Annotated in this window: 51 protein-coding genes (1 of these 51 only partly in view); 25 read left to right on the forward strand and 26 right to left on the reverse strand. The window is 72.9% G+C overall.

Annotated features, from left to right (window positions below):
* Positions 1–139: 139 nt before the first annotated feature.
* Positions 140–811: an endonuclease NucS gene (nucS, locus tag AB0C99_RS23355; RefSeq protein WP_362478148.1), complete on the reverse strand. Its 672-nt coding sequence runs from the start codon at positions 809–811 to the stop codon at positions 140–142.
* Positions 812–1,050: 239 nt separating this feature from the next.
* On the opposite strand from nucS, the gene AB0C99_RS23360 reads away from it, so the two are divergent.
* On the forward strand, positions 1,051–1,443 hold the full coding sequence (locus AB0C99_RS23360; protein ID WP_019889525.1) for an SCO5389 family protein: 393 nt from the start codon (positions 1,051–1,053) through the stop codon (positions 1,441–1,443).
* A 99-nt stretch (positions 1,444–1,542) separates the two neighbouring features.
* Here the strand turns inward: AB0C99_RS23360 and AB0C99_RS23365 are convergent, their stop codons facing one another.
* Positions 1,543–2,577 carry an LLM class flavin-dependent oxidoreductase gene (locus AB0C99_RS23365; protein WP_362478151.1) on the reverse strand — a complete coding sequence of 345 codons (1,035 nt, stop codon included), beginning with the start codon at positions 2,575–2,577 and terminating at the stop codon, positions 1,543–1,545.
* A 221-nt stretch (positions 2,578–2,798) separates the two neighbouring features.
* Here AB0C99_RS23365 and AB0C99_RS23370 point away from each other — a divergent pair, with 221 nt between their 5' ends.
* Positions 2,799–3,125, forward strand: a complete 327-nt coding sequence (locus tag AB0C99_RS23370; RefSeq protein WP_362478154.1) for an ATP/GTP-binding protein — start codon at positions 2,799–2,801, stop codon at positions 3,123–3,125.
* 50 nt (positions 3,126–3,175) lie between these two features.
* On the opposite strand, the gene AB0C99_RS23375 is transcribed toward AB0C99_RS23370, so the two are convergent.
* The 7 genes from AB0C99_RS23375 to mce form a co-directional block, all read right to left on the reverse strand.
* The gene (locus AB0C99_RS23375) at positions 3,176–3,988 is read right to left on the reverse strand and encodes an ABC transporter permease (protein WP_362478157.1); all 813 of its coding nucleotides are present in this window, start codon (positions 3,986–3,988) and stop codon (positions 3,176–3,178) included.
* Positions 3,985–5,094: an ATP-binding cassette domain-containing protein gene (locus AB0C99_RS23380; RefSeq protein ID WP_362478160.1), complete on the reverse strand. Its 1,110-nt coding sequence runs from the start codon at positions 5,092–5,094 to the stop codon at positions 3,985–3,987. Before AB0C99_RS23380 ends, AB0C99_RS23375 begins: the two co-directional genes overlap by 4 nt.
* 168 nt (positions 5,095–5,262) lie before the next feature.
* Complete coding sequence (locus AB0C99_RS23385; protein ID WP_362478163.1) at positions 5,263–6,042, reverse strand: ABC transporter permease; 780 nt, start codon at positions 6,040–6,042, stop codon at positions 5,263–5,265.
* A gap of 3 nt (positions 6,043–6,045) precedes the next feature.
* Entirely contained in the window at positions 6,046–7,035 is a 990-nt protein-coding gene (locus AB0C99_RS23390) for an ATP-binding cassette domain-containing protein (protein ID WP_362478165.1), read from the reverse strand.
* A 93-nt stretch (positions 7,036–7,128) separates the two neighbouring features.
* Positions 7,129–8,064: a cellulose-binding protein gene (locus AB0C99_RS23395; RefSeq protein WP_351666294.1), complete on the reverse strand. Its 936-nt coding sequence runs from the start codon at positions 8,062–8,064 to the stop codon at positions 7,129–7,131.
* Between the two features lie 114 nt (positions 8,065–8,178).
* Complete coding sequence (gene scy / locus AB0C99_RS23400) at positions 8,179–12,450, reverse strand: polarized growth protein Scy (protein ID WP_362478168.1); 4,272 nt, start codon at positions 12,448–12,450, stop codon at positions 8,179–8,181.
* Between the two features lie 214 nt (positions 12,451–12,664).
* The gene (gene mce / locus AB0C99_RS23405; protein ID WP_362478170.1) at positions 12,665–13,117 is read right to left on the reverse strand and encodes a methylmalonyl-CoA epimerase; all 453 of its coding nucleotides are present in this window, start codon (positions 13,115–13,117) and stop codon (positions 12,665–12,667) included.
* 137 nt (positions 13,118–13,254) lie between these two features.
* On the opposite strand from mce, the gene AB0C99_RS23410 reads away from it, so the two are divergent.
* Both AB0C99_RS23410 and meaB read left to right on the forward strand, forming a co-directional pair.
* Positions 13,255–14,457 carry an acetyl-CoA C-acetyltransferase gene (locus tag AB0C99_RS23410; RefSeq protein WP_362478173.1) on the forward strand — a complete coding sequence of 401 codons (1,203 nt, stop codon included), beginning with the start codon at positions 13,255–13,257 and terminating at the stop codon, positions 14,455–14,457.
* Positions 14,458–14,482: 25 nt separating this feature from the next.
* Entirely contained in the window at positions 14,483–15,439 is a 957-nt protein-coding gene (meaB, locus tag AB0C99_RS23415) for a methylmalonyl Co-A mutase-associated GTPase MeaB (RefSeq protein WP_362478176.1), read from the forward strand.
* Between the two features lie 90 nt (positions 15,440–15,529).
* Here meaB and AB0C99_RS23420 read toward each other — a convergent pair whose 3' ends face one another.
* From AB0C99_RS23420 to AB0C99_RS23435, 4 genes are all read right to left on the reverse strand, one after another.
* On the reverse strand, positions 15,530–16,006 hold the full coding sequence (locus tag AB0C99_RS23420) for a MarR family transcriptional regulator (RefSeq protein ID WP_362478179.1): 477 nt from the start codon (positions 16,004–16,006) through the stop codon (positions 15,530–15,532).
* Between the two features lie 132 nt (positions 16,007–16,138).
* Positions 16,139–16,924 (reverse strand): AIM24 family protein, encoded by a 786-nt coding sequence (locus AB0C99_RS23425; RefSeq protein WP_362478182.1) that lies wholly within the window; start codon positions 16,922–16,924, stop codon positions 16,139–16,141.
* A complete protein-coding gene (locus tag AB0C99_RS23430; RefSeq protein WP_362478185.1) occupies positions 16,921–17,571 on the reverse strand; it encodes an AIM24 family protein in 651 nt (216 codons plus the stop codon). Before AB0C99_RS23430 ends, AB0C99_RS23425 begins: the two co-directional genes overlap by 4 nt.
* Entirely contained in the window at positions 17,571–18,209 is a 639-nt protein-coding gene (locus AB0C99_RS23435) for an AIM24 family protein (protein ID WP_362478187.1), read from the reverse strand. The genes AB0C99_RS23430 and AB0C99_RS23435 overlap by 1 nt, the downstream gene beginning before the upstream one ends.
* Before the next feature lie 117 nt (positions 18,210–18,326).
* Between AB0C99_RS23435 and AB0C99_RS23440 the strand changes: the two genes are divergently transcribed.
* The 6 genes from AB0C99_RS23440 (at position 18,327) to AB0C99_RS23465 (ending at position 24,151) form a co-directional block, all read left to right on the forward strand.
* Positions 18,327–18,677, forward strand: a complete 351-nt coding sequence (locus AB0C99_RS23440) for a DUF3817 domain-containing protein (RefSeq protein WP_362478190.1) — start codon at positions 18,327–18,329, stop codon at positions 18,675–18,677.
* Positions 18,674–18,967, forward strand: a complete 294-nt coding sequence (locus tag AB0C99_RS23445; protein WP_123455443.1) for an MTH1187 family thiamine-binding protein — start codon at positions 18,674–18,676, stop codon at positions 18,965–18,967. Before AB0C99_RS23440 ends, AB0C99_RS23445 begins: the two co-directional genes overlap by 4 nt.
* A 137-nt stretch (positions 18,968–19,104) precedes the next feature.
* Entirely contained in the window at positions 19,105–19,260 is a 156-nt protein-coding gene (locus tag AB0C99_RS23450) for a hypothetical protein (RefSeq protein WP_362478358.1), read from the forward strand.
* Between the two features lie 337 nt (positions 19,261–19,597).
* Entirely contained in the window at positions 19,598–20,236 is a 639-nt protein-coding gene (locus AB0C99_RS23455) for a TetR/AcrR family transcriptional regulator (protein WP_362478193.1), read from the forward strand.
* Between the two features lie 90 nt (positions 20,237–20,326).
* Positions 20,327–22,144, forward strand: coding sequence for a cellulose synthase catalytic subunit (locus AB0C99_RS23460; RefSeq protein ID WP_362478195.1), 1,818 nt, complete (start codon positions 20,327–20,329; stop codon positions 22,142–22,144).
* Positions 22,145–22,147: 3 nt separating this feature from the next.
* Positions 22,148–24,151 carry a kelch motif-containing protein gene (locus AB0C99_RS23465; protein WP_362478198.1) on the forward strand — a complete coding sequence of 668 codons (2,004 nt, stop codon included), beginning with the start codon at positions 22,148–22,150 and terminating at the stop codon, positions 24,149–24,151.
* 39 nt (positions 24,152–24,190) lie between these two features.
* On the opposite strand, the gene AB0C99_RS23470 is transcribed toward AB0C99_RS23465, so the two are convergent.
* Positions 24,191–25,213: a glycoside hydrolase family 6 protein gene (locus tag AB0C99_RS23470; RefSeq protein WP_362478200.1), complete on the reverse strand. Its 1,023-nt coding sequence runs from the start codon at positions 25,211–25,213 to the stop codon at positions 24,191–24,193.
* 92 nt (positions 25,214–25,305) lie between these two features.
* Positions 25,306–26,304 (reverse strand): DUF5937 family protein, encoded by a 999-nt coding sequence (locus AB0C99_RS23475; RefSeq protein WP_362478203.1) that lies wholly within the window; start codon positions 26,302–26,304, stop codon positions 25,306–25,308.
* Positions 26,305–26,384: 80 nt separating this feature from the next.
* Between AB0C99_RS23475 and AB0C99_RS23480 the strand changes: the two genes are divergently transcribed.
* The 4 genes from AB0C99_RS23480 to AB0C99_RS23495 all read left to right on the forward strand — a co-directional run bounded on the left by AB0C99_RS23480 (position 26,385) and on the right by AB0C99_RS23495 (position 30,409).
* Positions 26,385–27,701, forward strand: a complete 1,317-nt coding sequence (locus AB0C99_RS23480) for an MFS transporter (RefSeq protein WP_362478206.1) — start codon at positions 26,385–26,387, stop codon at positions 27,699–27,701.
* A gap of 9 nt (positions 27,702–27,710) precedes the next feature.
* Positions 27,711–28,220: a MarR family transcriptional regulator gene (locus AB0C99_RS23485; protein ID WP_362478208.1), complete on the forward strand. Its 510-nt coding sequence runs from the start codon at positions 27,711–27,713 to the stop codon at positions 28,218–28,220.
* A 77-nt stretch (positions 28,221–28,297) separates the two neighbouring features.
* Positions 28,298–28,627 carry a DUF3817 domain-containing protein gene (locus tag AB0C99_RS23490; protein WP_362478211.1) on the forward strand — a complete coding sequence of 110 codons (330 nt, stop codon included), beginning with the start codon at positions 28,298–28,300 and terminating at the stop codon, positions 28,625–28,627.
* Between the two features lie 81 nt (positions 28,628–28,708).
* On the forward strand, positions 28,709–30,409 hold the full coding sequence (locus AB0C99_RS23495; RefSeq protein WP_362478213.1) for a methylmalonyl-CoA mutase family protein: 1,701 nt from the start codon (positions 28,709–28,711) through the stop codon (positions 30,407–30,409).
* Between the two features lie 119 nt (positions 30,410–30,528).
* On the opposite strand, the gene AB0C99_RS23500 is transcribed toward AB0C99_RS23495, so the two are convergent.
* Complete coding sequence (locus tag AB0C99_RS23500; RefSeq protein WP_362478215.1) at positions 30,529–31,155, reverse strand: TetR/AcrR family transcriptional regulator; 627 nt, start codon at positions 31,153–31,155, stop codon at positions 30,529–30,531.
* A gap of 263 nt (positions 31,156–31,418) precedes the next feature.
* Here AB0C99_RS23500 and AB0C99_RS23505 point away from each other — a divergent pair, with 263 nt between their 5' ends.
* The 4 genes from AB0C99_RS23505 to AB0C99_RS23520 all read left to right on the forward strand — a co-directional run bounded on the left by AB0C99_RS23505 (position 31,419) and on the right by AB0C99_RS23520 (position 35,624).
* The gene (locus tag AB0C99_RS23505) at positions 31,419–32,384 is read left to right on the forward strand and encodes a tetratricopeptide repeat protein (RefSeq protein WP_362478218.1); all 966 of its coding nucleotides are present in this window, start codon (positions 31,419–31,421) and stop codon (positions 32,382–32,384) included.
* Positions 32,385–32,962: 578 nt separating this feature from the next.
* Positions 32,963–33,616, forward strand: a complete 654-nt coding sequence (locus AB0C99_RS23510) for a DUF6230 family protein (RefSeq protein ID WP_362478220.1) — start codon at positions 32,963–32,965, stop codon at positions 33,614–33,616.
* Between the two features lie 132 nt (positions 33,617–33,748).
* Complete coding sequence (locus AB0C99_RS23515) at positions 33,749–34,330, forward strand: DUF6114 domain-containing protein (RefSeq protein ID WP_362478223.1); 582 nt, start codon at positions 33,749–33,751, stop codon at positions 34,328–34,330.
* Positions 34,305–35,624: a hypothetical protein gene (locus tag AB0C99_RS23520; protein ID WP_362478226.1), complete on the forward strand. Its 1,320-nt coding sequence runs from the start codon at positions 34,305–34,307 to the stop codon at positions 35,622–35,624. Before AB0C99_RS23515 ends, AB0C99_RS23520 begins: the two co-directional genes overlap by 26 nt.
* Before the next feature lie 70 nt (positions 35,625–35,694).
* On the opposite strand, the gene pyk is transcribed toward AB0C99_RS23520, so the two are convergent.
* The 3 genes from pyk to pta all read right to left on the reverse strand — a co-directional run bounded on the left by pyk (position 35,695) and on the right by pta (position 40,540).
* Positions 35,695–37,125: a pyruvate kinase gene (gene pyk, locus AB0C99_RS23525; protein ID WP_362478229.1), complete on the reverse strand. Its 1,431-nt coding sequence runs from the start codon at positions 37,123–37,125 to the stop codon at positions 35,695–35,697.
* Positions 37,126–37,199: 74 nt separating this feature from the next.
* A complete protein-coding gene (locus tag AB0C99_RS23530) occupies positions 37,200–38,450 on the reverse strand; it encodes an acetate kinase (RefSeq protein WP_362478232.1) in 1,251 nt (416 codons plus the stop codon).
* Entirely contained in the window at positions 38,447–40,540 is a 2,094-nt protein-coding gene (pta, locus tag AB0C99_RS23535; protein ID WP_362478235.1) for a phosphate acetyltransferase, read from the reverse strand. The genes AB0C99_RS23530 and pta overlap by 4 nt, the downstream gene beginning before the upstream one ends.
* Positions 40,541–40,867: 327 nt before the next feature.
* Between pta and AB0C99_RS23540 the strand changes: the two genes are divergently transcribed.
* Both AB0C99_RS23540 and AB0C99_RS23545 read left to right on the forward strand, forming a co-directional pair.
* Positions 40,868–41,893, forward strand: a complete 1,026-nt coding sequence (locus tag AB0C99_RS23540; protein WP_362478238.1) for an ATP-dependent 6-phosphofructokinase — start codon at positions 40,868–40,870, stop codon at positions 41,891–41,893.
* A 230-nt stretch (positions 41,894–42,123) separates the two neighbouring features.
* A complete protein-coding gene (locus tag AB0C99_RS23545; RefSeq protein WP_362478241.1) occupies positions 42,124–42,825 on the forward strand; it encodes a hypothetical protein in 702 nt (233 codons plus the stop codon).
* A gap of 7 nt (positions 42,826–42,832) precedes the next feature.
* Here AB0C99_RS23545 and AB0C99_RS23550 read toward each other — a convergent pair whose 3' ends face one another.
* The 4 genes from AB0C99_RS23550 to AB0C99_RS23565 all read right to left on the reverse strand — a co-directional run bounded on the left by AB0C99_RS23550 (position 42,833) and on the right by AB0C99_RS23565 (position 46,760).
* Positions 42,833–43,585: a tyrosine-protein phosphatase gene (locus AB0C99_RS23550; RefSeq protein ID WP_362478243.1), complete on the reverse strand. Its 753-nt coding sequence runs from the start codon at positions 43,583–43,585 to the stop codon at positions 42,833–42,835.
* Positions 43,586–43,619: 34 nt separating this feature from the next.
* Positions 43,620–44,228 carry a helix-turn-helix transcriptional regulator gene (locus AB0C99_RS23555; protein ID WP_362478355.1) on the reverse strand — a complete coding sequence of 203 codons (609 nt, stop codon included), beginning with the start codon at positions 44,226–44,228 and terminating at the stop codon, positions 43,620–43,622.
* 214 nt (positions 44,229–44,442) lie between these two features.
* Entirely contained in the window at positions 44,443–45,144 is a 702-nt protein-coding gene (locus AB0C99_RS23560; RefSeq protein WP_362478246.1) for a response regulator, read from the reverse strand.
* A complete protein-coding gene (locus tag AB0C99_RS23565; protein ID WP_362478249.1) occupies positions 45,141–46,760 on the reverse strand; it encodes an ATP-binding protein in 1,620 nt (539 codons plus the stop codon). Before AB0C99_RS23565 ends, AB0C99_RS23560 begins: the two co-directional genes overlap by 4 nt.
* A 183-nt stretch (positions 46,761–46,943) precedes the next feature.
* Between AB0C99_RS23565 and AB0C99_RS23570 the strand changes: the two genes are divergently transcribed.
* Positions 46,944–48,305 carry a cation:dicarboxylase symporter family transporter gene (locus AB0C99_RS23570; RefSeq protein ID WP_362478252.1) on the forward strand — a complete coding sequence of 454 codons (1,362 nt, stop codon included), beginning with the start codon at positions 46,944–46,946 and terminating at the stop codon, positions 48,303–48,305.
* Between the two features lie 145 nt (positions 48,306–48,450).
* Here the strand turns inward: AB0C99_RS23570 and AB0C99_RS23575 are convergent, their stop codons facing one another.
* Both AB0C99_RS23575 and AB0C99_RS23580 read right to left on the reverse strand, forming a co-directional pair.
* Positions 48,451–49,332 carry an aldo/keto reductase gene (locus AB0C99_RS23575; RefSeq protein ID WP_362478254.1) on the reverse strand — a complete coding sequence of 294 codons (882 nt, stop codon included), beginning with the start codon at positions 49,330–49,332 and terminating at the stop codon, positions 48,451–48,453.
* A complete protein-coding gene (locus AB0C99_RS23580; protein WP_362478257.1) occupies positions 49,329–50,243 on the reverse strand; it encodes an NAD-dependent epimerase/dehydratase family protein in 915 nt (304 codons plus the stop codon). Before AB0C99_RS23580 ends, AB0C99_RS23575 begins: the two co-directional genes overlap by 4 nt.
* Before the next feature lie 44 nt (positions 50,244–50,287).
* Here AB0C99_RS23580 and AB0C99_RS23585 point away from each other — a divergent pair, with 44 nt between their 5' ends.
* From AB0C99_RS23585 to AB0C99_RS23600, 4 genes are all read left to right on the forward strand, one after another.
* Entirely contained in the window at positions 50,288–50,809 is a 522-nt protein-coding gene (locus AB0C99_RS23585) for an Lrp/AsnC family transcriptional regulator (protein ID WP_362478259.1), read from the forward strand.
* A 48-nt stretch (positions 50,810–50,857) separates the two neighbouring features.
* Positions 50,858–51,259, forward strand: coding sequence for a MerR family transcriptional regulator (locus AB0C99_RS23590; RefSeq protein WP_362478261.1), 402 nt, complete (start codon positions 50,858–50,860; stop codon positions 51,257–51,259).
* Complete coding sequence (locus AB0C99_RS23595) at positions 51,256–51,603, forward strand: thioredoxin domain-containing protein (protein ID WP_362478264.1); 348 nt, start codon at positions 51,256–51,258, stop codon at positions 51,601–51,603. The genes AB0C99_RS23590 and AB0C99_RS23595 overlap by 4 nt, the downstream gene beginning before the upstream one ends.
* A 180-nt stretch (positions 51,604–51,783) precedes the next feature.
* Positions 51,784–54,036 (forward strand): ATP-binding domain-containing protein, encoded by a 2,253-nt coding sequence (locus AB0C99_RS23600; RefSeq protein ID WP_362478267.1) that lies wholly within the window; start codon positions 51,784–51,786, stop codon positions 54,034–54,036.
* Here AB0C99_RS23600 and glgB read toward each other — a convergent pair.
* A protein-coding gene (gene glgB / locus AB0C99_RS23605; RefSeq protein WP_362478269.1) for a 1,4-alpha-glucan branching enzyme crosses the window boundary here: on the reverse strand, positions 54,023–56,106 show its 3' portion. The gene runs 172 nt beyond the window's last position; 2,084 of the gene's 2,256 nt are visible here — the last part of the coding sequence; the start codon falls outside the window, past its right edge — the gene reads right to left on this strand; the stop codon is at positions 54,023–54,025. The genes AB0C99_RS23600 and glgB overlap by 14 nt on opposite strands.

Raw genomic sequence — 56,106 nt, forward strand, 5'->3', positions numbered from 1 at the left:
GGTGAATCCGCACGTCAAACCGGGGGCAACGCAGTCGACGCAGCGGCACCCGGCAGCGTCACCGCGAGCATCTGCGTCACGGGAGCCCGGTATGGGCCGTCCGGCTCCCGGGCCCTTCCTCGTACGCGGGTCGGTACGGTCAGAACAGGCGCAGCTTGTCGTCCTCGATGCCGCGCAGCGCGTCGTAGTCGAGCACCACGCAGTCGATCCCGCGGTCGTTGGCGAGCACCCGGGCCTGCGGCTTGATCTCCTGCGCCGCGAAGATGCCCTTCACCGGCGCCAGGTGCGGATCGCGGTTGAGCAGCTCCAGGTAGCGGGTCAGCTGCTCGACGCCGTCGATCTCGCCGCGCCGCTTGATCTCGACGGCGACCGTCGCCCCGTCGGAGTCGCGGCACAGGATGTCCACCGGGCCGATCGCCGTCGGGTACTCGCGGCGGATCAGCGTCCAGCCCTCGCCCAGCGTCTCGATCCGGTCGGCGAGCAGCTCCTGGAGGTGGGCCTCCACGCCGTCCTTGATCAGACCGGGGTCGACCCCGAGCTCGTGCGAGGAGTCGTGGAGGATCTCCTCCATCGTGATGATCAGTTTCTCGCCCGCTTTGTTGATCACGGTCCAGACGCCGGCCTCGCCGTCGGCCCCCTCCTTGAGGGTGCACGGCGGGGACATCCAGTTGAGCGGTTTGTACGCGCGGTCGTCCGCGTGGATGGAGACGCTGCCGTCTGCCTTGACCAGGATCAGACGGGGTGCGGAGGGCAGGTGGGCGGTGAGCCGGCCCGCGTAGTCCACGGAGCAGCGGGCAATGACGAGACGCATGGTCGGCAACGCTACAAGACGGACGCCTTCCGGCGCGATTCGGGCCGTAACGCCCGCCCGGCGCCCGCCCAACGGGCGTCACTTATTGGCCGGTTGTGCGCCCAATCTCCTGGTGCGGGCAGACCGGCGCGCTTACCGTGGAAGACGGGAGGTCGCCGCCCGTGCACGCTGCGTGCGCGTCGCCGTCCCCTGTCCCTGCCCGCAAGACCCCGCCCGGCGGGGTCGCGAGAGGAGAACCCATGTCGCTCGACGTCTCACCGGCGCTGTTGGAACAGGCCGAGCGAGGCGAGGTCGACGAAGCAGACTTCGTCGACTGCGTCCGGACCTCCCTGCCCTACGCATGGGAGATGATCAGCTCGCTGGTGGCACAGCTGAAGGTCGACGGCGGAGAGTTCGCCGACAACCAGACGCCGCCGCCGGACGAGCAGGCACGTGGTCAGCTGTTGCGCGCCCTGGCGAGCGACGCCATCCGCGGTGCGCTCCAGCGGCACTTCGGGGTGCGTCTCGCCTTCCAGAACTGCCACCGCGTGGCGGTCTTCCCGCTGGACGCCTCGGTGGACGAGCGGCTCGCCCGCTTCACCTCCATACGGGGCCAGCTGCTCAACCAGTCGCCCGAACTGCGCGACTGCTGACAGGGCCTGGTGCTGCCGCTCCGCGTCGCGGGAGAACGAGGAGACGCCGGAGCGGCAGCACGGTCCCGCCCCCGCCCCACGACGGCCGGACCGGTCCGGTCAGACCAGCAGCGGGAGCACCTCGGCGCCCAGCCGGCGCACGTTCTCCTCGGTGCCGGCGAGCTCGCCCGAGCCCTCGACGAGCAGCGCGAAGCGGGTGATCCCGGTCCGCTCGGCGGTCGCCGCCAGCCGGTCCGCCGCGAGCCTCGGGGTGCCCACCGGGTGCAGCGCGCACAGCAGCTCCGTGTAGGCCACCGGATCGCGCATCGCGCGGTGCCTGCCGTCCACCGTCACATGGGCGTCGAGCCCCTGTTTCAGCCAGCCCGGCATCGCCTTCACCAGCGTCTGAGCCGCGTCCGCCCCCCGGTCCGCGAGCTGCGCCACCCCGGCCGAGACATGGCCCGAGCCGATCCGCGCGATCTCGTCCGGGTCCCGCCCCGCCTCCCGCGCGGCCCGCTCCCAGCAGGCCACCATCTCGGCCTTCTCCTCGTCGCCGCAGTGCATCCCCAGCAGCATCGGCAGCCCCCGCCCGGCGGCCAGCCGGACGCTCGCCGGTGAGGTGCAGGCGACCACCACCTCGGGCGCCGCGGGCCCGCCGATCAGCTCCCCGGGCCCCGGCACGACCGCCACCTCGCGGAAGGCGTGGCGCCCGCCCTCGGCGCCGACCCGGGGCTCGCGCAGCCAGCGCAGCAGCAGGTCGAGCGAGTCCGGGAAGCCCCGCTCGTAGGCCGGCAGGCCCCCGCCGAACACCTCCAGGTCCACCCACGGCCCGCCCCGGCCGACCCCGAGGGTGAACCTGCCCCCGGAGGTCACGTGCAGCAGGGCCGCCTGCTCGCCCAGGGCGACCGGGTGCGCGCTCGGCAGCACGCTGACCGCCGTGCCGACCCGCAGCCGGCGGGTGCGCCCGAGGAGCAGCGCCGCCAGCGTGACGGCCGACGGGCAGACCCCGTACGGCACGAAGTGGTGCTCGGCCAGCCACACGGAGTCGAGCCCCGCCTCCTCGGCCGTCTCTGCGGTCCGCACCGCCCGGTGCAGCGCCTCCTGCTGGCCCTGGCCCGGGAACTGGGCGGCCAGCACGAACGTACCCACGCGCATCGCCTTCTGCCTCCTTGCGGCCGACGCGTTCTCCCCCTCGCGAACTTCCCCTCGTACCGGCAACAACGTCTGACACGTGCCAAAGGCAACGGGCGTTCATGAAGTTCTTGCGATTTTCGGCTGATCCGCCACGGGCGGGTGCGGGGGCGCCCCGTCGCGGCCCGTAGGCTGGAGGGAACCGTCCGTGTCAGTCAGCGTCCAGACCTCCGTGAGGTGTCGAAGTGTCCCCGCGCCACAACCGCGCCCGAGGCGGCGCGCAGCCCGACCCGCAGGGCGATTCCGGCGACCGCTACGGCGGCTCGCAGCGCAGCGAGACCTGGCAGGGCGAGGAGTGGTACGTCCGCCACGTCGCCGGCGCGAGCGCCCCGGGCAAGCGCTACCGCTGCCCCGGCTGCGACCAGGAGATCCCCGGCGGCGCCCCGCACGTGGTGGCCTGGCCCGAGTACGGGGGAGTGGACGACCGCAGGCACTGGCACAAGGCGTGCTGGAACGCGAAGGACCGCCGCACCAGCAGGGTGCAGCGGTCCCGTAACGCGCCGAAGTACTGAGCCGGACCCCCGGGGGCCCGGCCCGGACGTCCCGGCCCGGACGTCCCGGCTCAGACGTCCCGGCTGTTGAGCAGCGCGAAGGCGCCGCCGAAGGCGACGGCCGTGACGGCCGTCATGATCATCAGCGGCTCCCAGCCCGCCGGGCCGTCCTCGCCGAACGGCGCGACCGCGCTGTACAGCGCGATCATCTGCGAGGGGATCGCGTAGGTGTACAGGAACTCCTGCACCGACAACAGCGCCTCGGAGAACATGAACATCGCGGCCACCAGCGGGAGCAGCAGCAGGCCGATCATCACCGTGATCGCGCCCGCCGAGTGCCGGATGAGCGTGCCCACCGCCAGCGACAGCAGCCCCAGCGTGGCGAGGTAGGCGCCCGCCCCGACCGTCGCCCGCACCCACTCGCCCGCCGACGGCGTCGCCGCCGTGTCCACGATGGCGACCTGGGCCGCGCCGACCAGCGCCGCGACCACCGTGGTGACCGTGAAGACCAGCAGGAAGAAGACGATCGCCTTCGCCGCGAGCACCCGCGACCGGCTCGGGCAGGCCGTCAGGGTCGTGCGGATCATGCCGGTGCCGTACTCGGAGGCGATGGTCAGCACGCCGAGCGTGATCACGCAGATCGAGGCCGGCAGCATCCCGAAGAAGCCGAAGCCGAGCGCCGACTCCTCGCCCATCGGGGCCTTGGACGCGGACGCGATGGCCGCGACACCCAGGCCGATGGAGAGCATCAGCAGCACCATGACACCCAGCGTCCACATCGTGGAGCGCACCGAGCGGATCTTGGTCCACTCCGAGGCGAGCGCGTCGCCCAGGTGCGCCTTGCGGACCGGGATCGGGGAGACGTAGGCGTACGGGGTCGTCATCGGGCTTCCTCGGTGTTCGGGCCCTGCTGCGGGTTCTGCGGGGTGGCGTACGGGTTCTGTCCGGGCGGCGGCGGGGCGTACCAGCCCTGCTGCGGCACCTCGGGGACCGCGTACCCCTCCGGCTGCGGCTGCGCGTACGGCGGCTGCCCGTGCGGCGGCTGCGGTGCCTGGAGGTGCGCGAGCCGGTCGTCGGTCGAGCGGTAGTCGACCGCGCCCTGCGTCATGCGCATGTACGCCTCCTCCAATGACGCCTGGTGCGGGGAGAGCTCCCACAGCCGCACGTCCGCGCCGTGCGCCAGGTCGCTGATCCGCGGCAGCGCCAGCCCGGTCACCCGCAGCGCCCCGTCCGGCTCCGGCATCACCTGGCCGCCGGCCTCGGTCAGCACCGTGGTCAGCTTTTCCCGGTGCTGCGGCTCGGTGCCGGGGGTGCGGACCCGGGCGAAGTCGGCCGAGTTCGCCGAGATGAAGTCGGTGACGCTCATGTCCGCGAGGAGCTGCCCGCGGCCGATCACGATCAGGTGGTCGGCGGTCAGCGCCATCTCGCTCATCAGGTGGCTGGAGACGAAGACCGTCCGCCCCTCGGCGGCCAGCTTCTTCATCAGGTTGCGCACCCAGAGGATGCCCTCGGGGTCCAGGCCGTTGACCGGCTCGTCGAAGAGCAGCACCTGCGGGTCGCCGAGGAGCGCCGCCGCGATGCCGAGCCGCTGGCCCATGCCCAGCGAGAAGCCCTTGGAGCGGCGCCTGGCGACGTCCTGGAGCCCGACGACCCCGAGCACCTCGTCCACCCGGCGGGCCGGGATGCCGGCGAGCTGGGCGAGCGACAGCAGGTGGCTGCGGGCGCTGCGCCCGCCGTGCACCGCCTTGGCGTCGAGCAGCGCGCCCACCTGGCGGGGGGCGTTCGGGAGCTGCCGGAAGGGGTGGCCGCCGATCGTCACCTGGCCGGAAGTCGGCGTGTCCAGGCCCAGGATCATGCGCATGGTCGTGGACTTGCCCGAGCCGTTCGGGCCCAGGAAGCCGGTGACATGGCCCGGCCTCACCTGGAAGGAAAGGTTGTACACGGCCGTCTTGGCGCCGTAGCGCTTGGTCAGGCCGACTGCCTCGATCATTCTGCAGCCCCATCGACAGGTCAGGTCGTCGTCGGGGCGTGATGGCCGGCGGCCGGAGCCCCCCGTATGAGTGAGGAGCTTATCCAGCCGTTGACGGTTCCGGCGAAACGGAACCGTTATGCCCTTGATGCCGGAAGTCCCGGGACTCCCGGGACTCCCGGGGCCCGCTCAGGCGTCGCGGCGCTTCAGCACCAGATAGCCGCCGAGCAGCGCGGCCACCACCCAGAGCAGCATGATGCCGAGCCCGCCCCACGGCCCGTACGGCGCCTTGTCCGAGCCCATCGCGTCCGGCACCACCTGCATGATCTTGGAGCCGGCCTGGTCCGGGAAGTAGCGGGCGACCTCCTTCGCCTTCGGCACCGCCGACAGGATCTGGGAGATCAGGAAGAAGAACGGCACCAGGATGCCCAGCGACAGCAGCGAGGAGCGCAGCATCGACGCCACGCCCATCGAGAAGATCGCGATCAGCCCCATGTAGAGCCCGCCGCCCACCACCGCCCGCAGCACGTTGTCCGCGCCCAGGGTGGTGCGGTGGTCGCCGAGCAGCGCCTGGCCGAGGAAGAAGGACAGGAAGCTGGTGGCGAGGCCCACGACCAGCGCCAGCACCCCGGCCACGGCGATCTTCGAGAAGAGGAAGGTGGCCCGCTGCGGCACCGCCGCGAGCGAGGTGCGGATCATGCCCGAGGAGTACTCGGTGCCCACCACCAGCACCCCGAAGACCACCATCGCGAGCTGCCCGAGCACCATCCCGGAGAAGCTGACGAAGGTCGGGTCGAAGGTCGCCCGCTCGGTGGCCGAGAGCTTGTCGAAGGTCGAGCGCGTCAGCGCGCACAGCGCCGCGCTCATCGCCACCGTCACGAGCAGGGCGCTCGCCAGCGTCCAGACCGTCGACGAGACCGTCCGGATCTTGGTCCACTCCGACTGGAGGACCGCCGTCACCGCCGCCATCGCTCAGGACCCCTCGTAGCTGTCGCCCCACTGGGGCCCGTCGACCGGAGCCGGCGGCGGGGGAGCGCCCCGCCCGCCGTGCACGTCCGTCCCGTGCGCGTGGTACTCCACCGCGCCCGCCGTCATCTGCATGAACGCCTCCTCCAGCGAGGCGCGCTGGGAGCTCAGCTCGTGCAGCGTGATCTGGTGCGAGGCGGCCAGCTCGCCGAGCCGCTCCGTCGTCGCCCCGTCGACCTCCAGCGTCCCGCCGCCCGCCTCGACGGCGATGAATCCGTTCGCCTGGAGCAGGTCCCGCAGCCGTTCCTGCTGCGGGGAGCGGAGCCGTACGTAACTCCGGGAATTCTGCTGGATGAAATCCGCCATCGACGTGTCGGCCAGCAGTCTGCCCTGTCCGATCACGATCAGATGATCCGCCGTCAGCGCCATTTCACTCATCAGATGACTCGAAACGAAGATCGTCCGGCCCTCCGCCGCGAGTCTCTTCATCAGATTGCGGATCCAGTGAATTCCCTCGGGGTCCAGACCATTGACGGGTTCGTCGAACATCAGGATCTCGGGATCCCCGAGCAACGCCGAGGCGATACCGAGCCGTTGGCCCATGCCGAGCGAGAAGCCCTTCGACTTCTTCCGCGCCACCGCCGTCAGACCCACCAGATCGAGCACCTCGTCGACCCGCGCGGCCGGAATGCGGTTCGACTGGGCCAGGCACAGCAGGTTGTTGTACGCCGAGCGCCCGCCGTGCATCGCCTTGGCGTCCAGCAGCGCCCCGATGTACTTCAGCGGCTCCTGGAGCTCCCGGTAGTGCCGGCCGTCGATCCGGACCGTGCCGCTCGTCGGGTTGTCCAGGTCCAGCATCATCCGCATGGTCGTCGACTTGCCGGCCCCGTTCGGCCCCAGGAAGCCAGTGACCACCCCGGGCCGCACCCGGAAGCTGAGCCGGTCGACCGCGAGCTTCGACCCGTACCGCTTGGTGAGACCCTCCAGCTCGATCATGCGTACCAAGCTACGGGCACGCGAAACCCCCCGCCACCGGAATGGCAGGGGGTTTTCGTGAACTCCGCGCGGCCCCCCGGGGGCCGCCGCCGACTAGCGGGACTGCTGGGCGGGGACGCCCGCGGTGCGCTCGTCGTCGATCGGGGAACCGGCCGCGGCCACCGCGGCGCCGGTCAGCGTCGCCAGCATCTCGCGGACGTTGGTCAGCTGCGCGTTGATGGAGTCGCGGCGGTTCGTCAGCGCCGCCAGCTCGCGCTCCGATTCGCTGCGGATCCGGTCGGCCTTGGCGTTCGCGTCGGCCACGATGTCCTCGGCCTGGCGCTGCGCGGTCTCCACCGTCTGGCGGGCCCGGCGCTCCGCGTCCGTGCGCAGCTTCTCGGCCTCCAGGCGCAGCTGCTCCGCCCGGTGCTCGATCTCGGCGAGGCGCTTCTCGGCCTTGGCCTGGCGGGCGGCCAGGTCGCGCTCCGACTGCTCGCGGCGCTTGGCCAGGTTGGTCTCGAAGTCCGCGGCGGCCTGGGCGGCCTTGGCGCGGGTCTCCTCGAAGAGGGCGTCCGCCTCCTCGCGCTTCGACTGCGCGTCCTTCTGCGCCTCGGAACGCAGCGAGTTGGCCTCGCCCTGCGCCTTCTCGACGATCCGGACGCCCTCGTCCTCGGCCTTCGACTTGCGCTCGGCCGCGAAGGACTCCGCGTCGTTGCGCACCTGCTGGGCGGCCGACTCGGCGAGCTCGCGGTGCTGCTCGGCGGCGCGACGGGCCTCCTCACGCAGGTCCTTCGCCTCCTCCTCGGCCAGCCGCAGGATCTTCTCGACCCGGGCACCGAGACCGGCGTACGACGGCTCCGCGTCGCTGACCTGGGCCTGGGCGTTCTGCGTTTCGAGGTGCAGTTCCTCGATGCGCTTTTCCAGCGAGGTGATCCGCGACAGGGCGCTGTCACGGTCGGCGACGAGCTTGGTAATGCGGTCGTCCACCTGACCGCGGTCGTAACCACGCCGCACGAGCTCGAAGCCGAAGGGGGAGGATGTGTCGCTCATGAGGTTCCTGTCGAAAGAGACCGGTGAGGTGTTAGAGGGAATCCTAGGGGCCGAAGCGGCGTGTCATCGAGCGTATGCCCGTTTGATCTGGAGAATGTCCAGCCTTTCGGGTGGCTAGCTATCCGAGGACTTGCCACTCGAACGAGTGGATCCCGCGGACGCGCCCGCCTTGACCGACGGGCCGCCGGCGGACTTCGCCCCTCCGCCCGGCGCCTCGAAAGACTCCAACGCTTCGAGGACGTCCTGGACACGGGAGATCTCGGCATTGATGCTCTCGCGGCGCCGGACCAGCACCTCCAGCTCGCGCTTGCCCTCCTCGACGGTCCGCTCCGCCTCGCGCTCCGCGTCCGCCTTGATCTTCTCCGCCTCCGCGACGAGCGACGCCTTCTTCTGCTCGGCCTCCTTGAGGAGCCCCTCCGCCCGCTTCACCGCCGAGATACGCACCTTGCTCGCCTCGGAACTCGCCTCGGAGAGCATCTCCTTGGACGCCTCCTCGGCCTCCGCGCGCTGCTCGGTCGCCGCCTTCACCAGCTTGTCGACGCGCTCGCCGGCCGTCTTCATCTGCTCGGCCGTCTCGCGCCGTGCCCGCTCGTGCAGCTCCTCGATCTCGCCCTCGATCCGGGACCGCAGCTCCTCCGCCCGGTCCCTTATGGCCGTGGCGTCGCTCCGGGCCCCGATCAGCAGCTCGTCCGCGTCCGTACGGGCCTTCTCGACCAGCGAGTTGCCCTCGATGGTCGCCTCGGCGACGATCCGCTCGGCCTCCTTGCGGGCCGCGCCGACCATCGTGTCCGCCTGCGTCTCCGCCTCGGTGGTGGCGCGCAGCGCCTCCTCCTGAGCCTTCGTCATCAACTGGTCGGCCTGCTCGGCCGCGTCGGCGCGCTTCTTCGCGCCGGCCTCGCGGGCCTCGTCCAGCGTCCGGTCGGCCTCGGCGCGCGCCTCGGAGCGCATCTCCTCGGCGGCGGCCTCGGCCTCCGCCCTCGCCCGCTCCGACTCGACGCGGATCCGCTCCGCCTCGGCCGTCGCCTCGCCGATGAGGGTGTCGGCCTGCTCGGCGGCGTCCGCGCGCCGCTTGTCGGCGGCCTGCCGGGCCTCGTCCAGGACCCGCTCGCCGTCCGCGCGGGCCGCGGCGCGCAGCGCCTCCGCCTCCGCCTCGCCGTCCGCCTTGACCTGCTCGGCCTCGGCGCGCAGCCGGGCCGCGTCCTGCTCGGTGCTCTCCAGGAGCTCGGCGGCCTCGGTCGTGATCCGCTCGGACTCCGCCGTCGCCTCGCCGATGAGGGCGTCGGCCTGCTCGGCGGCGTCCGCGCGCCGCTTGTCGGCGGTCTCGCGAGCCTCGTCGAGCACGAGCCGGGCCTCGGTGGTGACGCGCTCGGCCTCGGTGGTGGCCTCGCCGACGAGGGTGTCGGCCTGCTCCGCCGCGTCGGAGCGGCGCTTGTCCGCCGCCTGCCGGGCTTCGTCGAGGACCTGCTCCGCCTCCGTGCCGATCCGCTCGGCCTCGGTGGTGGCCTCGCCGATGAGGGTGTCGGCCTGCTCGGCCGCGTCGGAGCGGCGCTTGTCCGCGGCCTGCCGGGCCTCGTCGAGGACCTGCTCCGCCTCGGCGCCGATCCGCTCGGCCTCCGCGCGGGCCTCGCCGACCACGGTCTCCGACTGGGCGGCGGCCTCCGAACGGATCCGGTTCGCGTCGTCGCGGGCGTCCGCGCGGGTGCGGGCCGCGTCCTGCTCGGCCGAGGCCAGCGAGTCCGTCGCCTCGGTCCGTACCCGCTGGGCGTACTCCGCGGTGTCCGAGCGCAGCTTCTCCGCCTCCGCGAGCGCGTCCGTGACGGTCCGCTCGGCCAGCGCCTTCGCCGCCTCGGACTCCTCCCGCGCCCGCTCCCGGGTGCGGTTCGCGTCCTCGGTGGCCCGCTCCCGCTCCTCGTACGCGTCGGCGCGGACCCGGTCCGCCTCCTCCTGCGCCTCGGTCCGGGTGCGCTCCGCCACGTGCTCGGCGGTGCTGCGCAGGCCCGCGATCTCCTCCTCGGCGGCCTCCCTCAGCCCCGCGACCGAGTCCCGCACCTCCTGGGCGGTCTGCTCGGCGCCGGACACCAGCTCCGTGGCGCGGGTGTCCGCCTCCTCGACCAGCCGGTGCGCCTCGGTCTGCGCCTCCTCCACCCGCTTGCGGGCGGAGGCCAGCAGGTCCTCGCCGCGCTCCCGGGCCACCTCGCGCTCGCGGTCCGCCTCGGCCCGCGCCGAGTCCAAGGTCTCCTCGGCCTCCCGGCGGCGCCGGTTGGCCTCCTCCCGCGCGGCCGACAGGGCCTCCGCGGCCTCCGCGGCGACCCGCTCGGCGGCAGACGCGGCCTCGGCGCGGACCCGGTCGGCGGTCTCCTGCGCCTCGGACCTCAGCCGCTCGGCCTCGGCCCCGGCCTCCTCGCGCAGCGTCGTCGCGGCGGCCTCCGCCTCGCCGCGCACGGCCGTCGCGTCCTGCGACGCCTCCGCGCGCAGCCGCTCGGCCTCCTGCTCGGACTGCGCCCGCAGCGTACGGATCCGCTCGGCGGACTCGCTCCGCTGCCGCTCGGTCTCCTCTGCGGCCTCGCGCCGGATCCGCTCGCCCTCGGCCCGCGCGTCGGTGAGCTCCTCGGCGGCGGCCGACAGCCTGCCCTCCGCCTCGGAGTGCAGCCGGGCCAGCTCGGCGGCGGCGTCGGTCTGGCGCGCCGTGGCGGCCCGCTCGGCCTCCTCGCGCACGGCGACGGCGATCTCCTCCGCCGCCTCCTTGACCGACTCGGCCTGCTCCTCGGCCTCCGCGCGCATCCGCTCGGCCTCGGCGCGGGTGCGCTCCAGCGTCTCCTCGGCCTGGGTGCGCAGGGTCTGCGCCCGCTCCATGGCCTCGGAGCGGACCCGCTCGCTCTCCGCGCCCGCGCTGGTGCGCTGCTCCTCGGCGTCCGTGCGCGCCTTGGTCAGCAGCTCCTCGGCGGTCTTCGCCGCCTCCTCGATCTGGCCGACGGCCTCGCGCCGGGCCTCGCCGCGGATCCGCTCGCCCTCGGCGATCGCCTCGGCCCGCAGCCCCTCGGCCTCGCCGCGCAGCCGGCGCGCCTCCTCCTGGAGCTCGACGGTCTTGGCGCGGTACTCCTTGGTGTCGTCCTTCGCCGAGCCCAGCAGCTCGTCGGCCTGCTCCTCGGCGGTGGACCGCAGCCGGTCCGCCTCGGTCTCGGCCTCGCGCCGGATCCGCTCGGCCTCCTCGGTCGCCTTGCGGGTGGTCTCCTGGGCGTCGGCGGACGCCTTGCTCAGGACCTCCTCGGCGGTCCTGGCGGCCTTGGCGAGCGCGGCGGCGGAGTCCTCGGCGGCGACCGTACGGGCCTTCTCGGCGGCCTCCGAGACCAGCTTCTCGGCCTCGGCGGTGGCCTCCCGCAGCTTCTCCCCGGCCTGGTCCTTGAGGGCCTCGGCCTCCTTGGTGGCCTCGCCGACCAGGCGCGCGATCTCGGCCTTGGCGGTACGGGTGCGCTGCTCGTTGACCGACTCGGCGCCGGCGAGCTGCTTGGCGGCGGAGTCCTTCGCCTCGGACAGCGTCCGCTCGGCCTCCGTACGGGCCTCCCGCAGCCGCTCCTCGGCCTCCTGGACGCGCTGCTCGGCGGCCCGGGACAGCTCGGCGGCCGCGCGGCGGGCCTGGTCCGTCTCGGCGGCGGTGGCGGAGCGGAGCTGCTCGGCGTGGCCGGCGGCCTCCTGGGCCTGGCTGGAGGCGGCGCCCAGCATCCGCTCGGCGTCCTTGCGGGCGCGCAGCAGAATCGCTTCCGCCTCGGCACGGGCCGCCTCGGCCTCGGAACCGATCCGGCGCCGGGTCTCCTCGGCCACCCGGACCGCCTCCGCGCGCGCGGCGGCCAGCGACTGCTCGGCCTCGGCGCGGGACTCCTCCATCAGGCGCCGCGCCTGCGACTCCGTGCGGGCGCGCAGCTGTTCGGCCCAGGCCACGTTCTCGTTGACGTGCGACTCGACGGTCTGGCGGCGCTCGTTGAGCTCCTGGTCGAGCTGCTGGCGGCGGGTGACGGCCTCGGTGTGCAGCTCGGACTGGAGGCGGGCCTGCTGCTCCGCGTGCTCCTGGAGGATCCGCTGGGTCTGGGCGCGCGCCTCGCGCAGCTCGCGCTCGGCGTCCTGGCGCAGCTGCTCGGCCTGGGCCTGCGCGTTGCGCAGCATCTGCTCGGCCTGGTAGCCGATGTCCGCGCTGTCGTACGCGGGCCGGGACGCGATGGTGCGGCGCGCCTCGTGGAGCTTGGCGCGCAACACCTCGACCTGGTAGCCGAGGTCCTCGGCGTGCTGGACGGCCTTCTCCCGCTCGGTCTTCAGCCGGTCCATCTCGGCCTCGAACCGCGAGAGATGGTCCTCTTCAGCTCGCTGGCTCTCCTGGCGTTCGTAGCCCCGCACTGCGCGGTCCCATCCTTCCCCGAGCTCTTCGAGCAGGGGAGACCCCAACCCTGGTCGCAACTCCAGCGGTCACGCCCTCACGGCCGAGGACGGACCCCCGGGGAATCGTGGCAGATCGGACGACCCCGACATCCCGACTTCGGAGCCGTGCGCGCACGGCTCCGACCGGCCCCGGCCCGGAGTCGCCCACTCTACCGGGCCGGGAATCCGGAGGTCAGTGCTCCGCTGAGGAGTGGTCAGCCGGGGACTGCGCCGAGGTGACCAGTTCCGTCAGGACGCCGTGGCAGTCCTTGGGGTGCAGGAAGGTGATCCGGGAGCCCATGGAGCCGATCCGCGGCTCGTCGTAGAGCACCCGGACGCCCTTGCCGCGGATGGCCTCGGCGTCGCCGTCCACGTCCGCGGTGCCGAAGGCGATGTGGTGCACGCCCTCGCCGTTCTTGGCGAGCCACTTGCCGACCGCCGAGTCCTCGCGGGTGGGCTCCAGGAGCTGGAGGTAGGAGGCCCCGCCGTCGGAGGTCTCGTTGATCTTGAGCATGGCCTCGCGGACGCCCTGCTCCTCGTTCACCTCTTCGTGGAAGACCTCGAAGCCGTAGGTGGCCCGGTAGAACGCGACGGTCTCGTCGAGGTTCCGGCAGGCGATTCCGATGTGGTCGATTCGCGTCAGCATCCCCCCAGTGCAGCGCCGACCGGATGGTTACGCAACGTGCGCGCGATCACACCGGCAGGCCGGTGACCGGGTGTGGCAGCGCTCAGTACATTGGCGGTAAACCCTCGTTCACTCCTCATCCCAAGGGGCTGTGCCTCATGTCTGGAACGACCGGTACCACCTCAGTGATCGTCGCGGGCGCCCGCACGCCCATGGGCCGTCTGCTCGGCTCCCTCAAGTCCTTCTCGGGCGCCGACCTGGGCGGTTTCGCGATCAAGGCCGCGCTGGACCGGGCCGGCATCGGCGGCGACCAGGTGCAGTACGTGATCATGGGCCAGGTGCTCCAGGCGGGCGCCGGGCAGATCCCCGCCCGCCAGGCGGCCGTCAAGGCCGGCATCCCGATGAACGTCCCGGCCCTCACCGTCAACAAGGTGTGCCTGTCCGGTCTCGACGCCATCGCGCTCGCCGACCAGCTCATCCGCGCGGGCGAGTTCGACATCGTGGTCGCCGGCGGCCAGGAGTCCATGACCAACGCCCCGCACCTGCTGCCCAAGTCCCGCGAGGGCTACAAGTACGGCGCGATCGAGATGCTCGACGCCATGGCGTACGACGGCCTCACCGACGCCTTCGAGAACATCGCGATGGGCGAGTCCACCGAGAAGCACAACACCCGGCTCGGCATCCCGCGCGAGGTCCAGGACGAGATCGCCGCCCTGTCGCACCAGCGCGCCGCGGCCGCCCGGAAGAACGGCGTCTTCGAGGCCGAGATCACCCCGGTGGAGATCCCGCAGCGCAAGGGCGAGCCGGTCGTCTTCTCGCAGGACGAGGGCATCCGCGCGGAGACCACCGTCGAGTCCCTCGGCAGGCTGCGCCCCGCCTTCGCCAAGGACGGCACCATCACCGCCGGCACCTCCTCGCAGATCTCCGACGGCGCCGCCGCCGTGGTCGTGATGAGCAAGGCCAAGGCGGAGGAGCTGGGCCTGGAGTGGATCGCCGAGATCGGCGCCCACGGCAACGTGGCGGGCCCGGACAACTCGCTCCAGTCGCAGCCGTCCAACGCGATCCTGCACGCCCTGGGCAAGGAGGGCCTGGAGGTCGGCGACCTGGACCTGATCGAGATCAACGAGGCGTTCGCGGCCGTCGCCCACCAGTCAATGAAGGACCTCGGCGTGACCCCTGAAAAGGTGAACGTCAACGGTGGCGCCATCGCGCTCGGCCACCCCATCGGCATGTCCGGCGCCCGCGTGGTGCTGCACCTGGCCCTGGAGCTCAAGCGGCGCGGCGGCGGCGTCGGCGCGGCGGCCCTGTGCGGCGGCGGCGGCCAGGGCGACGCCCTGATCGTGAAGGTCCCCGGCAAGTAATCCGTCACCTCAAGGAGCAGCGCACATGGTGGACGTCCCCGATCTGGTCGCGCAGGCGCGGGAGGGCCGGCCGCGGGCCGTGGCCCGGCTGATCTCGCTCGTGGAGGGGGCGTCCCCGCAGCTCCGCGAGGTCATGGCGGCCCTCGCGCCGCTCACCGGGAACGCGTACGTGGTGGGCCTGACCGGCTCGCCCGGCGTCGGCAAGTCGACCTCGACCTCGGCGCTGGTCAGCGCGTACAGGCGGGCCGGCAAGCGGGTCGGCGTGCTGGCCGTGGACCCGTCCTCGCCGTTCAGCGGCGGCGCGCTGCTGGGCGACCGGGTGCGGATGTCGGAGCACGCCTCCGACCCGGGGGTCTACATCCGCTCCATGGCCACCCGGGGGCACCTGGGCGGCCTGGCCTGGTCCGCCCCGCAGGCGATCCGGGTGCTGGACGCGGCCGGCTGCGAGGTGATCCTGGTGGAGACCGTGGGGGTCGGGCAGTCGGAGGTGGAGATCGCCTCGCAGGCCGACACCTCGGTGGTGCTGCTCGCCCCGGGCATGGGCGACGGCATCCAGGCGGCCAAGGCGGGGATCCTGGAGATCGGCGACGTCTACGTGGTCAACAAGGCCGACCGGGACGGCGCCGACGCCACCGCGCGCGAGCTCAACCACATGCTGGGCCTGGGCGAGGCGCGCGGTCCCGGCGACTGGCGCCCGCCGATCGTCAAGACGGTCGCCGCGCGCGGCGAGGGCATCGACGAGGTGGTCGAGGCGCTGGAGAAGCACCGCGCGTGGATGGAGGAGCACGGGGTGCTGGCCGGGCGGCGCCGGACCCGGGCCGCCCGCGAGGTCGAGACGATCACCATCACGGCGCTGCGGGAGCGGATCGGCGACCTGCGCGGGGACCGGCGGCTGGACGCGCTCGCGGAGCGCATCACGGCCGGCGAGCTCGACCCGTACGCCGCCTCGGACGAGCTGGTGGCGAGCCTGACCGGCCGCTGACCGGCCGCTGACCGGCCGCTGTCGGTACGCGAAGGGGCCCGGCGCCTGGGGGCAGGCGCCGGGCCCCTTCGCGTACCGTGGAGGGCGGGGCTACGGCTTGCCGCGGCGTCCGCGGAGCTGCTCGGCGATCGGCTTGAGCGACTCGTGGAGGTCGGCGAGGGCCGCCGGGCTGAGCTGGTCGATGAAGTGCGTGCGCACGGACTCGACGTGGTGCGGGGCGACCTTGCGCATGGTCTCCATGCCGTGGTCGGTGAGCACCGCGTAGAGCCCGCGCCGGTCGGACTCGCAGTTCTCGCGGCGGACCAGACCGGCGTTCTCCATCCGGGTGATCTGGTGGGAGAGCCTGCTCTTGGACTGGAGCGTGGCCGCGGCCAGGTCGCTCATCCGCAGGCGCCGGTCGGCCGACTCGGAGAGATTCACCAGGATCTCGTAGTCGTTCATGGTCAGGCCGAAGGGCTGGAGGTCCTTCTCCATCTGGTACGTCAGCATCCTGTTGACGTCGAGGTAGGTGCGCCAGGCGCACTGTTCGCCGTCGGTGAGCCAGGGGGTGGCCGTTTCCGTCTCCATATATGGATTCTACCTAAGAAGTTGAAAACTTGACGAAGTGAGAGGGTGTGACTCCGCGCACCCGGGCCGGGCCCCCGAACCCCGGCCGACGGGCGCAGACGTTCGAGGACGTCACACTCCGCAGACTACCGCTCACAGGCCGAAGCGACGCTGGAGGTCGCCGAGCTGTCCGGGAAGGCGCGGTACCTGGCCGAGCGCCCCCTGCCCGGAGCCGTGCGCCCCCTGGCCGCCCGGCACGCCCGGCTGCGCCCCCGGCTCGCCGATCGCGCGCTCCGGCATCATCAGCTCCGTCGACTGGAGCAGCACCGTGCCCGCGCCCACGAACTCGAACTGGTGCTCCTCGCCCGAGGTGCCGCCGAGGCCCGTCAGGGCCCGTACGCCGCCCATCACGCCCGTCATGTAGCCGTGGTCGTAGTGGTGGCAGGGGGAGGGGCAGTCGGCCCAGCCGACCAGCGCCTGCGGGTCGACCCGCAGCGGCGGCTCCATGAAGACCACCGGGCCGTTGGAGGCGGCGACGAACTTGCCGGTCCCGATGAGGGTGACGAAGCCCGGCACGATCGACTGCTTCAGCGCCAGCGTCGGCTGGTACGCGAGCAGATTGCCCGAGCGGATCGTCAGGTTGCCCTCGTCGAGGTCGTACGAGTTCACGTCGAAGGCGCGGTCGGCGAGCAGCATCTTGCCGCTGCCCTCGGCCACCACCCAGTCGCTCGCGTGCAGCGGCGAGTGGAAGGAGGTGCGGACCAGCCGGTCGAGCCGCCCGTGGCCGATGCCGTTGAACTCGATGCGCCCGTAGTAGGCGATCATCTTGCCCTTCTGCAGGAACCACTGGGAGCCCTTGAGCTCCACGCAGAAGGTGTACGCGTTGACGTTGTCGTCCGAGGGCAGCGAGTGCGGGTCGTGGATGACGGGGGTGCTCACAGCTTCTCCTCCGATGCCTGGACGTACACCGCGCCGCTGCCGCTCAGCTCCAGCTGGAACGCCTCGCCGGAGCCGCGGCCGACCATGTCGCGCCAGCCCAGGGCCGTGGAGAGCTTGTTGCGGACGTCGCCGTGGTGGGCGACGTACGCCTGCGGGTCGACGTGGACGGGGCGGCCGGGGACGAGGGGGAGCTCGACGACCCCGCCGTGGGCCATCACCGCGACCGAGCCGTGGCCCTTCAGGGTCGTGGTGAACAGGCCCTGCCCGCTCACCTGGCCGCGCACCATGCCCATGACCCCGCCCTGGGAGCCGAGGAACATCGTGCCCTGCTCCAGGGTGCCATCGAAGGCGAGCAGCCGGTCGGCCTCGACGTACAGGGTGTCGCCGGCGAGGGCGATCACCTGGATGTGGTGGCCGCCGTGGCCGAACAGCACGGTGCCGCTGCCCTCGACGGTCATCAGCGGGGTCGCCTCGCCGGCCACCCGGCGCCCGATCATCGACATCAGGCCGCCCTGGCCGCCGCCGAGGTTGGGCGTGAAGCTCACCTCCCCGCGGTACGCCAGCATCGCGCCGCGCTGGCTGAACAGGCGCTGCCCCGGGATCACCGTGGCCTCGACCATCTTGGAGTTGATCTCGCGGAAGGGCATCAGACGTCGCCCCCGATGGTGTTGCGCTCGCTGGGCTGGACGTAGACGAGCCCGTCGCCCTCGAAGCGGATCTGGAACGCCTCGCCGCCGCCCTCGCCCATGAGGGTGCGGAAGGTCACACCCGACTGGAAGTGCTGCTGGAGGTTGCCCTGGTGGGCGATGTACGCGCCGGGGTCGACGTTCAGCGGGTACTGCGGGGTCACCCGGAGCACCACCGCCGGGCCGTCGGACATGATCGCCGCCTGGCCGGTGCCCTCCACGGTCGTGGTGAACAGGCCGTTGCCGGTGGCGCCGCCGCGCAGCCCGGTGAAGCTGGTGCCGGTGCGCAGCCCCGTGTCGGTGCAGAGCAGGTTGCTGGACTCGACGAAGAGCTTGTCGCCGTGCAGTTGGACCAGGTTGATCTCGGAGGCGCGGTCGGCGAACCAGCAGGTGCCCTGCCCGCGGACCTCCATCATCTCCATCTGCTCGCCGGTGAGCCGGCGGGTCACCATCCCGCGCAGGCCCTCGCCGCCGCCGGACATCTTCTTGAACGCCATCTGGCCGTCGTAGGCGACCATCGAGCCGTTCTTCGCCTTCACGGTGTCGCCGGTCATGGACACGGCGAGCACTCTGCTGCCTTGGAGTCGGAACGTTGCCACGCTGGTGAAGGTACTGGCCCCCCGCCTAAAGGGACAGCAAAGTCCCCGTGCACAATGGACGGACGCTTGTGCGCCGATTCACAAGATCGCCCGCCGTTCTCACCGAAGGTGACCCACGTGGACATCAAGACCGCCACCGCCCTGCACCGGCTGCGCCTCATCTCCGTGCCGGAGGCCCTGTCGTTCCCCGCGCTGCTGATCTTCGGCTCGCTGCTCAGCCGGATCTCCGACATCGACTTCCTGATGATGCCGCTCGGCGCGCTCCACGGCGTGCTGTTCGTGATCTACGCGCTCTTCCTGCTCGACGTGTGGAACAAGGCGAAGTGGCCGTTCAAGCGGGTGGCCTTCTTCTTCCTGCTCGCGGTGCTGCCCTTCGGCGGGCTGTACGGCGACAAGCAGCTCAAGCGCTACGAGGCCGAGGCCGTCTCGGCGTCCCGCGCGCGTCGCGAGGCGGCGGTGGAGGCGTGATCGTCGCGTTCTCGGTGACCCCGCTGGGCGTGGGGGAGGAGGTCGGCGAGTACGTCGCCGACGCGGTGCGGGTGGTCCGCGAGTCGGGCCTGCCGAACCGCACCGACGCCATGTTCACCTCCGTCGAGGGGGAGTGGGACGAGGTGATGGACGTCGTGAAGCGCGCCGTCGCCGCCGTGGAGGCCCGCGCCCCGCGCGTCTCGGTCGTCCTCAAGGCGGACATCCGCCCCGGCGTCACGGACGGTCTGACCTCGAAGGTCGAGACGGTCGAGCGGCACCTCGGGGCCTGATCCCCGCGTCGCGAGCCCCCGGTCCCCGCCAGGATCGGGGGCTTTTTTCGGCCACCCTTCTTGAGCGCGCGCTCAAAACCGACTACGGTGCCGGTTGAGCGGTCGCTCAAAGCGCGCTCGACCACGGGGGAGGGGCCATGCGGCTCTATGTCGAGACGTGCGCGCGCACCGATCCGGACACGCGGGACGCCACGCGCGTGCCGCCCTTCCCGGCCGTCGCCGGCACCGGTGTCTCCGCGGGGGAGCGCCACCGGGCCGACGGCGGCCGGGTCCCCGTCCCGGAGCGGCCGTGAGCCGCACGCCGCGCAGGCGCCCCAACGCCGCGCGCGGCGGGGACGGGGCGGGTTCCGGACGGGGCGTCAGGGCGGCGGAGCCGCACCGCGCGGGCGGGGGGCCTTCGGGTGCGGCGGGTGGCTGGACGGTGCCTGACTGTCCGGCGCCTGACCGGCCGGCGCCTGGCTGCCCGGCTCTTGACCGGCCGTCGCCTGGCCGCCCGGCCCCCGGCCGGCCGGTGTCCGGCTTTACGCGGGCCGGTCGCCCCGTGCCCGTACGTTCCGGTGAACGGCGGCTCTCCGACGGCGCGTTCGCGACGCGGCGGGCCTCGCTCCGGGAGCGGGCGGAGGCGGCGGAGTGAGCGCGGAGGACACCCGGGAGCGGTTGCTGGACGGGGCGCTGCGGACCCTCGCCGAGCAGGGCATCGCCAAGACCTCGGCGCGCGCCGTCGCCGCCGAGGCGGGGGTCAACCAGGCGCTGATCTTCTACCACTTCGGCTCGGTCGACGACCTCCTCGCCGCCGCCTGCCGCCGGGGCGCCGAGCAGCGGGTGGCCCGGCACCGCGAGCGGCTGCGCGCGGTGGGCAGCCTCACCGAACTCCTGGCCTTCGGGCGGGAGATGCACGTCGAGGAGCGGGCCGCCGGACACGTCGCCGTGCTCGGGCAGCTGCTCGCCGGGGCGCACGCCCACCCTCGGCTCGCGCCCGCGACCGCCGCCGGGCTCGACCTGTGGATCGCCGAGGTCGAGGGCGTGCTGCGGCGGGTGCTGGCCGGCGGCCCGGTCGACGGGCTCGTCGATCCCGCCGGGCTCGCGCGCGCCGTCGCGGCCTCCTTCGTGGGCATCGAGCTGTACGAGGGGGTGGACCCGGACGGGGCCGCCGTCGCCCTCGACGCGCTCGAACAGCTGGGCGGTCTGATGGCCGCGCTGGACGAGCTGGGGCCCGTGGCGCAGAAGGCCGTCCGCTACGCCTTGCGCCGAAAGGCTGACATTCCGTAAAAACCCTCGCTCGGCCGCTTCCAGTCGACACGCCGGTGAAAGTCCCTTTTTGTGGGGCTATCGACCCGTTCGACGACAGCTGGAGGCACCGTGCGGCCGGGAGGCTACGACTACGACACCTACAGCCGACTCGCCGGTCCCCTCACGGAACCGGACCCGGCCGCCTACAGGGTGCAGTACCGAAGTCTGCTCTCGAAGGAGCCGCACCGAATACGAGCCGTCCTGCTCATGGGCCTCGCGCCGCTGCTCTCGGCGCTGCTGCTGGCCTACCTGGTCTGGCCGACCCACTGGACCGTCCGCGAGGGCGACGACCGCTGGCGGGTCCCGTACGACACCGTGATGCTCGTGTCGATCGGGCTCATCTGCTTCTTCATGCTGGTGAACGTCACCTCGATCGCGCACGCGACCCTCGTCGCCCGCGACCCGATACCCGTCCGCGCCGAGCCCGGCACCCGGGTCGCCTTCCTCACCACGTACGTCCCCGGCAAGGAACCGCTCTCCATGGTCCGCGCCACCCTCGAAGGCGCCGTCCGGCTCACCCACGACGGGCCGCTCGACATCTGGCTGCTGGACGAGGGCGACGACACCGCCGCCAAGGCCCTGTGCGCCGAGCTCGGCGTCCGCCACTTCACCCGCGCGGGCGTGCCCGAGTGGAACCGCGCGAAGGGCGTCCACAAGGCCCGCACCAAGCACGGCAACTACAACGCCTGGCTCGCCATGCACGGCGACGGCTACGACTTCTTCGCCTCGGTCGACACCGACCACGTGCCGCTGCCGAACTTCCTGGAGCGGATGCTCGGCTACTTCCGCGACCCCGACGTCGCCTTCGTCGTCGGCCCGCAGGTCTACGGCAACTACACCTCCGCCGTCACCAAGGCGGCCGAGTCGCAGCAGTTCCTCTTCCACGCGCTCATCCAGCGGGCCGGCAACCGCTACCGCGCCCCCATGTTCGTCGGCACCAACAACATCGTGCGGATCACCGCCCTCAAGCAGGTCGGCGGGCTCTACGACTCGATCACCGAGGACATGGCCACCGGCTTCGAGCTGCACCGGCGCCGCAACCCGCGCACCGGCCGCTTCTGGCGCTCCGTCTACACCCCCGACGTCCTCGCGGTCGGCGAGGGCCCCGCCTCCTGGACCGACTTCTTCACCCAGCAGCTCCGCTGGTCCCGGGGCACCTACGAGACCCTGTTCCGGCAGTACTGGAAGGCCCCCTTCCGTACACCGCCCGGGCGCCTGCTGAACTACACGCTGATGCTGGTCTACTACCCGATGACCGCCGTCAACTGGCTCCTCGGCATCCTGAGCTGCGTCCTCTTCCTCTGGATCGGCGCCTCCGGCACCCAGGTCTCCTCCGCCGTCTGGCTGATGATCTACAGCGACGCCGTCGCCCTCCAGATCGGCCTCTACCTCTGGAACCGGCGCCACAACGTCTCGCCCCACGAACCCGAGGGCTCCGGCGGCCTCGCCGGCATGGCGATGTCCGCGCTCTCCGCGCCGATCTACCTCAAGTCCCTCGGCTCCGCCGTGCTGCGCACCCGAGGCCGCTTCGTCGTCACCCCCAAGGGCGGCGAGGCCAGCCCCGACCGGGTGCTCACCTTCCGCATCCACCTGTACTGGGCGGCCGTCCTCATCGCCTCCCTGGTGGCCTCCGTCCACTTCGGGCACACCCACGCCGCCATGCGTACCTGGGCGGCCCTCGCCCTCGCCATCAGCCTCGCCCCGCTCGTCGTCTGGGGCGCCGGCGCCCTGCGCGAGCGCCGCCGGCTGCGGGTCCGCGCCGAGGCCAGGGCCCGGACCAGGGCCCGCGGCCGGGCCGACGCCGCCGAAGGCGTCACGATCGTCGCCGCCCCCGTGCCGCCCGCGCCCACCACCACAGCCGCGCCCACGACGACCGGAGGGAACTGAGCCATGGCCTACCGGCCGTCCAAGCAGTTCAAGAAGACCCTGTTCGGCAGCGGCGCCGTCCTCGTCCTCGCGGCGCTCAACGCCCCCGCCGCCGTCTCCTTCGCCAGCGAGAAGTACCACGCGTACAAGATCGCCCAGCCGGAGTACCGGAAGGAGTTCGGCTCCTGGGAGGTCGTCGACGTCCCCGAGCAGTACCGCGTCAACGCCATCCACGCGGCCCTGCTGCACACCGGCAAGGTGCTGCTGATCGCGGGCTCCGGCAACAACCAGAAGAAGTTCGACGCCGGCACCTTCGAGACCGTCCTGTGGGACCCGGTCAAGAACACCTTCAAGAAGATCCCCACCCCCGAGGACTTCTTCTGCTCCGGGCACACCGCCCTGCCCGACGGGCGCCTGCTCGTCGCCGGCGGCACCGCCCGCTACGAGGTCCTCGACGGCGCGGTCAAGAAGGCCGGCGGCGGGATGCGGGTCAAGAACGAGAGCCCCGACAAGGCCGTCACCCTCAAGAAGGGCACCGTCTTCCGCTCCCCGTCCGGCGTCGAGTACGTCACCAAGACGGACGTCACGGTCCCCAAGGCCAAGCGCGAGTTCGAGATCTCGTACTTCAAGTCCGGCCAGATGAAGCCCTGGAAGACCAAGGTCACCGCCGCCGAGACCCGGGTCTTCGTCGAGGCCGTCAAGGAGGGCCCGCAGGCCCTGACCACCGAGGCCGCCCAGTACGAGGTCGTCGGCCTCAAGGGCGAGGCGGCCGACAACGTCTACGGCCTGGCCCAGCGGCTCACCACCGAGAAGCAGGACTTCCAGGGCATCAAGGCGGCCTACGAGTTCGATCCCAAGGCGGAGCGGTACATCCCGGTCTCCCCGATGAAGGACGCCCGCTGGTACCCCACCCTGGTCACCCTCGACGACGGCAAGGTGCTCGCCGTCTCCGGCCTTAACGACGTGGGCGACGTCGTCCCCGGCGACAACGAGATCTACGACCCGGCGACCAAGAAGTGGTCCAAGGGCCCCTTCCGCTACTTCCCCACCTACCCCTCGCTCTTCCTCACCAAGGGCGGCAAGCTCCTCTACACCGGCTCCAACGCGGGCTACGGCCCCGCCGACAAGGGCCGCGAGCCGGGGCTGTGGGACCTGGAGAAGAACTCCTTCACCAAGCTCGGCGGGCTCACCGACCCCGACCGGTTGGAGACCTCCTCCTCCCTGCTGCTGCCGCCCGCCCAGGACCAGCGGGTGATGGTCCTCGGCGGCGGCGGGGTCGGCGAGTCGCCCGCCTCCACCGCCCGCACCTCGATCGTCGACCTGTCGAAGGAAGGCCCGGTCTTCCGCGACGGGCCCGCGCTCCCGCAGGGCACCCGCTACCTGAGCAGCGTGCTCATGCCCGACGACACCGTCTTCACCAGCGGCGGCTCGGGCGAGTACCGGGGCCGCAGCGGCAGCGACATCCTCCGGTCCCAGTTCTACGACCCGAAGACCAACTCCTTCACCGCCGCCGCCGACCCCACCGTCGGCCGCAACTACCACTCCGAGGCCCTGCTGCTGCCCGACGGCCGGGTCGCCACCTTCGGCTCCGACCCGCTCTTCGACGACAGCGACAACACCAAGCTCGGCACCTTCGAGCAGCGCATCGAGGTGTTCACCCCGCCCGCCCTGCACCGGGCCGGCGGCAACCGCCCGGTCCTCGGCGAGGGCCCGAGGGAGCTCGACCAGAACGGCCGCGCCACCTTCCGGACCACCGACACGGCCCGGATCGCCTCGGCCCGGCTGATGCGGCCCAGCGCCGTCACCCACACCACCGACGTCGAACAGCGCTCGGTGGAGCTCGGCCTCACCAAGGGCGCGGACGGGGTCAGCGTGACCGTCGAGGTCCCCAAGGACCGCACCCTGGTCCCGCCCGGCTGGTACATGGTCTTCGTCACCGACAAGGACGGCATCCCGTCCGAGGCCCGGTGGATCCAGGTCGGCCAGGACCCGCCCCCGGCCCCGGCCTCGGAGCAGGGCGAGGAGTAGGGCGAGGAGCAGGGCGAGGAGCAGCCAGGGGCCCAGGCCCTAGCGGGCGTCCTTCGCCCGGCGGGCCAGGCCCAGCGCGTAGTCGGGCCACCAGGTACCGGCGGCCGGGCCGCCCCGGCAGGGGCCGTCCGAGTCGCCGGGCCGCTTGATCCACAGATACGCGTCCACCAGCTCGTCCCCCGTCCGGTCGGTCGGCGGCACCCCCAGCGCCCGGCCGGGCGGATTGCACCAGCCCTCCGGCCGGTCGCCCGGCAGCGGGCCGTCGCCGTTGCGGCTGGTGTCCACCGTGAAGTGGGTGCCGCCCAGCAGCCGGGAGAGCCCGGCGCCGAAGCCCCGTACGACGTCGTTGGTCTGGAAGTTGGAGACGTTCAGCGCGAAGCCGTCCGCCTGCTCGATGCCCGCCCGCCGCAGCGGCTCCACCAGCTTGTCCGGCCGCTCGATCCAGGCCGGGTTGCCCGCGTCCAGATAGACCCGGGTGCGCGGCTGCCGCTTGAACCGCCCGACCGCCTCCGCGAGCAGCGCCAGCCGTTCCTCGTGGTACTCCGCCGGGGTGCAGCCGTCCACGATGTGCGGCACCGCGTCCGGCTCCAGCACCACCACCGCCGGGGCGTCGCCGATGGCGCCCGCGAAGGCGTCCACCCAGCGCCGGTAGGCGGCGGCGTCGTGCGCCCCGCCCGCCGAGTACATCCCGCAGTCCCGGTGCGGGATGTTGTACGCCACGAACAGCGCGGTCCGCAGCTCGGGCGCCGCGCCCCGCACCGCCTTCGCCACGTCCGGTACGGGATCGTCGCCGGCCGGCCAGTCGGCGACCGGGCGCTCCGCGATGCGCTTCAGGAGCCTCGCGTCCTCCGCCCGGCCCTGCGCCTCGTACTGCCGCACCTGCCGGGCCGCGTCGCTGTCCGGGTCCACCCAGAACGGCGAACCGCCCGTGGGCGGCGCCGCCTCGCCGCGCGAGGCCGGCGGCCCGACGGGGGAGGCGGGGGAGTCCTCGGCGCCGCAGCCGCCGAGCAGCAGGGCGGCGGCGAGGGCGAGAGCGGCGGTGCGGACGGAACGACGGGACATCCGGCCCCCAGGGTCGGGATTCGGGTCGGGACAGCGGGGCGGCGTGCGAAAGCGGCGTTACAGGGCAGACCGGGGTCATCCTGACATGTCGGTCAGTCAGTCCTCGGCTGCGACACCGCCAGCGCGATCCCCAGCGCCGTCCGCTCGTACAGCACCTGGTGCCCGTACCGCCGCGCGCCCAGCAGCCCCGCCGCCCGCAGCACCGACAGGTGCGCCGACACCGACGAGGGCGCGAGCCCCAGCCGGTGCGCCAGCGCCGTCGTTCCCGCCGGCTCCTCCAGCGCGCACAGCACGTCCGCCCGGGCCCGCCCCAGCAGCCGCGCCAGCGCCTCGGGCGTCCGGTCCCGGGGCTCCGTCCACAGCGCGCCGATGCCCCGCGCCGGGTACGCCACCGTCGGCTGCCACGGCGGATCGAAGCCGCTCACCACGTCCGGCCAGGTGAACACCGAGGGCAGCAGCACCAGCCCCTGCCCGTCCAGCGCCCGCACGTGCTCCCCTCGGTAGGCCACCGTCAGCGTCGAACGCTCCTCGTCCCACGCGAAGGCCGGGTGCAGCTCGGCCAGCAGCCGCTCCAGGCCGCCCTCCGCCAGCCGCCGCGAGTGGTACGCCACATCCGCCTCCAGGAGCGCCCGCAGCCTGGGCCACTCCGGCTCCACCAGCGCCTCCCAGGCCCGCTCCAGCAGCCCCGTGAGCCGCGCCAGCGCCCCGGCGGGATCGGCCAGCATCCGGCGCCCCTCCGCGCTGTCCGCCGCCCCCGGGGTCTCCGCCAGCGCCCGCCGCACGTCGTCCAGGACCAGCGCCGGATCCGTCGCCCGGACCGCCGCCAGCTCCCGCTCGAAGGTCGCCGTCGGCCCGATCGGCGGCGGGTACAGGAAGTCCGGGCTGTGCCCCTGGACCGGCATCAGCAGGTGCAGCGGCGCCAGGTCCACCCCCGCCGCCGCCTCCCTGATCCGCCGCAGCCACGGCAGGTGGTACCCCTGCTGCCGGGGCCGGGCCAGCACCCGTACCGCGCAGTGCGTCTCCCACAGGGGCGAGATCGCGAAGCGGATGCGCAGCGGATCCGCCTCGCCGAAGTGCAGGTGGTACGGCATGGGGGCGCGCCTCCGGCCCGGAAGATTCGGCTGAGCCCGAAAGTCTAGGACCCCGGCGCCGCCGGCCGCACGCTCCTGGCATGTCCACGAACGACACCCGGGAGCCCGGCGCGGCCCCCGCGCCCGCCCCCGCCCCGCCCGCGCCCGCCGGGCCGGACCCCGCAGCGCCCGCGCCCGCGCCGCCCGCGTCCCCCGGATACGCCGCCGTCTTCGCCGTACGCGAGTTCCGCTTCGTCTTCGTCGCCCACCTCTTCTCCCTCCTCGGCGTCGTCGTCAGCGAGCTCGCCCTCACCGTCCTCGTCTACGACCTCACCCGCTCCCCGCTCCTCTCCTCCCTCACCTTCGCCCTCGGCTTCCTGCCCTACCTCCTCGGCGGCACCCTCCTCGCCGGGGTCGCCGACCGCTTCCCGCCCCGCCGCGTCCTCGTCGTCTGCGACCTCGTCTGCGCCGGCTGCGTCGCCCTGATGGTGCTGCCCGCCACCCCCGTCGCCGCCCTGCTCGTCCTGCGCTGCGCCGTCGCCGCCGTCGCCCCCGTCTTCAACGGCACCCGGATCGCCACCCTCGCCGACATCCTGGGCGAGGGCGACCTCTTCGTCCTCGGCCGCTCGCTGCTGCGGATCGTCTCCCAGAGTGCCCTCCTCGCCGGCTTCGGCGTCGGCGGGCTGCTGCTCACCATGCTCACCCCGCGCGGCGCCATCGCCGTCACCGCCTGCACCTTCCTCGCCTCCGCGCTGCTGCTGCGCCTCGGCACCGCCCGCCGCCCCGCCCGCGCCCCCGAGCGCCGCGAGGGCATCGGCGCCACCTGGGGCGTCCTGCGCGACCGCCGGATCCGCGCCCTGATGCTGCTCTTCTGGGTCCCGCCGCTCTTCTTCGTCGTGCCCGAGGCGCTCGCCACCCCCTACGCCGACGAGATCGGCGTCTCCTCCGCCGCCCTCGGCCTGCTCATGTGCGCCGTCCCCGCCGGGACCATCGCGGGCGAGCTGCTGGCCGGCTCCGCGCTCAGCGCCGCCGCCCGCGCCCGGATCGTCCACCCGCTGCTGCTCACCGGCTTCCTCCCGTTCCTCGTGTACGCGCTGCGCCCGGGGCTCGCCCTGGCCGTCGCCGCGCTCTTCGTGGCCGGGGCGGCGGGCGCGTACAGCCTCGGTCTGGACGCCTGGTTCGTCGCCGCCGTGCCCGAGGAGCTGCGCGGCCGGGCGATGACCCTGATGACCGCCGGGATGATGACGGTCCAGGGGCTCGGCATGGCGGGCGCCGGGCTCGCCGCCGAGTTCGTCCCCGTGCACGCGGTGGTCGCGGGGACCGGCGTGCTGGCGACGCTGTGCGTGCTGGGACTGGTCCTGGAGGTGAAGGCGACCGAAAGGCGAGACGCGGCTGACCGTCATATGACGGGTGGGTAAGGTCGACGCGTGCCGAAGCCGCTCAGTCTCCCCTTCGACCCCATCGCCCGCGCCGACGAACTCTGGCAGCGCCGCTGGGGGCCGGTCCCCTCGATGGCCGCGATCACCTCGATCATGCGCGCCCACCAGATCCTGCTGGGCGAGGTGGACGCGGTGGTCAAGCCGTACGGGCTGACCTTCGCCCGCTACGAGGCGCTGGTGCTGCTGACCTTCTCCAAGGCGGGCGAGCTGCCGATGTCGAAGATCGGCGAGCGGCTGATGGTGCACCCCACCTCGGTCACCAACACGGTGGACCGCCTGGTGAAGTCCGGCCTGGTCGCCAAGCGCCCCAACCCGAACGACGGCCGGGGCACCCTGGCCACCATCACGGACAAGGGCCGCGAGGTGGTCGAGGCGGCCACCCGGGACCTGATGGAGATGGACTTCGGCCTCGGCGCGTACGACGCGGAGGAGTGCGGCGAGATCTTCGCGATGCTGCGCCCGCTGCGGGTCGCGGCGGAGGACTTCGACGAGGGCTGAGCGGGGCGGGGAGCGGGCGGCGGCCGGGCGGGGACCCGGCGCAAGATCGCCCGGAACGTGCCGATACGCTCGTGGCCATGAAAGAGAATGTGCTGACCCGCTACCGGGTGATGGCCTACGCCACCGCGATCTGGCTCCTCGTCTTCACGGGCGCGATCATCGCCAAGTACGTGTTCAAGGTCGGCGACACCATGCTGATCTCGCAGATCCACGGCGTGCTCTTCATCATCTACGTCCTCTTCGCCTTCGACCTGGGGTCCAAGGCGAAGTGGTCGCTCGGCAAGCTGGTGTGGGTGCTGGCCGCCGGCTGCATCCCCTTCGCCTCGTTCTTCGTCGAGCCGAAGGTCACCCGCGAGGCCCGCGCGCGGATGGCGGACGCGGCGGCGGCCCCGGCCGTCAAGGTCTGATCCCGGGCCCGCCTCACCCCCGCACGGATGTGCGGGGGTTTCCCATCGACATTTACTAGGACGTCCTAGTAAATTTGAAGCATGGACGCTGACGCCATCGAGGAAGGCCGCCGTCGCTGGCAGGCCCGTTACGACAAGGCCCGCAAGCGCGACGCCGACTTCACCACGCTCTCCGGCGACTCCGTGGAGCCGGTCTACGGCCCGCGCCCCGGGGACACCTACGAGGGGTTCGAGCGCATCGGCTGGCCCGGTGAGTACCCCTTCACCCGGGGCCTGCACCCGACCGGCTACCGCGGCCGGACCTGGACCATCCGCCAGTTCGCCGGCTTCGGCAACGCGGAGCAGACCAACGAGCGCTACAAGATGATCCTGGCCGCCGGCGGCGGCGGGCTCTCGGTCGCCTTCGACATGCCGACCCTGATGGGCCGCGACTCCGACGACCCGCGCGCGCTCGGCGAGGTCGGCCACTGCGGCGTCGCCATCGACTCCGCCGCCGACATGGAGGTCCTCTTCAAGGACATCCCGCTCGGCGACGTCACCACCTCCATGACGATCTCGGGCCCCGCCGTCCCGGTCTTCTGCATGTACCTGGTCGCCGCCGAGCGCCAGGGCGTCGACCCGGCCGTGCTCAACGGGACGCTCCAGACCGACATCTTCAAGGAGTACATCGCGCAGAAGGAGTGGCTCTTCCAGCCCGAGCCGCACCTGCGCCTGATCGGCGACCTGATGGAGCACTGCGCGGCCGGCATCCCCGCGTACAAGCCGCTCTCGGTCTCCGGCTACCACATCCGCGAGGCCGGGGCGACGGCCGCGCAGGAGCTCGCGTACACCCTCGCCGACGGCTTCGGCTACGTCGAGCTCGGCCTCTCCCGCGGCCTCGACGTGGACGTCTTCGCGCCCGGCCTGTCCTTCTTCTTCGACGCGCACCTCGACTTCTTCGAGGAGATCGCCAAGTTCCGCGCCGCCCGCCGGATCTGGGCCCGCTGGATGAAGGAGGTGTACGGGGCGAAGACCGACAAGGCGCAGTGGCTCCGCTTCCACACCCAGACCGCCGGCGTCTCGCTCACCGCCCAGCAGCCGTACAACAACGTGGTGCGCACCGCCGTCGAGGCCCTGTCCGCCGTGCTCGGCGGCACCAACTCGCTGCACACCAACGCCCTCGACGAGACCCTCGCCCTCCCCAGCGAGCAGGCCGCCGAGATCGCCCTGCGCACCCAGCAGGTGCTCATGGAGGAGACCGGGGTGGCCAACGTGGCCGACCCGCTGGGCGGTTCCTGGTACGTGGAGCAGCTCACCGACCGGATCGAGGCCGACGCCGAGAAGATCTTCGACCAGATCAGGGAGCGCGGGCTGCGCGCCCACCCGGACGGCAGGCACCCGATCGGCCCGATGACCTCCGGCATCCTGCGCGGCATCGAGGACGGCTGGTTCACCGGCGAGATCGCCGAGTCCGCCTTCCGCTACCAGCAGTCCCTGGAGAAGGGCGAGAAGCGGGTCGTCGGCGTCAACGTGCACCACGGCTCGGTCACCGGCGACCTGGAGATCCTGCGGGTCAGCCACGAGGTCGAGTGGGAGCAGGTCCGGGCGCTCGGCGAGCGCAAGGGCCGCCGCGACGACGCGAAGGTCGCCGCCTGCCTGGACGCGATGCTGGCCGCCGCCCGGGACGGCTCCAACATGATCGTCCCGATGCTGGACGCGGTACGGGCCGAGGCCACGCTCGGCGAGATCTGCGGCGTGCTGCGCGAGGAGTGGGGCGTCTACACGGAGCCGGCCGGCTTCTAGGCGCCGTCCGGGCCGTCCGCGCCGTCCGCGCCGTCCGGGCCGCCGCGCGCCGGAGCGCCCCCGCACCACGGTGTGCGGGGGCGCTCCGGCGTGTCCGGCTGCCGCCCCGGCGCGTTCCGCTACTGCTCCGCCGTCGCCGCCAGGCCGCCGAGGAGGAGGGCGGTCAGGCGGCTCACCCAGGGCTCGTCGACCGGCTCCGCGCTGACCAGCGCCCGGTGCACCACCGCCCCGGCGACCACGTCGAAGATCAGGTCGTCGATGGCCGCCACCGCCAGCGGGTCGCGCTCGCCGGGGAGTTCGCCCCGCTCCTGGGCGCGCTGCCGGCCCGCCAGGACCAGCCGCTTCTGCCGGTCCACGATCGAGCCGCGGATGCGCTCGCGCAGCGGCTCGTCGCGGGTGGACTCGGCGACCACCGCCATCAGGGCCGTCTTGGTCTCGGGGCGCTCCAGGAGCGCCGCGAACTGGAGCACCACATGGGCGATGTCGGCCTGGAGGGAACCCAGGTCGGGGAGTTCGAGTTCGTCGAAGAGGACGGCGACGGCGTCCACGACGAGTTCGTTCTTGTTGGCCCAGCGCCGGTAGAGGGTGGTCTTGGCCACCCCGGCCCGGGTCGCGACGTCGCCCATCGTCAGCTTGGACCAGCCCAGCTCCACCAGGGCCGCCCGGGTCGCCTCCAGGATGGCCGTGTCGGCCTCGGCGGAACGGGGGCGTCCGGATCGGGCGGGGGAGCGGGGGCGGCTGCACATGGGGCCCGACCATACCCGCCGGTAGGTATTGCGCCAGGGGGCCGCGATGTGAGCCAGTTCACCCCCCGCTCCACCCCGCGTTCCGGGCCCGAGGATTACGCTACGACCCGTAGCGAAAGGCTTTTCAGGGGCCGGCTCGCGACAACCACGGCGCCGGGTGGGGACCCGGCGTGAACGGACAGCGATCCGTGCCGCCCCGCCCCGGACGGCACGGATCAGCCATGGCTTACCGGTTACGCGCGCGGAGGGGGGAGGATGTACCCATGCAGCCCCGAAACATGTCCATGAGCGGCGTCGTCGACCTCGCCGCGGTGAAGGCGGCCGGAGAGGCCAAGGCGAAGGCGGAGCAGGCGCGCGCCGAGGCCGCCCGGCAGGGCGGGACGCCCGCAGTGGCGCCCTCCGCCCTGGTGATCGACGTCGACGAGGCGGGCTTCGAGCACGACGTGCTCCAGCGCTCCGCCGAGGTCCCGGTCGTCATCGACTTCTGGGCCGAGTGGTGCGAGCCCTGCAAGCAGCTCGGCCCCCTCCTGGAGCGCCTGGCCGTCGAGTACAACGGGCGCTTCCTGCTCGCCAAGGTCGACGTCGACGCCAACCAGATGCTGATGCAGCAGTTCGGCATCCAGGGAATTCCGGCCGTTTTCGCGGTGGTCGCCGGTCAGGCGCTGCCGCTCTTCCAGGGCGCCGCCCCCGAGGCCCAGATCCGCGAGACCCTCGACCAGCTCGTCCTGGTCGCCGAGGAGCGCTTCGGCCTGACGGGCATCCAGGTGGACCCGGCGGCCGAGGGCGCCGAGCCCGCCGCCGCGCCGGTCGGCCCGTACGACGCCCTCCTGGAGGCCGCCATGTCCGCGCTGGACGCGGGGGACATGGCCGGTGCCGTCCAGGCGTACAAGAACGTGCTCGCGGACGACCCCGAGCACCCGGAGGCGCGCCTCGGCCTCGCCCAGGCCGAACTGCTCGCCCGGGTGCAGTCGATGGACCCGCACGCGGTGCGCAAGGCCGCCGCGGACGCCCCCGGTGACGTCGCCGCGCAGATCGCCGCCGCCGACTTGGACCTGGTGGGCGGTCACGTCGAGGACGCCTTCGGCCGGCTGATCGACGCGGTCCGCCGGACGGCCGGCGAGGACCGGACCGCGGCGCGGCTGCGGCTCCTCGAGCTCTTCGAGGTCATCGGCGCCGACGACCCCCGGGTGACGGCGGCCCGGCAGGCCCTGGCGAGGGCCCTGTACTAGCCCGGATCTCCAAATCACCCCGTGCGGACGGGGACGATTTGGCGACACGGTGACAAACGGCGACCGCGCTTTACCAAAACTTGGTAATCGCGGTCGCTGTTACTTGCAGTAAATCGAACCCGGATTTCTGTCCGGGTTTCTTCCTTCTCCTCGTCTTTTGTCCCGTCACATGGCGGCACCCTGCGTGCCGGTTCGGCGGCTGCCCGTCGGGCTCCGGTTATCTGGCCGTTACTAGCGAGTAACGAACCCCCTTGTGCGGGCGCTCCGAATGGACCACGATCGGCCACGCTCGGTCCGATGCCGCACCAGTGGCAGCGGGTCCCCACCGGGCGGGCCGGCGGCGGTGCCGTCGGCCGTGGACAGGGGGGTTCCTGCTCTGACCGGCAGGGCCTGTCCAATCCGGCCGCGCGCACGGCGTGGCCAGTGGTTGTCGCTCGGGGGTGACCGCCGGTGATTCGGACGCGCGTCGTGCCGCCTGAGCCCTCGGCGCTCCCCTTCCCGAGGACGTAACGCTTCTCCCATCCCAGGACGGGCCCGGGGCCCATCCTGAGATGTACGTCCGAGAAGGAGGAATTCTCATGAAGTCCCAGGTTCGTGGCGGGACCAGATGGAAGCGGTTCGCCGTCGTCATGGTGCCGAGCGTGGCCGCGACGGCCGCGATCGGTGTCGGCCTGGCCCAGGGCGCGCTCGCCGCGTCCTTCAGCATCTCCGGCCAGGAGTTCAAGGTGAAGGCCGACACCCTCGTCGGCAAGGACTTCGTCCAGTACGGCAGCGTGGACGGCGGCAAGGACCTGGAGGGCAAGGACTTCGCGGCTCCGGTCGCCGTGTCCGGCTTCTCCGAGGCATGGATCAGCAACATGTGCCAGTCCGTCGTGACGCCGAACGTCCCGTTCGTCGGTGACGTGACGCTGGTGCTGAAGGCCGGCACCGAGGACAAGAAGCCGGTCTACGCGAAGGACATCTACCTCGATGTCTCCGAGCTGAAGGCCGACGCCGAGTTCGGCAACATCGACATCGGTGTCGCCGCCGGCAAGCTCGCCAAGGCGGACGGCAAGCCGGGCATCCAGCCGGGCACCAAGGCCAACCCGTACGGCTTCGGCCAGCGCGCGGAGGACGCCAAGCTCAGCGACGTCCACCAGAAGGCGTGGGCCACCACGGCCGCCACCTTCAAGCTGCCGAACCTCGACCTTTCCCTGAAGCGGGGCAAGGGCGCCGGGGTCGAGTGCTACTGATGCCGAGGTCCGTCCAGGACTGACGTATCCAGGGTGCGGGGCCGTCCCGTACGGCCACGGCCCCCACCCGTTTGGCAGCGCGCCCCCCTCACCACCTTCTTTCAGCACCACCGCTTCCAGGGAGCTGTTTCCATGAGCGCCGAGTCCACTGCTTCCAGCGGAGTCCCCCACGACAACCGGTTCAAGGTCTGGCGGCAGACCCGGCCCTTCTGGGCGGGCCTGTTCACCATGATCGGCGGCGTACCGATCGCCTACCTCCCGTACGGGGACATGCGGCTCGGCAACGTCACGCTCGCGATGAAGACGACGGCCGGCGCCGGCGCGCTGATCATCGGCGTCCTGCTCATCACGCTCGGCCTGACCATGTGGTTCCAGCCCCTCGTCCGGGTCTTCTCGGGTGTCGCGGCGATCGTGCTCGCACTGGTCTCCATCCCCGTGTCGAACTTCGGCGGACTCGTCATCGGCTTCTTCTTCGCCCTCGTCGGCGGCGGGATGTCGGTGGCCTGGGCCCCCGCGCCACCGCCCCGCGAACCCGAGGCGGACACCGCGCGGCAGGAGCCCGCGGACCGGTACGAGGCGGCCACGCCGGACCCGTACGCGCACACGCACACGCACGACGGCACGACGCAGCCCGTGATCCCGCAGCAGGGTCCCGCGGCGTCCGCGGCCGAGACGACGATCGAAGCCGATGGCGGGAGGAACAGTGCGGGGTGACGAGACACAGCCGGCGGCACCGGCGCCGGGAGGACCGCGCCACGCGGCCCCGCGCAAGTCGCTGCTGAACAAGATCCACGTCCCCGCGGGCAAGGCGATGGCCCTCGCGGCCATGCCCACCGCGGTGCTCGTCGGCATGGGCCTCACACCCAGGCTGGCCCTCGCCGACGACAAGGACATCCCCTTCGCGCCCGGCCCGTGCGTGACCCGCTCGGACGAGCCGACCACCGGGCCGAGCAGCACGCCGGACGCGAGCGAGAGCCCCGACCCGACGGCGAGCGCGAGCGAGGGCGCCGACTCCACGGCGAAGCCCGGTCCCGGCGCCACCACCCCGGCGCCGACCGCCACCGGCGACGCCGGAGCGCCCGCGCCGGACGCCACCCGGTCGCCCGCCGCCAAGACGACGACGGCCCCGCCCGCGCCGGTGCCCACGCCCACGGCGACCAAGTCGGTCAACCCGCTCGACCCGCTGGGCCTCGGCGACGCGCTCAAGGACCTGTTCGGCGGCGCGGGCAAGACCACCGCGCCCGCCCCGGGCCCGACCGCCACCACCTCCCCGGCCGCGCCCGCGCCGACGGCGACCGCCACGGACGCCCCGAAGCAGACGCCCCCGCCCAAGACGGGCACGGGCGGCACGGGCACCGGCGGCAAGGGCGATTCGGCCGCCGACAAGGAGACCGAGAAGACCAAGGCCGCCATCAAGGCCGCCGCCGACAAGGCCGGCGCGAAGACCGAGGAGCTGCCCGAGTCCGCCAAGGGCCTCGACGCCAAGAAGGACGAGGACATCCCCGAGGGCGCCAAGCCGCGCTTCCCCTGCCCCGAGCCCGACCCGCAGGCCCTCGCGGACGCGCGGCTGGAGCCGGGCATCCCGCTGCTGCCGGACGAGCCGTGGCTCCTGGAGACCTCGCTGCTCACCCTGCGCGGCCTGGACTACAAGGGCATCGTCGAGGTGAAGACGGGCAGCGGGAAGACCAAGAAGGTCCTCAAGTTCACCGCGGACGAGGTGGACATCAAGGACCTGCACCAGCTCACCGCGCACTCCGACGGCTACACCGGTCACGTCCGCTCCGACAGGGGCTCGACCTCGACCATCCGCAAGGGCACCGTGACCATGTACACCGAGCAGCTGAAGGGCAACCTCTTCGGCATCATCCCGGTCACCTTCAGCCCCGAGAGCCCGCCGCCGCTCAACGTCCCCTTCGCGTTCTTCTCGAACGCCAAGGTGACCCAGGCGGGCCAGTTCGGCGGCACCCTCAAGGTGCCGGGCCTGCGCAACACCGTGGAGCGCAGCTGAACAGCCGCGCACCCGCACACGACGGAGCCCCCGTCCCTCCTTCCGGAGGGACGGGGGCTCCGTCGTGACGTCAGTCGCGCTCGCCGCCGCCGAGGTGGTGCACCCGGACCATGTTGGTGCTGCCCGGGATGCCGGGGGGCGAACCGGCGGTGATGATCATCGTGTCGCCGGCGTTGAAGCGCTGGAGCTTCAGCAGCTCGGCGTCGACCAGCTCGACCATGGCGTCGGTGGTCTCCACGAACGGCGTCAGGTGCGCCTCCACGCCCCAGCTCAGGGTGAGCTGGTTGCGGGTCGACTCGTCCGTCGTGAACGCGAGGATCGGCTGGGCCGCGCGGTAGCGGGACAGCCGGCGGGCGGTGTCGCCGGACTGGGTGAACGCGATCAGCGCCCGGCCGTCCAGGAAGTCCGCGATCTCGCAGGCCGCGCGGGCGACCGAACCGCCCTGCGTGCGCGGCTTCTTGCCCGGGACCAGCGGCTGGAGGCCCTTGGAGAGGAGCTCCTCCTCGGCCGCGACGACGATCTTCGACATCGTCTTCACGGTCTCGATCGGGTACGCGCCGACCGAGGACTCGGCCGACAGCATGACCGCGTCCGCGCCGTCCAGGATCGCGTTGGCGACGTCGCTCGCCTCGGCGCGGGTCGGCCGGGAGTTGGTGATCATCGACTCCATCATCTGGGTGGCGACGATGACCGGCTTCGCGTTGCGGCGGCACATCTCCACGAGGCGCTTCTGCACCATCGGGACCTTCTCCAGCGGGTACTCCACCGCGAGGTCGCCGCGCGCGACCATGACCGCGTCGAAGGCGTCGACGACGGCGGCCATGTTCTGGACCGCCTGCGGCTTCTCCACCTTGGCGATGACGGGGACCCGGCGGCCCTCCTCGTCCATCACCTTGTGGACGTCCTTGACGTCGTTGGCGTCGCGGACGAAGGAGAGCGCGACCATGTCGCAGCCCATCCGCAGCGCGAAGCGCAGGTCCTCGACGTCCTTCTCGGACAGGGCCGGGACGTTCACCGCCGCGCCGGGCAGGTTGATGCCCTTGTGGTCGGAGATGACACCGCCCTCGATGACGACGGTCTTGACCCGCGGGCCCACGACCTCGACGACGCGGAGCTCGACGTTGCCGTCGTTGATGAGGACCTGGTCGCCCTTGGACACGTCGCCGGGCAGGCCCTTGTACGTGGTGCCGCAGATGGACTTGTCGCCCGGGACGTCCTCGGTGGTGATGGTGAACTCGTCACCGCGCACCAGCTCGACGGGGCCCTCGGCGAAGGTCTCCAGACGGATCTTGGGGCCCTGGAGGTCGGCGAGCACGCCGACCGGGCGGCCGGTCTCCGCGACAGCGCGGCGGAGGCGGTCGTACCGCTCCTGGTGCTCTGCCTGGGTCCCGTGGCTCATGTTGAAACGGGCCACGTTCATGCCGGCCTCGATGAGAGCCTTCAGCTGCTCATAGGAGTCGACGGCGGGGCCCAGCGTGCAGACGATTTTGGAACGGCGCATGGAGCTGATCCTATCGGTTTGTTTCACGGCGGAATATTCCGTCTGGTGGAAAGTACAAATGGGCGGGGGGTCGCTCAGGCGTTCACTTCGCCGAGCGCCGTTCCCCGCACGAGCGCGTAGCTCTGCTGGGCGATCTCCAGCTCCTCGTCGGTGGGCACCACGGCCACCGCCACCCGGGCGTAGACCGGCGAGATGATCCGGGGCTCGTCGGAACGTACGGCGTTGAGCTCGGCGTCCACCGCCAGGCCCAGTTCCTCCAGTCCGGCGATCGCGGCCTCGCGCACCGGGGCCGCGTTCTCGCCGACCCCGGCGGTGAACGCGACCGCGTCGACCCGGCCGAGCACCGCGTAGTAGGCCCCGATGTACTTCTTCAGCCGGTGTACGTAGATGTCGAAGGCGAGCGCGGCCCGCTCGTCGCCCTCGTCGACCCGGCGCCGGATCTCCCGCATGTCGTTGTCGCCGCAGAGCCCCACGAGCCCGGACTTCTTGTTGAGCAGGACGTCGATCTCGTCCGCCGACATGCCCGCCACCCGCTTGAGGTGGAAGGTGACCGCCGGGTCGATGTCGCCCGAGCGGGTGCCCATGACCAGGCCCTCCAGCGGGGTGAGCCCCATGGAGGTGTCCACGCAGCGCCCGCCGGCCACCGCGGAGGCGGAGGCCCCGTTGCCGAGGTGCAGGACGATCACGTTCACCTCCTCGGGCGCCTTGCCGAGGAGCTTCGCCGTCTCGCGCGAGACGTACGCGTGGGAGGTGCCGTGGAAGCCGTAGCGGCGGATGCGGTGCGCGTCCGCGGTCTCCACGTCGATCGCGTAGCGGGCCGCCGACTCCGGCATCGTGGTGTGGAACGCCGTGTCGAAGACCGCCACCTGCGGCAGGTCCGGGCGCAGCGCCTGGGCCGTGCGGATGCCGGTCAGGTTGGCCGGGTTGTGCAGCGGGGCCACCGGCACCAGCCGCTCGATCTCGGCGAGCACCTCGTCGTCGACGACCGTCGGCGCGGTGAAGCGGAGCCCGCCGTGCACCACCCGGTGGCCGATCGCGGCCAGTTCGGGGGAGTCCAGGCCGAGGCCGTCCGCCGCCAGCTCCTCGGCCACCGCCTTGAGCGCCGCCGCGTGGTCGGGGATCGGGCCGTTCTTCTCGCGCTTGGCGCCGCCGCCGCCCAGCAGCGGGGTGTGCGCGAGCCGCGAGGTCTCCTCGCCGATCCGCTCGACCAGGCCGACGGCCAGCCGGCCGCCGTCCTTCATGTCGAGCAGCTGGTACTTCAGCGACGAGGAGCCGGAGTTGAGGACGAGGACCCGGGTCGGGGCCGGGCTGGGGGTGCTGGTCATGCGGGGAGCTCCTGACCCTGGGCGGGGTTCTGGGACTGGATCGCCGTGATGGCGACGGTGTTGACGATGTCGCTGACGAGGGCGCCGCGCGAGAGGTCGTTGACCGGCTTGCGCAGGCCCTGCAGGACCGGTCCGACGGCGACGGCGCCGGCCGAACGCTGGACGGCCTTGTACGTGTTGTTGCCGGTGTTGAGGTCCGGGAAGATCAGCACGCTGGCCTGGCCCGCCACCGCGGAGCCGGGCAGCTTGGTCGCGGCCACGGAGGGCTCGACGGCGGCGTCGTACTGGATCGGGCCCTCGATCCGCAGCTCCGGGTGGCTCTCGCGGACCAGCTTGGTGGCCTCGCGGACCTTGTCGACGTCGGCGCCGGAGCCGGAGGTGCCGGTGGAGTAGGAGAGCATCGCGATCCGCGGGTCGACGCCGAAGCGGGCGGCGGTGGCGGCGGACTGCACGGCGATGTCGGCGAGCTGCTCGGCGTTCGGGTCCGGGTTGACGGCGCAGTCGCCGTAGACGAGGACCTTGTCGGCCAGGCACATGAAGAAGACCGAGGAGACGATCGAGGCGTCCGGCTTGGTCTTGATGATCTCGAAGGCGGGCCGGATGGTGGCGGCGGTGGAGTGCACCGAGCCGGAGACCATGCCGTCGGCGAGGCCCTCCTGGACCATCAGGGTGCCGAAGTAGTTCACGTCCGACACCACGTCGTACGCCAGCTCCACGGTGACGCCCTTGTGGGCGCGCAGCGCCGCGTACTTCTCGGCGAAGGTGTCGCGCAGCTCGGAGGTCTGCGGGTCGATCAGCTGGGTGTCGCCGAGGTCCACGCTGAGGTCGGCGGCCTTCTTGCGGATCGTCTCGACGTCGCCCAGCAGGGTGAGGTCGCAGACGTCGCGGCGCAGCAGCACGTCGGCGGCGCGCAGCACGCGCTCCTCGGTGCCCTCGGGCAGCACCACCCGGCGCCGGTCGGCGCGCGCCTGTTCGAGCAGCTCGTGCTCGAACATCATCGGGGTGACCCGGCCGCTGCGGGCGACGGAGACCCGGCGCAGCAGGTCGGCGGTGTCGACGTGCCGCTCGAACAGGCCGAGCGCCGTCTCCGCCTTGCGGGGCGTGGTCGCGTTCAGCTTGCCTTCGAGGGCGAAGAGTTCGGCGGCGGTGGGGAAGCTGTTGCCCGGTACGGAGATGACCGGGGTGCCGGGCGCGAGGCGGGCGGCGAGGGTGAGGATCTCGTCGCTGGGGCGCTCGTTGAGGGTGAGCAGCACGCCGGCGATCGGCGGGGTGCCGGCCGAGTGCGCGGCGAGCGCGCCGACGACCAGGTCGGCGCGGTCGCCGGGGGTGACGACCAGGCAGCCGGGGGTCAGCGCGTTGAGGAAGTTCGGCAGCATGGCGCCGCCGAAGACGAAGTCGAGGGCGTCGCGGGCGAGCCCGGCGTCGTCGCCGAGGACCACGGAGGCGCCGAGCGCGTGGGTGATCTGGGCGACGGTGGGCGCGGCGAGGGCCGGCTCGTCGGGCAGCACGTAGCAGGGCACCGGCAGGCGCGCGGCGAGCCGTTCGGCGATGACCGCGCGGTCGTCGCCGGCCACCCGGTTGACGATCATCGCGAGGACGTCGCAGCCGAGCCCGTCGTAGGCGCGGAAGGCGTTGCGGGTCTCGGCCCGTACGGACTCGGCGGTCTGGCCCTTGCCGCCGACGACCGGTATCACCGAGGCGCCGAACTCGTTGGCGAGCCGGGCGTTGAGCGCCAGCTCGTCGGGGAGCTGGGTGCCGGCGAAGTCGGTGCCGAGGACGAGGACGACCTCGTAGTCGCGGGCGACGGCGTGGAAGCGGTCGACGAGCCGGGAGACCAGCTCGTCGGTGCCCCGCTCGGCCTGGAGGTCGCTGGCCTCGTGGTAGTCCATGCCGTAGACGGTGGAGGGGTCCTGGCTGAGCCGGTAGCGGCTCCGCAGCAGGTCGAAGAGGCGGTCGGGTCCGTCGTGCACCAGCGGACGGAACACCCCCACCCGGTCCACCTGGCGGGTGAGGAGCTCCATGACTCCCAGCTCGACGACCTGACGGCCGTCCCCGCGGTCGATCCCGGTCACGTACACGCTGCGCGTCACGCCGTCGTCTCCTGATGTCGGTCGAGGTCCGGTGGGGGCCACCGAGGTTCCGTCGAGTGTCGTTCGGGTGCCACTCACGCGAGTACCCCTCGCGTCAATCGAGTGTGTTCAAAAAGCACCGTTAGGGTGGCATTGCCCCCTTGACAATACCTCTGTGGCTGGATAGGCCGCCCGCCGGACGGAGGGCCCGAAAGGGTGGGACCAAAGGCCCCGGAAGGCCCGGCGACACCGGGCGCGCGGAGTAGCAGCGAGCGCGCCGCCGAGCCCCGCCGTGTGAGAATCGACGAGGCTCACACGTACCACTCACCGAGCAGGAGACACAGCACGATGCGCATCGGAGTTCTCACCGCAGGCGGCGACTGTCCCGGCCTGAACGCAGTGATCCGGTCGGTCGTGCACCGCGCGCTGACCGGGCACGACGACGAGGTCATCGGCTTCGAGGACGGCTTCAAGGGCCTCCTCGACGGTCACTACCGCCCGCTCGACCTCAACGCGGTCAGCGGCATCCTCGCCCGCGGCGGCACCATCCTCGGCTCGGCCCGCCTGGAGCGGAACCGGCTCCGCGAGGCCGCCGAGTCCGCCCCCGAACTGGCGAAGAAGTACGGCATCGACGTCCTCATCCCGATCGGCGGCGAGGGCACCCTGACGGCCGCCCGGATGCTGTCGGACGCCGGGATGCCCGTCGTCGGCGTCCCGAAGACGATCGACAACGACATCTCCTCCACCGACCGCACCTTCGGCTTCGACACCGCCGTCGGCGTGGCCACCGAGGCCATGGACCGCCTCAAGACCACCGCCGAGTCCCACCAGCGGGTGATGGTCGTCGAGGTGATGGGCCGGCACGCCGGCTGGATCGCCCTGGAGTCCGGCATGGCCGGCGGCGCCCACGGCATCTGCCTGCCCGAGCGCCCCTTCCAGGTCGACGACCTCGTCAAGATGGTCGAGGAGCGCTTCGCGCGCGGCAAGAAGTTCGCCGTCATCTGCGTCGCCGAGGGCGCCCACCCGGCGCAGGGCTCCATGGAGTACGGCAAGGGCGAGATCGACCAGTTCGGCCACGAGCGCTTCCAGGGCATCGGCAACCAGCTCGCCGTCGAGCTGGAGCGCCGCCTCGGCAAGGAGGCCCGCCCGGTCATCCTCGGCCACGTCCAGCGCGGCGGCACCCCGACCGCGTACGACCGGGTGCTCGCCACCCGCTTCGGCTGGCACGCGGTGGAGGCCGCCCACCGGGGCGACTTCGGCCGGATGACCGCCCTGCGCGGCACGAACATCGAGATGGTCCCGCTCGCCGAGGCCGTCACCCGGCTGAAGACGGTCCCCGAGGACCGGATGCGCGAGGCCGAGTCCGTCTTCTGACGGCCCCCGGCCCCGCCCGGCCCCCCGGTCCGGCGAGGGCCCTTCGGCCCGGCCCTTCGGCCCCCGAGGACGGGACCAAGGTCCCGAGTTGTCCCGGACACCCCCGGCCCCGATCGTCCCCCGTGGACGATCGGGGCCGAATCCATGCTTGAGCCCTGTGGCGCGATCAACAAGGCTGGAGCCTGTCCGGGACATGTCCCGGACAGGGACCGACGAGGGGGAGCCGCGCCATGACGACGGGGGAGAGCGCACCGGACCCTGCGGACCCCTCCGGCGACGGGGAGCCGCCCCGCTGGCCCGTCGTCGAGGAGGCGGCTCCGGAGCCCGCGGAGCCGCCGGACGGGGGAGGCGCCCGGGTGGGGCGGGCCGTCGTCGTCGGCGTCGCCGTCGCCGGGCTCGTCCTCGCCACCATCAGCGTCGTCGCCTTCGTACGGGACGAACCCCGGTCCGCCCACCCGCACCGCCCGGCGCTCACCGCCCCCGCCGAGGGCCCCGTGCACATCCGGGCGACCGGCTCCGGACTCTGCCTCGGCGAGCGGCGCGGCAGCGGCGACGGGCAGGTCTACCAGCGCCCCTGCGACGGCGCCGACACCCCCGGCTACGAGCTGAAGCGGCTCGACGGCGGCCACTGGCGGATCGTGTCGGTCCACCCCGACGTCCCCGCCGGCTGCGCGGGCATCCCCGCCGGCGGCCGGATACCGTACGCCGCCTTGGAGGACTCCGAGTGCGGCGACCCCACCCGCGTCGAACGCTTCACCCTGGAGCCGTACGGCACCCCCGTCACCGGCTACCGCGTCGTCCCGGCCGGCTCCGCGACCCCCGGCAGCTGCGTCACCGTCGCCGGTGACCCCAGGGCCGCCTGGTCCCGGCTCACCCAGGCGCCCTGCGCGGCGGACGCCCGCGGCCAGCTCTTCAGCTTCGACCGGACCTGAGCCCGGCTCAGCCCACGGGCGCCGGTTCCACCAACCGGGTGCGCAGGGCCGCCCGCACGGCCGGATCCAGGCCGAGGTGCCCCGTCGCGTACGCCGCCACCGAGCCGTACCGGGCCCGCAGGTCCGCGAGGACCAGCCGCATGACCTCCTCCGGCGCCCGCCCGTACCCCGGCCAGCGCGGCTCCCGCCCCGGGTGCGCCGCCTTCCAGTCCCCGACCAGCCGCTCGGTGGCCAGCCCGGTCAGCGCGAAGTCCGCCAGGATCTGCGCGTCGTCCACGTCGAGCAGCGCCAGGACCAGCGCGGCGAGCAGCCCCGTACGGTCCTTCCCGGACGCGCAGTGGAAGACCAGCGGCCCCGGTGCCCCGGCGATCAGCTCCAGCGCCTCCCGCAGTTCGGCCGCCCCGTCCTCGGCGACCTCGGCGAAGCGGTCGGCGAGGTAGCGCCAGGGGTCGAGCGCCGGGTCGATCGCCTCCTGGTCGTACGGCCGGTGCTCGACGCTCAGGTTGTGCCACGCCTGCGGCTCGCCCTCGGGGTGGCGCCCCTTGGCCGCGATCTCCCACGGGTAGCGCAGGTCGATCACGGTGGCCACGCCCAGCGCGCGGAAGCGCTCCAGGTCGGCCCCCGCGCCGGGGCCCGCCAGCTTGGCGAGCGAGTCGGAACGGTAGAGGGTCCGCCACCGCACGGTCCCGCCGTCGGCGGTCCGATAGCCGCCCAGGTCACGGAAGTTGTGCAGCCGGTCGAAGGTCACGTGTCGTGTCACGGCGCCAATCTACGGGCCGGGAACCGCGCGTGGGCTACGGGCCGACGGCGGCCCAGAAGTGCTCCGTGACCCCGTCCAGGTACGCGTGCCCCTCCTGGCCCGTCGAACCCGACGCGCCCCAGCTGCTGCTGGCCGTCATCCGGGCGTGGTAGTCGCCGTGCAGCCGCTGGAGCGCGCGCTCGACGTCCTTCTTGGGCAGCGGCACCAGCTTCACCACCGGCTTCACATACGCCTGCCAACGGGTGGTCGCCGCGTCCCGCAGCAGCCCCGCCAGCTTCTCGTCGCCGCCCGTCGCGGTGATCAGCGCGCGCGGGCCCAGGCCGAGTTGGAGGGCGAGCGCGGCGGTCTGGCGGTCGTTGCCCCGCCACTGCCCCGACTCCTCCATGCGCAGATACGCGGACGGGTCCAGGCCCACCCGCCGGGCCAGGTCCTCGGGGGCCAGGCCGCGGGCCATCCGGTGCTCGCGCAGGGTGCCGGCGGCGGCCAGCAGTTCGGCCGGGGAGCACCACAGGACCCCGGCGAGCGCGGTCAGCTCCTGCGGGCTCGGGATGCTCCGGCCGCGCTCCCAGGCGACGACGGTGTCCGGGGCGACGGCGAGACCGTACTGGGCCCGCAGGCCGTAGGAGACATGCCCGGGGGCCATGCCGAGGCCCTCGCGCAGCCGGCGCGCGGCGAGGGCGTTGAAGGGCGGGGAGGGGGGCTGGTGCACGCAGCCACGGTAGAAGCGCGGGGTGAGCGCTGGCTACGGTGTGTTCGCCCAAATCCTCACGATCGTAGGAACATGGGAACCGATCGGTAATCGGTGACCCATCCACCGATATGCGGACACCGGGCTTCCCGGGAGCCGCCGAGCCCGCTCAGCGGCCCCGCCCGGCGCCGCCCGGACCGCTCAGCCAGCGGTACTGCAGCTCCGGCCGCCCGATCTGACCGTACTGCGGAGCGCGGGCCGCCCGCCCCTCGTTCACCAGATGTTCCAGGTAACGGCGGGCGGTGATCCGCGAGATGCCCACCGCCGCGCCCGCCTCCGCCGCCGTCAGCCCCGCCGCGGTGTCCCGCAGGCTCCGCGTCACCGCCTCCAGCGTCGGGGCGCTCAGCCCCTTCGGCAGGGTGGCCGGCTGCGGGGCGCGCAGCGTCGCCAGCGCCCGGTCCACCTCGTCCTGCCCGGACGCCTCCCCGGCCGTCGCCCGGAACTCCGCGTACCGGGTCAGCCGGTCCCGCAGGGTCGCGAAGGCGAAGGGCTTCAGGACGTACTGGACCACCCCGAGCGACACCCCCTCCCGGACGACCGCCAGGTCCCGCGCCGAGGTCACGGCGATCACGTCCGCCCCGTGCCCGGCCGCGCGCAGCGCCCGCAGCAGTTGCAGCCCGTGCCCGTCGGGCAGATAGAGGTCGAGCAGGATGAGGTCCACCTGCGTCCGCTCCAGCAGCCGGACCGCCGCCGCCCGCGAATGGGCCACGCCGACCACGGTGAAGCCCGCCACCCGCCCCGCGTACAGCGCGTGCGCGTCCGCCGCGACCGGGTCGTCCTCGACCACCAGCACCCTGATCCGCTGCGTCACGCGCCCGCCTCCGCCCTGTTCTCACGTGCCGTGGCCGGGCCCAGCGGCAGCCGGGCCGTGAACTCCGCGCCGCCCAGCGGCGATCCGTCCAGCGTCAGGGTCCCGGCGGCCCGGGTGACCGCCTGGTGCACCAGCGCGAGGCCGAGCCCCCGGCCCGGCCCCCGGGTGGACCAGCCGCGGTCCAGCACCGCCGCCCGGTCCTCGGGGCGCACCCCGGGCCCCGAGTCGGCGACCTGGAGCAGGAGTTCGCCGTCCCCGGCGAGCGCCGTCACCGTCACCCGCGCGGCCGGGGCGCCGCCCGCCGCCTCCACCGCGTTGTCGATCAGATTGCCCAGGATCGTGACCAGGTCCCGGGCGGCCAGCGACTCCGGCAGCAGCCCGTCGTCGATCCGGCTGTCCTCGGTCAGCACCAGCTCCACCCCCCGCTCGTTGGCCTGCGCGGCCTTGCCCAGCAGCAGCGCCGCCAGGACCGGCTCGCCGACCGCGCTCACCACCCGGTCGGTCAGCGCCTGCGCCAGCTCCAGCTCCGCCGTCGCGAAGCCGACCGCCTCCTCGGTCCGGCCCAGCTCGATCAGCGAGACCACCGCGTGCAGCCGGTTCGCCGCCTCGTGCGCCTGCGAGCGCAGCGCCTCGGTGAAGCCCCGCTCCGAGTCCAGCTCGCCGGTGAGCGCCTGGAGTTCGGTGCGGTCCCGCAGGGTGACCACGGTGCCCCGGCGCTCCCCGCCCACCACCGGGCGGGTGTTGACGACGAGCACCCGCTCGTCCGTCAGGTGCGGCTCGTCCACCCGGGGCTCCGAGGAGAGCAGCGCCCCGGTGAGCGGCGCCGGCAGGCCGAGCTCGGCCGCCGAGCGCCCGACCGCGTCCGGGCCGAGGCCCAGCAGCTCCCGCGCCCCGTCGTTGATCAGCGCGATCCGCCGCTGCCCGTCCAGCATCACCAGGCCCTCGCGCACTGCGTGCAGCGCGGCCTCGTGATAGTCGTGCAGCCGGCTCAGCTCCTTCGCGTTCAGGCCCTTGGTGTGCCGCCGGAGCCGGGCGTTGATCACGTACGTGCCGGCGCCGCCGAGCGCGAGGGCCGCGCCCGCCATCCCGAGCAGCGCGGCGACCTGCTCGTGCACCTGCTCGCTGATCTTCTCGATGGTGATCCCGGCGCTGACCAGGGCCACCACCCGGCCCCCGGCGTAGACCGGGGCGACCGTGCGCACCGAGGGGCCGAGCACGCCCAGGTGGGTCTCGGAGAAGGTCTCGCCGCGCAGCGCCCGCTCGGTGTGCCCGAGGTAGGTGCGCCCGATCTGGTCGGGCTCGGGGTGCGTCCAGCGGGTGCCGTCCGGCGCCATGATCGTCACGAAGTTGACGCCCGCGTGCCGCCGCAGCGCCTCGGTGTAGGGCTGGAGCAGCGCGCTCGGGTCGGCGGAGCGGGCCGCCGCCGCCACCGAGGGCGAGTCGGCCACGGCGGTGGCGGTCGCCCGCGACTGGCGGCGCGCGGTCTCCTCGGCCTGGCTCCGGTCGGTGAGGTAGGCGAAGACGGCGCACCCCGCGACGACGACGGCCATCACGACGACCTGCATCGCGAAGAGCTGGCCGGCGAGGCTGCGCGGCCTGGGCAGGGGGAGACGCATAGGGGCAAGTGTGCCTGGCCGGATCGCGCCCCCGGTCCGCCGGTCGGAATCGTGCCGGGACCGAGATGTGGACCCGCGGCCGTGACCGAAAGGCACGCAAGCGTGACCCCGGTCACAGCGCTGATGGATAGTCGCGGGGTCCACCGGGACGTGGACGACCCCCCTGCGTACGAGGAGGAGCCCGTGGCCGCTCGACGGGACCGCACCCACTATCTGTATCTGGCCGTCATCGGCGCCGTCGTGCTCGGCGTAGCCGTCGGCTTCCTGGCACCCGGCTTCGCCGTCGAGCTGAAACCGCTCGGCACCGGCTTCGTCAGCCTGATCAAGATGATGATCTCGCCGATCATCTTCTGCACGATCGTGCTCGGCGTCGGTTCGGTCCGCAAGGCCGCCAAGGTCGGCGCCGTCGGCGGGCTCGCCCTCGGCTACTTCCTGGTGATGTCGACGGTGGCCCTCGCCATCGGCCTCGTCGTGGGCAACTTCCTGGAGCCCGGCTCCGGCCTCCACCTCACCAAGGATCTCGCCGAGGCGGGCGCCAAGCAGGCGGCCGGGGCGAGCGAGGGCACCGCCGACTTCCTCCTCGGGATCATCCCGACCACCCTGGTCTCCGCCTTCACCGAGGGCGAGGTCCTCCAGACCCTGCTGGTGGCCCTGCTCGCGGGCTTCGCGCTCCAGGCCATGGGCTCGGCGGGCGAGCCGGTGCTGCGCGGCATCGGGCACATCCAGCGGCTGGTCTTCCGGATCCTCGCCATGATCATGTGGGCCGCCCCGGTCGGCGCCTTCGGCGCGATCGCCGCGGTGGTCGGCGCGACCGGCATGGACGCGCTGAAGTCGCTCGCCGTCATCATGATCGGCTTCTACGTCACCTGTGCGCTCTTCGTCTTCGTGGTGCTCGGCGCGCTGCTGCGGCTGGTGGCCGGGGTGAGCGTCTTCGCCCTGCTCAAGTACCTGGGCCGGGAGTTCCTGCTGATCCTGTCCACCTCCTCATCGGAGTCGGCGCTGCCGCGGCTGATCGCGAAGATGGAGCACCTGGGCGTGAGCAAGCCGGTCGTCGGCATCACCGTGCCGACCGGCTACTCCTTCAACCTCGACGGCACCGCGATCTATCTGACGATGTCCTCGCTCTTCGTCGCGGAGGCGATGGGCAACCCGCTCTCGGTGGGCGAGCAGATCTCCCTCCTCGTCTTCATGATCATCGCCTCGAAGGGCGCGGCCGGTGTCACCGGCGCCGGGCTCGCCACCCTGGCCGGCGGCCTCCAGTCGCACCGCCCCGACCTGGTCGACGGCGTCGGCCTGATCGTCGGCATCGACCGCTTCATGAGCGAGGCACGCGCCCTCACCAACTTCGCGGGCAACGCGGTCGCCACCGTCCTCGTCGGCACCTGGACCAAGGAGATCGACAAGGCGCGGGTGACCGAGGTGCTGGCCGGGAACATCCCCTTCGACGAGACCACCCTGGTCGACGACGGCCACGGCGCGCCCGAGCTCCCGGACCCGCGCGACCGTGCCGACGACGGCGAGGAGCGCGCCCGCGCGGGCGTCTGACCCCGGCTCCCGGGCCTTGAGCCGGATCCGGGCCCCGGCGGACCGACCCCGGCCGTTCCCCCGGCCGGGGCCGGTCCGCGTCCGGGGCCGGTACGCGCCCGGTCCGCGTCCGGGGCGCCTCAGGCCCGACCGGGCAGGCATGGCCTCACCAGCCGAGCTCGGCCAACTCACCCTCCGTCAGCACCAGTTCGGCCGCCAGCGCCGAGTCACGGGCCGACTCCGGGCGGCTGGCGCCCGGGATCGGGAGGACCTGGCCCGGGTGGGCCAGGAGCCAGGCGAGGGCGACGCGCTGGGGGCTCACCCCGCGCGCCCGCGCCACCCGGTGGAAGGCGCCGAGGCGGGGGTCCTCGCCCCGGGCCGAGGGGCCGTCCAGGGAGCTGCGGGAGATGCCGCCCAGCGGACTCCACGGCAGGAAGGCCAGGCCCAGCTCCGCGCACAGCCGCAGCTCGGGCCCGGCGTCCCGGTCACCCGGCGAGTAGCGGTTCTGCACCGACACCAGCCGCTCGCCCAGGATCTCCCGGGCCAGCCGGATCTGCCCCGCGTCCACGTTGGACACCCCGGCCAGCCGGACCGTCCCCGCGTCCAGCAACTCCCGTATCGCGCCCAGGGATTCCGCGTACGGCACGGCCGGGTCCGGCTTGTGCAGCTGGTACAGCCCGAGCGGGGTGGCGCCCAGCCGGCGCGCCGACCCCTCGGCCGCCCGCCGCAGGTGCTCCGGGCGCCCGTCGACCGTCCAGCCGCCGTCGGCGCTCCGGCCCCGGCCGCCCTTGGTCGCCACCAGCACCGCGTCCCGGCCGCCGCCGTACGCGGCCAGCGCGCGGGCCACCAGCCGCTCGCCCGCGCCGGGCTCCCCGCCGGGCGGGTGATAGGAGTCGGCCGTGTCGAGCAGGGTGACCCCGGCGTCCAGGGCCGCGTGGACGGTGGCGAGGGCCCGGCTCTCGTCCGGGTGGCCCTCGATGGACAGCGGCATCGTGCCGAGCCCGACGGCGCCGACGCTCACCCCGCCGAGCGTGCGGTGCCGCGTCACGCGCCCGCCGCCCCGACCCCGGCCTCGGGCACGGTCTCGGCGACGGCCCGCGCGAGCCATTCCGAGGAATGCGAGAAGCGGAATCCGAGCGCCTCCGCCCGGGAATTATCCATTCCGTAGGAGCGGGTGAAAGAGTACGGGGAGACCTCGCCGACCTCGGTCTCCTGGAACACGGTCCTGCCGCCCACCCGGGATTCGACCGCGGCGCAGATGTCGGCCGTGGTCAGCGGCCCATGGGAATGCGCGTTGACGGGCCCGGTGAATTCCGCCGAGACGGCCCAGGCGAGAAAGTCGGCGATCTCCTCCACGTACACATAGGTCGCCGGCCGGTTCACCGGCGGCACCGCGATCGGCTCGCCCGCCCGGATCCGCCGCGCGTAGTGCGCCACCCGCCCGGTGAAGTCGTCGTCGCCGCCCAGCACGTGCGCGACCCGCACCGAGGCCCACGGGAAGGCGGTGCCGCCCGCGAACACCGCCTCGGCCTGCCGCTTCCCCTCCCCGTAATGGGTGTCGAGGAACTCCGGGTCCTCCCAGGGCAGCGCGGTGTCCACCGCCACCGACGCCAGGTCGAGGACGTCCTCGGCGACCGGGACGGGGGAGTCCTCGTCGCCGTACACCTCCACCGTGGAGGTCATCAGATAGCGCCCGGTCCGCCCCGCGAACACCCGCCGGGCGATCTCCGCCTGGCGCGGCGTGTAGCAGACCTGGTCGACGACGACGTCGAAATACCGCCCGGCGAGGGCCTTTTCCAGGGCGGCCTCGTCATTGCGGTCGGCGACCAGCCGAACGGCCCCGTCCGGAGCCGGGGCGGAACCCCGGTTCAGCACCGTCACCCCATGTCCCGCCGCCAGCAGGCGCGTTATCAGGCGCTTTCCGAAATAGCGGTTGCCGCCGATGATGAGAATGTCCATGGCTCAAGTGTTACGTTGTGCGCTCGGCGACTGAAGGGGGAAACATGGGAGTCAGGGCCGTCGCGCCGAAGGAACCTCGGCCGCTGCGCGCCACCGCCGTCGAAACGACGGCGGGCGCCTTCGACCCCATCGACCGGCAGCTCCTGGACCTCCTCCAGAGCGACGGCCGGATCAAGCTCAGCGAGCTCGGCCGGCGGGTCCGGCTCAGCCCCGCCGCCGTCGCCGAGCGGGTCCGCCGCCTGGAGTCCTGCGGCGCGGTCACCGGCTACGGCGCCCAGGTCTCCGCCGCCCGCCTCGGCTACGGCATCCAGGCGTTCATCCGGGTCAACCCGCACGGCGGCTACACCCTCAGGCACCCCCGCACCCTGGAGCTCCTCGACCGGCCCGAGGTCCGCGAGGCGCACCACGTGGTCGGGGAGGACTGCTGGATCCTCAAGGTCGCCGTGACCGACACCGTGCACCTGGAGGAGGTCCTGGAGCAGGTTTCCGCGCTGGGCCGCACCACCACCTCGATCGTCCTGACCTCCCCGGTCGAGCGGAAGCCGCTGCTGCCGCCGGGCGCCTGAGCGCCCGCGCTTGCCTTGACGTCGGCGTCAAGGCGTACGTTCGTGGTCATGCGAATCGGCGAGCTTGCCGAGCGGGCGGGCACGACCACGCGGACTCTGCGCTACTACGAGTCCCGGGGCCTCCTGACCGCGCGGCGCACGGACAACGGCTACCGCACCTACGACGAGGACGACCTCCGGCTGCTCCGGCAGATCCGGACCCTCCAGGACTTCGGCTTCGACCTGGAGGAGACCCGCCCCTTCGTGGACTGCCTGCGGGCCGGGCACCCGGCGGGCGACGCCTGCCCGGCGTCGCTGGCCGTCTACCGGCGCAAGCTGGCCGAGCTCGACGGGCTGATCGATCAGCTGACGGCGGTGCGCGCCCAGGTCGGGGCGCAACTGCTGCGGGCCGAGGCGGAGTTGCCGGGCGGCCCGGAACCGCGATGCGAACTGGGAGGTACGGAACGATGACGTACGCGACGGGCGTGGCCGAGGTCACGGACGCGGACTTCGGCACCGAGGTCCTGGGGTCCGGGGTGCCGGTCCTGGTGAAGTTCACGGCGGCCTGGTGCGGGCCGTGCCGGCAGCTGAAGCCGGTGCTGGCGGCCCTGGCCGAGGAGGAGGGGGAGCGGCTGCGGATCGTGGAGATCGACGTGGACCACAACCCGGCGACCACCGTGAGGTACGGCGTGATGGCGACGCCGACCCTGATGGTCTTCGACGGGGGCGAGCCGGTGAGGTCGATGGTGGGCGCCCGCCCCAAGCGGCGCCTCCGGGAGGAGCTGGCCGACGTCCTGGCGCCCGCCGGGGCCTGACCGGCGCACCCGCCCAGACGACACCCCGACGACACCCCGGCAACGCGCCGGGACGCAGAAAACCCCGACTGGAACAGCCAGCCGGGGCGATGCATCGCGTATATTGATAGATTCCGTGTCTGGACATAACAAAGACACGGAGAAGTTCACTAAACGCACCGTATCGCGCCGGGAGTCGAATTGTCAAGCGAGGAATCTCGGACCGAGGAATTTCGGAAAGAGCAGCGATTCATCACCGAGCTCTACGCACGACTCGACGACCTGAGGGAACAGGCCGAGGCCGGGGTCGCGAGGGCGCTCGCCACCTCCGGGGAGGGCAGCGCCCAGGCCCGCCTGGAGCGGGACGTGCTGGTCGCCGAGCAGTCCGGGCTGCTCGGCGCCCTCGACGCGGGCGAGACCGGCCTCTGCTTCGGCCGGCTCGTCTTCCGGGACGGCCGCGACCACCACATCGGCCGCCTCGGCATCCGCGAGGACGACCCGAACCGCACCCCCCTCGTCGTCGACTGGCGCGCCGAGATCGCCCGGCCCTTCTACCTCGCCACCGGCTACGAGCCCATGGGCCTCAGCCGCCGCAGGCACCTCACCACCCGGGGCCGCGAGGTCGTCTCCCTCCACGACGAGGTGCTCGACCTCGCCGACGCGACCCACACCGGACACGAGAGCCGCGACGCCGACGAGGTGCTGCTCGCCGCGCTCGACGCGGCCCGCACCGGCCGGATGCACGACATCGTGCAGACCATCCAGGCCGAACAGGACGGCATCATCCGCTCCCCGCACCGCGGCGTCCTCGTCGTCGAGGGCGGCCCCGGCACCGGCAAGACCGCCGTCGCCCTGCACCGCGCCGCCTATCTGCTCTACGCCCACCGCGAGCAGCTCGCCCGGCGGGCCGTGCTCATCGTCGGCCCCAACCCCGCCTTCCTCGGCTACATCGGCAACGTGCTGCCCTCCCTCGGCGAGACCGGCGTCCTGCTCGCCACCCCCGGCGAGCTCTTCCCCGGCGTCCGCGCCACCGGCGCCGACACCCCCGAGGCCGCCGCCGTCAAGGGCTCCGCCGCCATGGCCGGGGCCCTCGCCGCCGCCGTCCGCGACCGCCAGCAGGTCCCCGAGCGCGAGGAGCCGCTGACCGTCCCGCACGAGGACGGCGACCTGGTCGTCGACTGGGACATGGCCCTCGAAGCCCGCCACAAGGCCCGCGAGACCCGCCTCCCGCACAACCTGGCCCGCCCCTACTTCGTCTTCCACGTCCTGGACGCCCTCGCGGAGCAGCTCGCGGACCGGATCGGCGCCGACCCCTACGGCGGCCCCAACTTCCTGGGCCCGGACGACCGCGCCCTGCTCGCCAAGGGCATCGCCGCCAACCCCGAGGTGCACGGCGCCCTCGACACCCTCTGGCCCGCCCTCACCCCGCAGGAGTTCCTGGCCGGCTACCTCGCCGAGCCCACCCACCTGGACGAGGCCGACGCCGAGGCGATCCGGCGCACCGGCGACGGCCCCTGGACCCCCGCCGACGTCCCCCTGCTCGACGAGGCCGCCGAGCTGCTCGGGGAGGACGACTCCGCCGCCCGCGCCGCCGAGGAGGCCGAGCGGCAGAAGCGGATCCAGTACGCGCAGGGCGTCCTCGACGTCTCCTTCGCCTCCCGCACCTACGAGTTCGAGGACAAGGAGGAGCTCGACAGGGACGCCTCCGAGGTGCTCTCCGCGCACGACGTCATCGACGCCGAGCGCTTCGCCGACCGGCACGAGGAGGCCGACCACCGCAGCGCCGCCGAGCGCGCCGCCGCCGACCGGACCTGGGCCTTCGGGCACATCATCGTCGACGAGGCCCAGGAGCTCTCCGCGATGGCCTGGCGGCTCCTGATGCGGCGCAGCCCCACCCGTTCCATGACCCTCGTCGGCGACCCCGCGCAGACCGGCGACCCGGCCGGCGTCGGCTCCTGGACGGAGATCCTCGCCCCGTACGTCGAGGACCGCTGGGAGCTCGTCCGGCTCGGCGTCAACTACCGCACCCCGGCCGAGATCATGGCCGTCGCCGCCGAGGCCCGGCGGGCCGCCGACCCGGACTTCGAGCCGCCCCGCTCGGTCCGCTCCACCGGCGTGGAGCCCTGGGACCGGACCGTCGCGGACCCGGTGCGGGAGACCGCCGACGCGGTCGCCGCCGAGCGGGGCGCCGAGGGGCGGCTCGCGGTCATCGCCCCGCCCGCGCTGCACCCGGCGCTGCTCGCGGCCCTCCCGGGCGCCTCGTACGGGCCGAAGCCCGACCTCACCGCGCCGGTCGTGCTGCTGGACCCGCGCCAGGCCAAGGGCCTGGAGTTCGACACCGTCCTGGTCGTCGACCCCGACGGCATCCGGGCGGGCGCCGCGCACGGGGCCAACGACCTGTACGTGGCGCTCACCCGGGCCACCCAGCGGCTGGGCGTGATCAGGCCGGCCTGAGCCAGACCGTCGCCAGCGGCGGCAGCGTCATCCGCAGGCTGGCGGAGCGCCCGTGCCACGGCACCGACTCGGTCTTCACCGGGTCGGTGCCCACCACGTCCCCGCCGCCGTACCGGGCCGCGTCCGTGTTCAGGACCTCCGCCCAGGCGGCGAAGGAGTCCGGCACGCCGAGCCGGTAGTCGTGCCGCACCACCGGCGAGAAGTTGCACACGGCGAGCAGCGGCGAGCCGACGGCGTCGAAGCGGAGGAACGCGAAGACGTTGTCCTCGGCGGCGTCGCCCACCACCCACTGGAAGCCCTCGGGCGAGGTGTCCCGCTCCCACAGCGCGGGCGTGCCCGCGTACACCGTGTTGAGGTCCCGCACCAGGTCCCGCACCCCCCGGTGGTCGGCCTCCGCCCCGTACGAGGGGTCGAGCAGCCACCAGTCGGGCCCGTGGTCCGCCGACCACTCCGCCCCCTGCGCGAACTCCTGCCCCATGAAGAGGAGTTGCTTGCCGGGGTGGGCCCACATGAAGCCGAGGTAGGCGCGGTGGTCGGCGCGCTGCTGCCACCAGTCGCCGGGCATCTTCGACACCAGCGACCGCTTGCCGTGCACCACCTCGTCGTGGGAGATCGGCAGGATGTAGTTCTCGCTGTACGCGTACACCATCGAGAAGGTCATCTCGTGGTGGTGGTACTTGCGGTGCACGGGCTCCTTGCCGACGTAGCCCAGGGAGTCGTGCATCCAGCCCATGTTCCACTTCAGGCCGAAGCCGAGCCCGCCGAAGCCGCCGGGGCCCACCTGGTCCGTCGGCCGGGTCACCCCGTCCCAGGCGGTGGACTCCTCGGCGAAGGTCACCACCCCCGGGCAGCGCTTGTACACGGTGGCGTTCATCTCCTGGAGGAAGGCCACCGCGTCCAGGTTCTCCCGCCCGCCGAACTCGTTCGGCAGCCACTCGCCGTGCTCCCGCGAGTAGTCCAGGTAGAGCATCGAGGCGACCGCGTCGACCCGCAGCCCGTCGAGGTGGAAGCGCTCGCACCAGTACACGGCGTTGGCCACCAGGAAGTTGCGGACCTCCTTGCGCCCGTAGTCGAACTCCAGCGTCCCCCAGTCGGGATGGGCCGAGCGGCGCGGGTCCTCGTGCTCGTACAGCGGGCGCCCGTCGAACTCCGCGAGCGCCCAGTCGTCGCGCGGGAAGTGCGCCGGCACCCAGTCCATCAGCACCCCGATGCCCGCCTGGTGCAGCGCGTCCACCAGGAAGCGGAAGTCGTCGGGGGTGCCGAGCCGGGCGGTCGGCGCGTAGAAGCCGGTGACCTGGTAGCCCCAGGAGCCGTGGAAGGGGTGCTCGGCGACCCCCATGAACTCCACGTGGGTGAAGCCGAGGTCGCGCACGTACGCCGGGAGCTGCTCGGCGAGCTGCCGGTAGGACAGCCCCGGGCGCCAGGACGGCAGGTGCAGCTCGTACACGGACAGCGGCGCCTCGTGGTGCGGCCGGGCCCCGCGCCGCGCCATCCACTCCGCGTCGCCCCACACGTGGTGGTCGTCGGTCACCACCGAGGCGGTGTTCGGCGGGCACTCGGCGCGCCGGGCCATCGGGTCGGCGCGGACCGTGCGCGAGCCGTCCGGGCGGGCGATGTCGAACTTGTACAGCGCGCCCTCGCCGACACCCGGCACGAACAGCTCCCAGACACCCGTGGAGCCGAGCGAGCGCATCGGCAGCGCGCCGCCGTCCCAGTACGTCCAGTCGCCGGTGACCCGCACCCCGCGGGCGTTCGGCGCCCACACGGTGAAGCGGGTCCCCGCGGTGCCCTGGTGGGTCATCACCCGGGCGCCGAGCGCCGTCCACAGCTCCTCGTGCCGGCCCTCGCCGATCAGGTGCAGGTCGAGCTCCCCGAGGGCGGGCAGGAAGCGGTACGGGTCCTCCAGGATCAGCTCGTCGGCGGCGCCCGTGCCGTCGGGCTCGCCGTACCGCACCAGCAGCCGGTACTCCGGCACCTTGCGCAGCAGCGGCACGAGCCCGGAGAACAGCCCGTCGCCCTCGTCGAGGAGCGGGACCCGCCGGTCCTTCGCCAGCAGCAGGGTCACCGCCT

The sequence above is a fragment of the Streptomyces sp. NPDC048659 genome (assembly GCF_040650575.1).
Taxonomy (GTDB): Bacteria; Actinomycetota; Actinomycetes; order Streptomycetales; family Streptomycetaceae; genus Streptomyces.

Excerpts from the sequence above, each read along its gene's own strand:
- AB0C99_RS23380 (WP_362478160.1), bottom strand. The coding sequence starts at position 5,094 with ATGATCGAGGCAGTCGGCCTGACCAAGCGCTACGGCGCCAAGACGGCC.
- AB0C99_RS23480 (WP_362478206.1), top strand. The coding sequence starts at position 26,385 with ATGTCCACGAACGACACCCGGGAGCCCGGCGCGGCCCCCGCGCCCGCC.
- AB0C99_RS23465 (WP_362478198.1), top strand. The coding sequence starts at position 22,148 with ATGGCCTACCGGCCGTCCAAGCAGTTCAAGAAGACCCTGTTCGGCAGC.
- AB0C99_RS23390 (WP_362478165.1), bottom strand. The coding sequence starts at position 7,035 with ATGATCGAGCTGGAGGGTCTCACCAAGCGGTACGGGTCGAAGCTCGCG.
- AB0C99_RS23450 (WP_362478358.1), top strand. The coding sequence starts at position 19,105 with ATGCGGCTCTATGTCGAGACGTGCGCGCGCACCGATCCGGACACGCGG.
- AB0C99_RS23520 (WP_362478226.1), top strand. The coding sequence starts at position 34,305 with ATGGCGGGAGGAACAGTGCGGGGTGACGAGACACAGCCGGCGGCACCG.
- AB0C99_RS23420 (WP_362478179.1), bottom strand. The coding sequence starts at position 16,006 with ATGGAGACGGAAACGGCCACCCCCTGGCTCACCGACGGCGAACAGTGC.
- meaB (WP_362478176.1), top strand. The coding sequence starts at position 14,483 with ATGGTGGACGTCCCCGATCTGGTCGCGCAGGCGCGGGAGGGCCGGCCG.
- AB0C99_RS23545 (WP_362478241.1), top strand. The coding sequence starts at position 42,124 with ATGACGACGGGGGAGAGCGCACCGGACCCTGCGGACCCCTCCGGCGAC.
- AB0C99_RS23530 (WP_362478232.1), bottom strand. The coding sequence starts at position 38,450 with ATGACCAGCACCCCCAGCCCGGCCCCGACCCGGGTCCTCGTCCTCAAC.
- AB0C99_RS23495 (WP_362478213.1), top strand. The coding sequence starts at position 28,709 with ATGGACGCTGACGCCATCGAGGAAGGCCGCCGTCGCTGGCAGGCCCGT.
- AB0C99_RS23515 (WP_362478223.1), top strand. The coding sequence starts at position 33,749 with ATGAGCGCCGAGTCCACTGCTTCCAGCGGAGTCCCCCACGACAACCGG.
- AB0C99_RS23595 (WP_362478264.1), top strand. The coding sequence starts at position 51,256 with ATGACGTACGCGACGGGCGTGGCCGAGGTCACGGACGCGGACTTCGGC.
- AB0C99_RS23430 (WP_362478185.1), bottom strand. The coding sequence starts at position 17,571 with ATGCCCTTCCGCGAGATCAACTCCAAGATGGTCGAGGCCACGGTGATC.
- AB0C99_RS23360 (WP_019889525.1), top strand. The coding sequence starts at position 1,051 with ATGTCGCTCGACGTCTCACCGGCGCTGTTGGAACAGGCCGAGCGAGGC.
- AB0C99_RS23410 (WP_362478173.1), top strand. The coding sequence starts at position 13,255 with ATGTCTGGAACGACCGGTACCACCTCAGTGATCGTCGCGGGCGCCCGC.
- AB0C99_RS23385 (WP_362478163.1), bottom strand. The coding sequence starts at position 6,042 with ATGGCGGCGGTGACGGCGGTCCTCCAGTCGGAGTGGACCAAGATCCGG.
- AB0C99_RS23585 (WP_362478259.1), top strand. The coding sequence starts at position 50,288 with ATGGGAGTCAGGGCCGTCGCGCCGAAGGAACCTCGGCCGCTGCGCGCC.
- AB0C99_RS23500 (WP_362478215.1), bottom strand. The coding sequence starts at position 31,155 with ATGTGCAGCCGCCCCCGCTCCCCCGCCCGATCCGGACGCCCCCGTTCC.
- AB0C99_RS23580 (WP_362478257.1), bottom strand. The coding sequence starts at position 50,243 with ATGGACATTCTCATCATCGGCGGCAACCGCTATTTCGGAAAGCGCCTG.
- AB0C99_RS23565 (WP_362478249.1), bottom strand. The coding sequence starts at position 46,760 with ATGCGTCTCCCCCTGCCCAGGCCGCGCAGCCTCGCCGGCCAGCTCTTC.
- AB0C99_RS23555 (WP_362478355.1), bottom strand. The coding sequence starts at position 44,228 with ATGGCCCCCGGGCATGTCTCCTACGGCCTGCGGGCCCAGTACGGTCTC.
- AB0C99_RS23505 (WP_362478218.1), top strand. The coding sequence starts at position 31,419 with ATGCAGCCCCGAAACATGTCCATGAGCGGCGTCGTCGACCTCGCCGCG.
- AB0C99_RS23540 (WP_362478238.1), top strand. The coding sequence starts at position 40,868 with ATGCGCATCGGAGTTCTCACCGCAGGCGGCGACTGTCCCGGCCTGAAC.
- AB0C99_RS23510 (WP_362478220.1), top strand. The coding sequence starts at position 32,963 with ATGAAGTCCCAGGTTCGTGGCGGGACCAGATGGAAGCGGTTCGCCGTC.
- AB0C99_RS23470 (WP_362478200.1), bottom strand. The coding sequence starts at position 25,213 with ATGTCCCGTCGTTCCGTCCGCACCGCCGCTCTCGCCCTCGCCGCCGCC.
- mce (WP_362478170.1), bottom strand. The coding sequence starts at position 13,117 with ATGCTGACGCGAATCGACCACATCGGAATCGCCTGCCGGAACCTCGAC.
- AB0C99_RS23365 (WP_362478151.1), bottom strand. The coding sequence starts at position 2,577 with ATGCGCGTGGGTACGTTCGTGCTGGCCGCCCAGTTCCCGGGCCAGGGC.
- nucS (WP_362478148.1), bottom strand. The coding sequence starts at position 811 with ATGCGTCTCGTCATTGCCCGCTGCTCCGTGGACTACGCGGGCCGGCTC.
- AB0C99_RS23490 (WP_362478211.1), top strand. The coding sequence starts at position 28,298 with ATGAAAGAGAATGTGCTGACCCGCTACCGGGTGATGGCCTACGCCACC.
- AB0C99_RS23475 (WP_362478203.1), bottom strand. The coding sequence starts at position 26,304 with ATGCCGTACCACCTGCACTTCGGCGAGGCGGATCCGCTGCGCATCCGC.
- pyk (WP_362478229.1), bottom strand. The coding sequence starts at position 37,125 with ATGCGCCGTTCCAAAATCGTCTGCACGCTGGGCCCCGCCGTCGACTCC.
- AB0C99_RS23395 (WP_351666294.1), bottom strand. The coding sequence starts at position 8,064 with ATGAGCGACACATCCTCCCCCTTCGGCTTCGAGCTCGTGCGGCGTGGT.
- AB0C99_RS23590 (WP_362478261.1), top strand. The coding sequence starts at position 50,858 with ATGCGAATCGGCGAGCTTGCCGAGCGGGCGGGCACGACCACGCGGACT.
- AB0C99_RS23375 (WP_362478157.1), bottom strand. The coding sequence starts at position 3,988 with ATGACGACCCCGTACGCCTACGTCTCCCCGATCCCGGTCCGCAAGGCG.